Source organism: Vibrio sp. 1151_11, from assembly GCF_029478525.1.
Taxonomy (GTDB): domain Bacteria; phylum Pseudomonadota; class Gammaproteobacteria; order Enterobacterales; family Vibrionaceae; genus Vibrio; species Vibrio anguillarum.
The window spans coordinates 1-57,671 of record NZ_SHMN01000009.1; the positions used below are offsets into that span (position 1 = coordinate 1).

At 44.0% G+C, this 57,671-nt stretch carries 50 protein-coding genes (1 of these 50 running past the window's edge); 24 read left to right on the forward strand and 26 right to left on the reverse strand.

All coding sequences use genetic code 11. The features are described 5' to 3' along the window. Positions 1-161: 161 nt before the first annotated feature. The gene (locus tag EXZ60_RS08515) at positions 162-842 is read right to left on the reverse strand and encodes a DsbA family oxidoreductase (protein WP_013867994.1); all 681 of its coding nucleotides are present in this window, start codon (positions 840-842) and stop codon (positions 162-164) included. Positions 843-1,114: 272 nt separating this feature from the next. On the opposite strand from EXZ60_RS08515, the gene EXZ60_RS08520 reads away from it, so the two are divergent. Next, the gene (locus tag EXZ60_RS08520) at positions 1,115-2,476 is read left to right on the forward strand and encodes an alpha-amylase family protein (RefSeq protein WP_277435554.1); all 1,362 of its coding nucleotides are present in this window, start codon (positions 1,115-1,117) and stop codon (positions 2,474-2,476) included. Positions 2,477-2,562: 86 nt separating this feature from the next. Here the strand turns inward: EXZ60_RS08520 and EXZ60_RS08525 are convergent, their stop codons facing one another. Together EXZ60_RS08525 and EXZ60_RS08530 are read right to left on the reverse strand one after the other, a co-directional pair. After that, a complete protein-coding gene (locus EXZ60_RS08525) occupies positions 2,563-4,431 on the reverse strand; it encodes a methyl-accepting chemotaxis protein (protein WP_277435555.1) in 1,869 nt (622 codons plus the stop codon). A 97-nt stretch (positions 4,432-4,528) separates the two neighbouring features. Next, a complete protein-coding gene (locus EXZ60_RS08530; protein ID WP_017043337.1) occupies positions 4,529-5,137 on the reverse strand; it encodes a hypothetical protein in 609 nt (202 codons plus the stop codon). Between the two features lie 176 nt (positions 5,138-5,313). Between EXZ60_RS08530 and EXZ60_RS08535 the strand changes: the two genes are divergently transcribed. Beyond that, complete coding sequence (locus EXZ60_RS08535; RefSeq protein ID WP_026028217.1) at positions 5,314-6,420, forward strand: 1-acyl-sn-glycerol-3-phosphate acyltransferase; 1,107 nt, start codon at positions 5,314-5,316, stop codon at positions 6,418-6,420. Positions 6,421-6,474: 54 nt separating this feature from the next. Here the strand turns inward: EXZ60_RS08535 and EXZ60_RS08540 are convergent, their stop codons facing one another. After that, positions 6,475-7,101, reverse strand: coding sequence for a hypothetical protein (locus tag EXZ60_RS08540; protein ID WP_013867989.1), 627 nt, complete (start codon positions 7,099-7,101; stop codon positions 6,475-6,477). A gap of 121 nt (positions 7,102-7,222) precedes the next feature. Continuing rightward, positions 7,223-7,525 carry a YfcZ/YiiS family protein gene (locus tag EXZ60_RS08545; protein ID WP_010318562.1) on the reverse strand — a complete coding sequence of 101 codons (303 nt, stop codon included), beginning with the start codon at positions 7,523-7,525 and terminating at the stop codon, positions 7,223-7,225. Between the two features lie 510 nt (positions 7,526-8,035). On the opposite strand from EXZ60_RS08545, the gene EXZ60_RS08550 reads away from it, so the two are divergent. Then, positions 8,036-8,497 (forward strand): TetR/AcrR family transcriptional regulator, encoded by a 462-nt coding sequence (locus EXZ60_RS08550; protein WP_013867986.1) that lies wholly within the window; start codon positions 8,036-8,038, stop codon positions 8,495-8,497. 93 nt (positions 8,498-8,590) lie between these two features. Here the strand turns inward: EXZ60_RS08550 and nadE are convergent, their stop codons facing one another. Then, positions 8,591-9,421 carry an ammonia-dependent NAD(+) synthetase gene (gene nadE, locus EXZ60_RS08555; RefSeq protein ID WP_026029071.1) on the reverse strand — a complete coding sequence of 277 codons (831 nt, stop codon included), beginning with the start codon at positions 9,419-9,421 and terminating at the stop codon, positions 8,591-8,593. Between the two features lie 104 nt (positions 9,422-9,525). Here nadE and EXZ60_RS08560 point away from each other — a divergent pair, with 104 nt between their 5' ends. From EXZ60_RS08560 to EXZ60_RS08585, 6 genes are all read left to right on the forward strand, one after another. Further along, positions 9,526-10,038, forward strand: coding sequence for a nicotinate-nicotinamide nucleotide adenylyltransferase (locus EXZ60_RS08560; protein ID WP_164996821.1), 513 nt, complete (start codon positions 9,526-9,528; stop codon positions 10,036-10,038). A 40-nt stretch (positions 10,039-10,078) separates the two neighbouring features. Continuing rightward, positions 10,079-10,588, forward strand: coding sequence for a hypothetical protein (locus tag EXZ60_RS08565; protein ID WP_017046067.1), 510 nt, complete (start codon positions 10,079-10,081; stop codon positions 10,586-10,588). Between the two features lie 487 nt (positions 10,589-11,075). After that, positions 11,076-11,642, forward strand: a complete 567-nt coding sequence (ectA, locus tag EXZ60_RS08570) for a diaminobutyrate acetyltransferase (protein ID WP_017046068.1) — start codon at positions 11,076-11,078, stop codon at positions 11,640-11,642. 11 nt (positions 11,643-11,653) lie between these two features. Then, positions 11,654-12,919, forward strand: coding sequence for a diaminobutyrate--2-oxoglutarate transaminase (gene ectB / locus EXZ60_RS08575; protein WP_047689962.1), 1,266 nt, complete (start codon positions 11,654-11,656; stop codon positions 12,917-12,919). A 9-nt stretch (positions 12,920-12,928) separates the two neighbouring features. Beyond that, positions 12,929-13,315: an ectoine synthase gene (locus EXZ60_RS08580; protein WP_013867980.1), complete on the forward strand. Its 387-nt coding sequence runs from the start codon at positions 12,929-12,931 to the stop codon at positions 13,313-13,315. A 48-nt stretch (positions 13,316-13,363) separates the two neighbouring features. Further along, positions 13,364-14,779 carry an aspartate kinase gene (locus EXZ60_RS08585; protein ID WP_013867979.1) on the forward strand — a complete coding sequence of 472 codons (1,416 nt, stop codon included), beginning with the start codon at positions 13,364-13,366 and terminating at the stop codon, positions 14,777-14,779. Between the two features lie 133 nt (positions 14,780-14,912). Here the strand turns inward: EXZ60_RS08585 and EXZ60_RS08590 are convergent, their stop codons facing one another. The 6 genes from EXZ60_RS08590 to proV form a co-directional block, all read right to left on the reverse strand. After that, positions 14,913-16,259 carry a magnesium transporter gene (locus tag EXZ60_RS08590; RefSeq protein WP_017046070.1) on the reverse strand — a complete coding sequence of 449 codons (1,347 nt, stop codon included), beginning with the start codon at positions 16,257-16,259 and terminating at the stop codon, positions 14,913-14,915. Then, entirely contained in the window at positions 16,256-16,822 is a 567-nt protein-coding gene (locus EXZ60_RS08595) for a mechanosensitive ion channel domain-containing protein (protein ID WP_013867977.1), read from the reverse strand. The genes EXZ60_RS08590 and EXZ60_RS08595 overlap by 4 nt, the downstream gene beginning before the upstream one ends. Before the next feature lie 136 nt (positions 16,823-16,958). Further along, complete coding sequence (locus EXZ60_RS08600) at positions 16,959-17,489, reverse strand: MarR family winged helix-turn-helix transcriptional regulator (protein ID WP_017043348.1); 531 nt, start codon at positions 17,487-17,489, stop codon at positions 16,959-16,961. Positions 17,490-17,493: 4 nt separating this feature from the next. Further along, positions 17,494-18,501: a glycine betaine/L-proline ABC transporter substrate-binding protein ProX gene (gene proX, locus EXZ60_RS08605; protein WP_017043349.1), complete on the reverse strand. Its 1,008-nt coding sequence runs from the start codon at positions 18,499-18,501 to the stop codon at positions 17,494-17,496. After that, the gene (gene proW, locus EXZ60_RS08610; protein ID WP_277435556.1) at positions 18,498-19,604 is read right to left on the reverse strand and encodes a glycine betaine/L-proline ABC transporter permease ProW; all 1,107 of its coding nucleotides are present in this window, start codon (positions 19,602-19,604) and stop codon (positions 18,498-18,500) included. The genes proX and proW overlap by 4 nt, the downstream gene beginning before the upstream one ends. 2 nt (positions 19,605-19,606) lie before the next feature. Then, positions 19,607-20,794, reverse strand: a complete 1,188-nt coding sequence (proV, locus tag EXZ60_RS08615; protein WP_013867972.1) for a glycine betaine/L-proline ABC transporter ATP-binding protein ProV — start codon at positions 20,792-20,794, stop codon at positions 19,607-19,609. Between the two features lie 333 nt (positions 20,795-21,127). Between proV and EXZ60_RS08620 the strand changes: the two genes are divergently transcribed. From EXZ60_RS08620 to EXZ60_RS08645, 6 genes are all read left to right on the forward strand, one after another. Beyond that, a complete protein-coding gene (locus tag EXZ60_RS08620) occupies positions 21,128-21,958 on the forward strand; it encodes a hypothetical protein (RefSeq protein WP_277435598.1) in 831 nt (276 codons plus the stop codon). Positions 21,959-22,145: 187 nt separating this feature from the next. Next, positions 22,146-24,056, forward strand: coding sequence for an arginine decarboxylase (speA, locus tag EXZ60_RS08625; protein ID WP_026027469.1), 1,911 nt, complete (start codon positions 22,146-22,148; stop codon positions 24,054-24,056). Then, complete coding sequence (gene speB, locus EXZ60_RS08630) at positions 24,057-24,986, forward strand: agmatinase (protein ID WP_013867969.1); 930 nt, start codon at positions 24,057-24,059, stop codon at positions 24,984-24,986. 268 nt (positions 24,987-25,254) lie between these two features. Continuing rightward, a complete protein-coding gene (locus tag EXZ60_RS08635; protein ID WP_017043354.1) occupies positions 25,255-27,165 on the forward strand; it encodes a methyl-accepting chemotaxis protein in 1,911 nt (636 codons plus the stop codon). Between the two features lie 53 nt (positions 27,166-27,218). Further along, positions 27,219-28,901: a pyridoxal-dependent decarboxylase gene (locus tag EXZ60_RS08640; protein ID WP_277435557.1), complete on the forward strand. Its 1,683-nt coding sequence runs from the start codon at positions 27,219-27,221 to the stop codon at positions 28,899-28,901. A 158-nt stretch (positions 28,902-29,059) separates the two neighbouring features. After that, positions 29,060-29,779 carry a carbonic anhydrase gene (locus EXZ60_RS08645; RefSeq protein ID WP_277435558.1) on the forward strand — a complete coding sequence of 240 codons (720 nt, stop codon included), beginning with the start codon at positions 29,060-29,062 and terminating at the stop codon, positions 29,777-29,779. Between the two features lie 120 nt (positions 29,780-29,899). Here EXZ60_RS08645 and EXZ60_RS08650 read toward each other — a convergent pair whose 3' ends face one another. The 3 genes from EXZ60_RS08650 to EXZ60_RS08660 form a co-directional block, all read right to left on the reverse strand. Beyond that, on the reverse strand, positions 29,900-31,621 hold the full coding sequence (locus EXZ60_RS08650; RefSeq protein WP_277435559.1) for an EAL domain-containing protein: 1,722 nt from the start codon (positions 31,619-31,621) through the stop codon (positions 29,900-29,902). Between the two features lie 296 nt (positions 31,622-31,917). Continuing rightward, positions 31,918-33,222: an inosine/guanosine kinase gene (locus EXZ60_RS08655; RefSeq protein WP_013867964.1), complete on the reverse strand. Its 1,305-nt coding sequence runs from the start codon at positions 33,220-33,222 to the stop codon at positions 31,918-31,920. A 113-nt stretch (positions 33,223-33,335) separates the two neighbouring features. Continuing rightward, positions 33,336-33,812: a CreA family protein gene (locus tag EXZ60_RS08660; protein ID WP_141195664.1), complete on the reverse strand. Its 477-nt coding sequence runs from the start codon at positions 33,810-33,812 to the stop codon at positions 33,336-33,338. Between the two features lie 189 nt (positions 33,813-34,001). On the opposite strand from EXZ60_RS08660, the gene EXZ60_RS08665 reads away from it, so the two are divergent. The 3 genes from EXZ60_RS08665 (at position 34,002) to EXZ60_RS08675 (ending at position 37,205) form a co-directional block, all read left to right on the forward strand. Further along, complete coding sequence (locus EXZ60_RS08665; RefSeq protein WP_277435560.1) at positions 34,002-34,511, forward strand: hypothetical protein; 510 nt, start codon at positions 34,002-34,004, stop codon at positions 34,509-34,511. 70 nt (positions 34,512-34,581) lie between these two features. Beyond that, on the forward strand, positions 34,582-36,372 hold the full coding sequence (locus EXZ60_RS08670; RefSeq protein WP_277435561.1) for an HD domain-containing phosphohydrolase: 1,791 nt from the start codon (positions 34,582-34,584) through the stop codon (positions 36,370-36,372). Between the two features lie 140 nt (positions 36,373-36,512). Then, positions 36,513-37,205, forward strand: a complete 693-nt coding sequence (locus EXZ60_RS08675; protein WP_172859073.1) for an HAD family hydrolase — start codon at positions 36,513-36,515, stop codon at positions 37,203-37,205. On the opposite strand, the gene EXZ60_RS19205 is transcribed toward EXZ60_RS08675, so the two are convergent. Next, positions 37,162-37,374: a hypothetical protein gene (locus EXZ60_RS19205; RefSeq protein WP_010318303.1), complete on the reverse strand. Its 213-nt coding sequence runs from the start codon at positions 37,372-37,374 to the stop codon at positions 37,162-37,164. The two genes, EXZ60_RS08675 and EXZ60_RS19205, sit on opposite strands and share 44 nt — an antisense overlap. A 114-nt stretch (positions 37,375-37,488) precedes the next feature. Further along, entirely contained in the window at positions 37,489-38,157 is a 669-nt protein-coding gene (locus EXZ60_RS08680) for a DUF2238 domain-containing protein (RefSeq protein ID WP_194663697.1), read from the reverse strand. A 267-nt stretch (positions 38,158-38,424) separates the two neighbouring features. Here EXZ60_RS08680 and EXZ60_RS08685 point away from each other — a divergent pair, with 267 nt between their 5' ends. Then, on the forward strand, positions 38,425-39,087 hold the full coding sequence (locus tag EXZ60_RS08685; protein WP_017048307.1) for a DNA-J related domain-containing protein: 663 nt from the start codon (positions 38,425-38,427) through the stop codon (positions 39,085-39,087). A gap of 166 nt (positions 39,088-39,253) precedes the next feature. On the opposite strand, the gene EXZ60_RS08690 is transcribed toward EXZ60_RS08685, so the two are convergent. The 4 genes from EXZ60_RS08690 to tesA form a co-directional block, all read right to left on the reverse strand. Further along, on the reverse strand, positions 39,254-40,909 hold the full coding sequence (locus tag EXZ60_RS08690; RefSeq protein ID WP_129533009.1) for an ABC-ATPase domain-containing protein: 1,656 nt from the start codon (positions 40,907-40,909) through the stop codon (positions 39,254-39,256). A gap of 87 nt (positions 40,910-40,996) precedes the next feature. After that, complete coding sequence (locus EXZ60_RS08695; protein ID WP_277435562.1) at positions 40,997-42,907, reverse strand: EAL domain-containing protein; 1,911 nt, start codon at positions 42,905-42,907, stop codon at positions 40,997-40,999. Between the two features lie 200 nt (positions 42,908-43,107). Beyond that, positions 43,108-44,307, reverse strand: coding sequence for an enoyl-ACP reductase FabV (gene fabV, locus EXZ60_RS08700; protein WP_194567351.1), 1,200 nt, complete (start codon positions 44,305-44,307; stop codon positions 43,108-43,110). A gap of 81 nt (positions 44,308-44,388) precedes the next feature. Beyond that, a complete protein-coding gene (gene tesA / locus EXZ60_RS08705) occupies positions 44,389-44,991 on the reverse strand; it encodes a multifunctional acyl-CoA thioesterase I/protease I/lysophospholipase L1 (protein ID WP_064626273.1) in 603 nt (200 codons plus the stop codon). Here tesA and EXZ60_RS08710 point away from each other — a divergent pair. The 3 genes from EXZ60_RS08710 to EXZ60_RS08720 all read left to right on the forward strand — a co-directional run bounded on the left by EXZ60_RS08710 (position 44,990) and on the right by EXZ60_RS08720 (position 49,862). Further along, complete coding sequence (locus EXZ60_RS08710) at positions 44,990-45,664, forward strand: ABC transporter ATP-binding protein (protein WP_013867953.1); 675 nt, start codon at positions 44,990-44,992, stop codon at positions 45,662-45,664. The genes tesA and EXZ60_RS08710 overlap by 2 nt on opposite strands. Then, entirely contained in the window at positions 45,664-48,105 is a 2,442-nt protein-coding gene (locus EXZ60_RS08715) for an ABC transporter permease (RefSeq protein ID WP_094123363.1), read from the forward strand. Before EXZ60_RS08710 ends, EXZ60_RS08715 begins: the two co-directional genes overlap by 1 nt. Positions 48,106-48,413: 308 nt before the next feature. Then, positions 48,414-49,862 (forward strand): FAD-dependent oxidoreductase, encoded by a 1,449-nt coding sequence (locus tag EXZ60_RS08720; protein WP_277435563.1) that lies wholly within the window; start codon positions 48,414-48,416, stop codon positions 49,860-49,862. A gap of 44 nt (positions 49,863-49,906) precedes the next feature. Here EXZ60_RS08720 and EXZ60_RS08725 read toward each other — a convergent pair whose 3' ends face one another. Genes EXZ60_RS08725 through EXZ60_RS08735 form a run of 3 tightly spaced genes read right to left on the reverse strand, consistent with a single transcriptional unit; the run spans position 49,907 to position 52,349 of the window. After that, on the reverse strand, positions 49,907-50,836 hold the full coding sequence (locus EXZ60_RS08725; RefSeq protein WP_277435564.1) for a biotin-dependent carboxyltransferase family protein: 930 nt from the start codon (positions 50,834-50,836) through the stop codon (positions 49,907-49,909). Further along, positions 50,833-51,552 carry an allophanate hydrolase subunit 1 gene (locus EXZ60_RS08730; RefSeq protein ID WP_277435565.1) on the reverse strand — a complete coding sequence of 240 codons (720 nt, stop codon included), beginning with the start codon at positions 51,550-51,552 and terminating at the stop codon, positions 50,833-50,835. Before EXZ60_RS08730 ends, EXZ60_RS08725 begins: the two co-directional genes overlap by 4 nt. A gap of 53 nt (positions 51,553-51,605) precedes the next feature. Continuing rightward, positions 51,606-52,349: a 5-oxoprolinase subunit PxpA gene (locus EXZ60_RS08735; RefSeq protein WP_222715388.1), complete on the reverse strand. Its 744-nt coding sequence runs from the start codon at positions 52,347-52,349 to the stop codon at positions 51,606-51,608. 209 nt (positions 52,350-52,558) lie between these two features. Between EXZ60_RS08735 and galE the strand changes: the two genes are divergently transcribed. Then, the gene (gene galE, locus EXZ60_RS08740) at positions 52,559-53,575 is read left to right on the forward strand and encodes a UDP-glucose 4-epimerase GalE (protein WP_029189705.1); all 1,017 of its coding nucleotides are present in this window, start codon (positions 52,559-52,561) and stop codon (positions 53,573-53,575) included. Between the two features lie 95 nt (positions 53,576-53,670). Here galE and EXZ60_RS08745 read toward each other — a convergent pair whose 3' ends face one another. Together EXZ60_RS08745 and EXZ60_RS08750 are read right to left on the reverse strand one after the other, a co-directional pair. Then, the gene (locus tag EXZ60_RS08745; RefSeq protein ID WP_170907523.1) at positions 53,671-55,098 is read right to left on the reverse strand and encodes a methyl-accepting chemotaxis protein; all 1,428 of its coding nucleotides are present in this window, start codon (positions 55,096-55,098) and stop codon (positions 53,671-53,673) included. Positions 55,099-55,285: 187 nt separating this feature from the next. Further along, complete coding sequence (locus tag EXZ60_RS08750; protein ID WP_017047351.1) at positions 55,286-56,503, reverse strand: aromatic amino acid transport family protein; 1,218 nt, start codon at positions 56,501-56,503, stop codon at positions 55,286-55,288. Between the two features lie 616 nt (positions 56,504-57,119). Between EXZ60_RS08750 and EXZ60_RS08755 the strand changes: the two genes are divergently transcribed. Then, a protein-coding gene (locus EXZ60_RS08755) for a DEAD/DEAH box helicase (protein WP_081245245.1) crosses the window boundary here: on the forward strand, positions 57,120-57,671 show its 5' portion. 714 nt of this gene lie beyond the right edge of the window; the window shows 552 of its 1,266 coding nt (coding positions 1-552); its start codon is at positions 57,120-57,122; its stop codon lies off the right edge, out of view.

A 57,671-nucleotide genomic window follows, 5' to 3' on the forward strand; every position in this document is an offset into this window, starting at 1 on the left:
CACAACATGGCTGAAAGCTTAATACTTGAAGGGCGAAGGGAAAGAACATTCCCTAGAACAGTTAAGCCTAGACCACAACGGTATGCTAAGAACAAAAATGCCGTTCACTCTTAAGTGAACGGCATTAACACAGTAGTGGTGCCCTTTTTTATCAGAAAACGTTATTGAGTCATAGGAAGCTGTTGCGCGATATCTTCGAGTGCCTGTTGAAGGATCTCTGTCGTTTGCGCGCCTGAGATAAGATGGCGTTGCTCAATGATCAAGGCTGGCACAGCTTGAATTCCTGCCTCTAACCACTGTTGCTCTGTGACAGAAACGGTTTTCGCCCACGACTCATCAGTTAAAACTGCGCGGCAGATTTCTCTGTCTAAACCAAGGCTCTGTACTAGGTCGAGCAAGACATCATCGTCATCTAAGGCTTGCCCGAAAGTGAAATAAGCACGAAATAGTGCCATTTCCAGCTCTAATTGTTTTCCTTGGCTATTCGCCCACATTAATAATTGATGCGCTTTACGGGTATTATAAATACGCATGTCGTCACTGAAATTGAATTGAAAGCCGACTTCTTGCCCTAGGGCGCTGAGGGTTTGGCGTGCTTGTAAACTTGCTTCTATCGACGTGCCATATTTTTTGGCTAAATGTTGCTGTAGGTGTTCACCACCTATAGGCATAGCAGGGTTGAGTTCAAAAGGGTGCCAATGGATGTCTGCATCGATCGTATCGCTGAGAGCCAGCAGCGCTTGCTCTAACCGCTTATAGCCAATGATGCACCAAGGGCAGACAACATCTGACACGATATCAATGCGTAGTTTTTTCATTTTCTTCCCTACCGCGATTGGCAATTCACTGACCTTAATTATAGCGAGATTATCAGCATAAACTGTGACTTGTTGTGTAGCCCTTTGGAAAGCTAGGCGCTTTTTTATCGCTCTACGCCTTTTCTCTCATACAAACAATATTGCAATAAGGCTGATGGAATTGCTGAAACGCTCTCTATACTCTAAAAACGTTAAATGCAGAGAATTAAACTGCGCTTTGAGAAACAAGTGACGTATTGTGAGGTTTCGCCTCTTTCAACTTGTGAGTTAACCATGATGAACAGGGACATTGACGTATGACAAATGTTCAACCAACCGATGTGATTTTGCATGCTTTTGATTGGCCGTATCGTTTAGTCGCTGAGCGTGCAGAGCAAATTTTCCAACTGGGTTATAAAACGGTGTTGATTTCACCGCCGATGAAATCGTTCAAAATCGCTCAAGGTACAAAATGGTGGCAACGTTACCAACCGCAAGATTATCGCATCATTGATAATCAACTGGGCAATACCCATGATTTTAAACAAATGGTTGAAACCTTAACCGCATTAGGCTTGCGAATTTATGCCGATGTGGTGTTCAACCATATGGCCAACGAATCCAAATTGCGTTTGGATTTACAATACCCGAGCGCACAAGACTTAGCTTCCTACCAGAATAAAAGCGATGAGTACCAAGCGCTGCGCCTCTTTGGTGATCTGACCCAGCCACTCTTTGATAAAGATGACTTTGTGGAAGCGTTTGGCATAAAAGATTGGAAGGATCGTTGGCAAGTGCAAAATGGCCGCATTACTGGAGGGGCGCATGATCCGGGCCTACCCACGTTGCGTGATAATGAACATGTGGTTGTACAACAACAGGCTTATTTAAGGGCGTTGAAAGCGTTAGGAGTCAAAGGATTTCGAATTGATGCTGCTAAGCATATGTCTATTGAGCATTTGAAGAAAGTATGGGCCGATGACATTACGCAAGGCATGCATATTTTTGGCGAGATCATTACTGATGGCGGTGCAACCAAAGAAGAGTACCAACTTTTTCTCGAGCCTTATCTGCAAGAAACCAAGTTGGGTGCTTATGATTTCCCACTATTTCAAACGGTATACGATGCGTTACAAACAAAAGGTAGCCTGAAATGGCTGATTGACCCTTATTGTTTTGGTCAGGCGCTTTCCAACAACCGAGCGATTACGTTCACCATTACGCATGATATCCCCAACAACGCTGTGTTTGCCGACCTCGTCATGGATGAAGCCTTAGAAAATATCGCCTACAGCTACATTCTTGGTCGCGATGGGGGAGTGCCATTAATTTACACCGATTTAAACACCAGTGGCATTTTGAACCATGCTGGTCTTCCGCGCTGGCAAGAGGCATGGTGTTCGCCACAAATGGCGGCGTGTATTGCTTTTCATAATAAAATGCATGCGTTGCCAATGAAAACGCTAGAAGCGAGTGATGACTTGTTAGTGTTCAGCCGCGGTAAGGAAGGGATAGTGGTTTTGAACAAATCTCAACGCAGTCAGCGCGTTGAAATTGATTGGGCAAATCCAATGCTAGAATTGCTTACGAAGCAGCAGTATCAACCCAATAACCAAAAGATTGTCATGGATATCGCCGCTCGCTCTAGCGCCATGCTTTGTCGGCTATCAAATGTCTGATGGTGAATAAAACGGTGAGTCGTTAGAAAAGTAAAGGCGCGTAATCAGCGCCTTTACTGAGTCTACCCAGTTGCTGTGGTAGAGGATTAAACGATAAATTTATTCAATATAGCATCTTGCTCTCGGATATTTTCGGTTTGAGCTTGCATGGCGATATTGGCATTGTCAGCGGCATCTGCAACTTGAACGGAAAGATCTTTGATCTTAACCGTGTTGTTGTTGATCTCTTCTGCTACCAAGCTTTGTTCTTCGGCTGCCGAAGCTATTTGGATATTCATATCGCTAATTTGCTGAATAGCATCGCGGATTTTCAGCAGAGCATTATTCGCTTCTTCGGCACGATTGACCGCCTCAGCTGCCGTGGTTTTACTCTGATTCATCGCATTGGCAACAGAAGTAGCGCTCGACTGCAACTTCTCAATCATATTACGGATCTCTGTCGTGGATTGCTGTGTTCTTTGCGCCAGCGTACGCACTTCGTCTGCAACGACCGCAAAGCCTCGGCCTGACTCTCCAGCCCGAGCCGCCTCTATCGCTGCGTTTAGTGCCAGCAAGTTGGTTTGGTCAGCAATGTCGTTGATCACTTTCAAAATGGTTTCGATGTTTGCCGTTGCATTTTCTAGTGCACTTACCTCTGTTACTGCTTCATCAATACGCGTCGAAAGATTATCGATCGCTTGCGTGGTTTGGGTCACAACATTGGTACCAAATTCTGTCGCATCATCAGCATCTTTTGCCGCCGATGCCGCGCCTTGCGCGTTGTTGGCGACATCGCCAGAAGTGGTGGCCATCTCATGCATGGCCGTGGCTAATTGCTCAAGTTCATGCAGTTGATCACGCATCGCTTCGGCCGATTCTTGCAACCCCATCGAGGTCATTTCCGAACCGCGTAAAATTTCTGAACCGATGGCTTTAGACTGGGTAATTTGTTGTTGTAAGGCTTCAGTAAAGGTATTGAAACCGACCGCTAATACCGAGAATTCTTTATCCGTGTCGGTGGCTAAGCGTTGGGTTAAGTCACCACTACCAGAGGCAACGTTCTGTATTGCATCGTTGAGCGCACCCAGCGGCTTCATCAATAAGCGGATAAGCACAAGCAGTATCGCAATACTAAACACTAAAGCGATCAACGTATAGATGATCGAACTGTTGCGCAGTGTCGCTAAAGACGCATAGGCGATCTCTTCATCCAAAACGACACCGACGTACCAGTTCTCTCCGGGGACTTTTGAAAAATCGAGTGTGTAGTGTTTATTGTCGATCAGTACTTGTTTAGGCTCTTCGACGATAACGGCATTGCCTAAGTATTCTTTCATTGGCTTGCCGTTCATCTCTGCTCGGGGGTGGGCTATGGTTGTGCCGTCGGATGAAACAATAAATACATAGCCTGCATCAAATAATTTTACGGTGTTGACCAATTCTGCTAACCCAGCAAGGCTAACATCGTAGAAGATGGCGCCGATAAATTTGCCGTTATCTTTAACTGGGGTAGCAATAGACACCAATATTTCATTAGTGGCAGAGTCGGCGTAAGGTGCAGTAATAATCAGTTTGTCGGCATTTTTTGCATCAATATACCAAGGGCGAACTCGTGGATTCCATGATGCGCCTGGGTTCCAAGTAGGATCATTACTGATGTAAGAGCCATCACTCTCAAAACCGACCCCAGCCAGTAAAAAAGTTTGTTTGACAATCGGCCTTGTGATGACCTTAGACATACTTTCTCGGTTAATGTCGACTTCCAACATGCTGGTGGCATAAGCAGCAATGGCCTTGCGGCTATTGATCTCTGCACCAGCTGTATTGCTAACCCCATCCACTATTTCAGTTACACTCGCTTCAACTTGTGACTTCACTTCTTTTTGGACGGTGAAGTACTGTTGTATCGTCAGCAGAGTAACGGTGACCAACAGCAGCAAAGATGACGCCGCGACGATCTTATGGCTGAATTTCATGGCAATCCCTTCCATCAATAAATATTAATATTATTAGTAAATGTATAGTTAGGGATTAATCATTCAGCCAGTAAACAATCCATTTTTAAGCGAAAAATTACAAATTTCGCCCGAGAACTAAAAGCGCAAGTTGTTGGCACTCTTGTTCATTTCCTTGGAAAAGCTCATCGACGATTTGGTTCAGCTTGATGCCAGACAGTTTGCGCTTTTGTGCCTCACGAACACGTAGTGCTATTTGACATTCAATTGGTAGCTCACTTACTTGATGTGGTTGCCACGCTGATAGCTTTTCGCTGAAGTTGTTTAACGATAATTTGGGTTTAAAATGCGTGGCTTCACTTTTTAGTACATGAAGAAGGTGCGAATAGATTTCATCGTTAGGTTGACATTGACTCAGGTGATCACAAGCGGCTTGGCTCAGTTCAGATAAGGTGACGTAACCCGCTTGATGGGAAAAATCGGCGGTTAAACGTACTGAAAAATCGACACGCTGCCACTGCGTATTAGGAAAAATAGTCAGCGAGCATAAACAGTCAAAAGGGATCCAAAAACTCTGCTTTGCTTCAACTGAATATTCATGTTTGCCAAGTTTACACAGTACTAATCCGCTCATTACTCGAATCAAACTGTGTTTGATGACTTTCTTGCGAGGGGTGACAACTAAGTTAGCAGACAGTAAGGCTTCAAATTGAATCGCGTAGTTCATGGTACTTCTCACTGATTTTGGGGCGCTAAGAGTACCTTGTCTCACAGAAAATGCCAAATATGCGAACTAAAATCACCTTATTCTGGTCTGACCTTAGTGAATCTGTTACGACTGTAGCTGCGAGCTACGTCAACTATGCGTAGAATGAGCCAGCTTTTTATTTGATGTATGAATATATGACCACCACAACTGATCCTTATGTAGATATCCGTCCTTACAACGACGATGAGATTCCAGCGGCTATTGACCGTTTAATTAATGATGAAGAATTTATCTCAGCTATTTTGCAACATCGTTTTGACAAACGATCTGCTTGGCTAAAATCGATACTGAGCCCTTTTGTAAAAGCATACTTAAAGTTTAAATGGGCCAAACTCACGTCCGTGGAAGCAATCCAACTTGAAGTGAAGAAATACCTCACGAAAACACTAGAATCAACGACACAAGGTGTCACCTTCAGTGGTCTCGATAAATTGGATAAACAGACGGCTTATTTATTTATCTCGAACCACCGTGATATCGCGATGGACCCAGCATTGGTCAACTATGGTCTGTATATGTCTGGGCATAAAACTGTACGTATTGCGATTGGTGATAACTTATTGAAAAAGCCTTGTGCTACAGAGCTGATGCGTCTTAATAAGAGCTTTATTGTGAAACGCTCGGCTAAAGGCCCGCGCGAGATGATGAAAGCGCTCAGTACCTTATCTGCTTACATTAAACACTCACTTGAAACTGGAAATTCTATCTGGATAGCGCAAAAAGAGGGACGAGCAAAAGATGGTAACGATTTTACCGATCCGGCCATTTTGAAAATGTTCCATGTGGAAGGGCGCAAGCAGAAAATAGAGTTTGCTCAGTATATTCAATCGCTCAAAATTGTCCCGGTCGCGATTTCATATGAAAACGATCCGTGTGATATGGCCAAAGCGTGTGAGTTATATGAAAAAGCGACGCATGGGCGTTATGAAAAAGGGGAATTTGAAGATATTGAAAGCATTGTCCAAGGTATTGTCGGTGAGAAAGGCCGAGTGCATGTTGGCTTTGGTGAAGTGATTACTCAAGCATTTGAAACGCCAGAAGCATTGGCGCAAGAGATCGATCGCCAAATTCACGCAAACTACAAATTATTCCCGATCAATAAGTTAGCGGCTGGGATAGAAAGTAGTGATATCACGCCAGATATCCGCGCTCACTTAGAAAGCAAGCTGACTCAGATCCCTGAAGGGGCACAGCGCTATTTACTCGATAGCTACGCCAACCCAGTAAAGAATCAGCAATAATCATTAAACGATGAAGAGAGGGGCTCACGGCTTCTTCTCTTCTCTTTTTCTAGCCTATCTTGCGACCGCGCCGCCAAGGGTCAGTTTGCTTGGCCATTTACTGATGACATTACCTCCCAAATAAATATTACCATTTACGGTCATCGTGTCAGGAAATTCGGTGATTTTGGAACCGCCAATAAACAAACTCCCTTCCACGACTAAACCTTCGGGCAATTGGGTTAATGGCGTTCGAATTACGCTCAAATCCCCCTTGACTAAGAGATTCGCAGGCAGCGTTTCAAGCGGTGTATCCGTGAAATTCAGGTAACCACCGACCTTGATTCTCATTGGCCACGATTTGATTTTACTACCCAGTAAGTTCGCATAACCACGAATGGTGGTACCTTTTGGAATATTCTCTAGCAAGCTATTAGATGCTTCTAAACTACCCTGCACATTCAAGCCCTTAGGCAGGGATTTTATCGATGTCTTAGCAATATTTAGGTTGCCTTTGAGCGTGAGATTTTCGGGTAGTGTTGTGTAGGGTTTATTACGCAAATAGAGATTGCCATAATTATCAAGGTGGTTAAGGATTTGATATTGATCGAGCGGCTGTGACCATGCACAAGAGGCATAGAGAAGGTTGCATAATGTTAGTAAAAGCGAAAACTTATTCATAAAGCCTGCAGATGAAGACACGATACCTAGAGTATCGGCAGATTACGGTTAAGCTTCAATAATGCATTGCCTAGGATGAGAAAGCAAAGTGCTTGGGCGATAAAAAAGCGAGCCATGATTAGGCCCGCTAAGAGCAATTAGATTAACGAGCCAAAGAGCGCGACTTCAGTTCAAAAATAAGTTTTTCGGCACTGACTTCAAATTTGAAACGTGCATGCAATTCAGTAGAGTTATCATCTAACGGTGAAACTTCAAACTCAACATTATCTGAAACTTGTTTGGCAAGAGCGAGGTACTTCTCAAATTCAGCTTCTAGCTGAGCTTTGTTGGGAGCCATGACCATCACTTCGGCAACTTCATCACCTTCTTTGATAATAAAGCCAATTTCGCCAGCGCAGCCACATGCTTCGCAGACTTGGATATCAACGTCTTTTTCGATACTCATTGTGAATCCTCTTAGTAAATGTATGGACATTCTAACGGGCAAATCGTTTATCAGCCACAAAAAGCCAATCAGGTTTGGGGTAAATCGCGTCTTATTTTGGTTGTTCGAAAGTTTTTAGCCATCGTTATGAATTAATGAGTGTGATACTGTTCAAATAATCACTAGTTTTTGTGTCATAAATTTGTCAGAACAGTGTTCAGTTCGTTGCGAATTGTTGATGATTGTAAGATTATTCGGTTGAAACAATTATTAATATTATAAATTGCGCTTCATCCATTAGTGGTGATGACTAATAAACTGGAAATTTAAGTTTTATTAGTGATAGCTAAAGGAGTGACAGTAACAAGCCAGTAGATAACGCTTTTAACAAGATAATTCTGGTTTGAATTTACTGTTTTAAAGGATGGTTTTTTAGACAGAAAATGCCATACCACGAGGGGTGATTCGCGAAACGGCACTATCATCGCAATTGAGTTAGATGGATTAATAAAAAAGAGAAGAGTCTGGACCATGCCAAAGCGTAGTAAAGAAGATACTGAAATCACCATTCAGAGAATAATGGATGCTGTTGTCGATCAGCTATTGAGACTGGGTTACGACAAAATGTCGTATACCACGTTGAGTCAGCAAACAGGGGTTTCACGAACGGGGATTAGCCACCATTTTCCAAAGAAAACCGATTTTACGGCCGCTTTAGATGGGCGGATTTTTAAGCTGTTTGTTGAGCATTTAGATTTTGAAAATGACCTTTCAAGCTTTTCAAATAGCTGGATAAATGCGCTGGAAAATGCACAATTTTTGGCTATTTTGCGTTTATTATTTCATCATGTTGTGACGACTGAAAATGCGGATGAATTTGCAGCAAACGGTGTCGATCGGTTATACAAAACGGTGGCTGTACAGTTTGGCAAAGAGAGCGCAAGGGAGCTTGAGTGGCTGATTGGTAAATCACTGATTAAAATGAGTCAATAATTTGGCACTTTGTGCAAGCTTGTATTGTCGACTTTAACACTAAAGCCAACTGAGAAGTTGGCTTTAGTGCTTTTTGTAGAGAGATTGTGTCGATCAATCGTACAACGTTGGGATCGGTTGACGTTTATGCTGAGTTGCTGTGTAAATCGCGACAAGACGGTCAATCACGTGCTGTGAAACAGGCTTCCCTTCTAAAAAATCATCGATTTGGTCATAACTTAAGTTTAACGCATCTTCATCTGCTTTTTGTGGTGCGAGCTCTTCTAAATCCGCGGTGGGTGTTTTTTGAACCAATTGCTGTGGTGCGCCTAATTTAGCCGCTACCGCGCGCACTTGACGTTTACTCAAGCCAAAAAGTGGTGCTAAATCACACGCGCCATCACCAAATTTAGTATAAAAACCGGTGATGTTTTCTGCGGAATGATCCGTGCCGAGTACTAACGCACCAACAAAACCTGCAATTTCGTACTGCGCAACCATGCGAGCGCGCGCCTTTACATTTCCTTTCACGAAATCAATTTTGGCACTGTCAGTTGGAGTTAAGCTTGTGCCTTGTAGCGCATCAAGAGAGGCTGAGTGCAGGCCATCTACACCCGCTTTAATATTGACCGAAATTGAGTGTGTAGGTTGAATGAAGGAGAGAGCAAGCTGCGCTTCATCCTCATCTTTTTGTTCGCCATAGGGTAAACGAACGGCGATAAACTGATAGTCGTTAACGGCGTATTCTTGGTTGAGTTGTGTCACGGCGAGCTGGGCTAGACGGCCGCACGTTGTTGAGTCGACGCCACCACTGATGCCAAGCACTAAAGACTTACAACCAGATTCAACCAATTTGCGTTTAATAAACTCAACGCGCCGTTCAATTTCATAAACAGGGTCAATGGATGAGAGAACACGCATCTCATCACGGATCATTTGTTCCATTAGGGTTCCTTTTCCTGCAAGCAATATAAATCTTTGGTGTATCATACCGAAATCATCAGATTAGAAAACCGAGAAAATGGTTTTCAGACTTGAATAGGATTGCTATGACCAAAATTGCCGTCTTTGGGAGTGCTTTTAACCCTCCGAGCTTAGGACATAAAAGTGTGATTGAATCGCTAAGCCATTTCGATTTAATTCTGTTGGTACCGAGCATTTCACACGCTTGGGGTAAGCAGATGCTCAGTTATGAGATCCGTTGTGAACTTATTGATGCTTTTATTCGTGATTTGCAGTCAGATAAGATACACCGCTCAATAGTCGAAGAGGAACTGCAACAGCCCGGGCAGAGCGTCACAACTCACGCTGTTTTGTCATTACTGCAAAAACAATCACCTGATGCTGACATTACTTTTGTAATGGGCCCGGATAATCTGTTCAATTTTGCGAAATTCTATAAAGCTCAAGATATCTTGCAACGCTGGTCAGTCATGGCCTGTCCTGAAAAAGTCGCGATTCGTAGTACTGATATTCGTCAGCGGTTAGCTGAAAATTTAGATATTGCCGATTTAACGACTATCTCTGTTAGGAAAATCTTGCAGCAAAGAAAACTTTACTAGACAATCCACGCCCTTTTCGTGGTCGGAGCTGTTTGCATTCATGAAGTTAAATGTGGCTGTTTGTGCGTTAATCATGTTTTCGTCGCTGACGGAAGCTTGCGATCTCTATTCCGGTTCATTATTAACGCCAGAGTTAGAATTAACACTAGGTGCAGATAGTAGCCCAACAATGTTACCAGCATCGGGCGTCTGCTTTTCTATATTAGATAGTATGGGCTACGCATCGAAACAACTGCTGGCTTTAGGTTTATTTGAAGAATCTCCAGCCGACTCTTCTTACTGGGCCGATTGGTTTTTAAAAGCCGATTCGGATCCCCTGTTTACTCAGAAATTGGCCACAAGCTACATTGGCTTTGGAGTCTGGATACCCTCTGAATTGCTTGACGAGCAAAGTGATATGTCAACCGAAGAGTGGTTAATGAGTCACGGCTTACAGCTAAGTATCGGTTTTGGCGAGAAAAAAGCGGGTGAGCCGCGCATGCGTTTTGACTATCGTTGGCATGAAGATTTCGACAGTGTTGTCATGATGCAAATTGAAGTTCCCTTCTAACGTTTTCCCTCAGTAAACACACTCCCTCAGAAAACAAAAAAGCCAACCGCAATATTCGCGATTGGCCTATGTAAATTGTGAACAAAGAGTATTCACTAACAACGTCAGTTGGCTAGGTGACCCTCGGCTTAAGAAGGGTCGATATAGTTATTGCAGCATACGTGCCAAGTTTTATAGCGCTTAGTTGCTATTGTTTCCTTGTTTTTTCAAACTTCCCCAAGAAAATTTTTGCAGGCTGCAAATGCAAACTGCAAAAACGACTCAGATTGCTAATGCCGCTAGGTTCAATCACATTCACTCTGCTATCTCACTTTTATTTAATTACACATCTAACTAATTGGTGGTTTTTTGGTTAAATATTCAATCTTATTTATTTATTTTAAATCAGTGAGTTATATGTATTGTTGTTTTTTTGAATTTTTGGGTTGAATTTTTCATTTGTACTGTTAGTTTATATAGAGGTTTTTAATTAGAGCTCTAACTATTCATGTGGCAGACAATGATTACAGCAGCACCTTGGGTTGCATACCCGGAAATTATGCAAACAAAGACAGAACAATGGACGTTTCGTACCCCTAATCAAGCCGACGGGCAGCGTGTACATGATTTGATTGGGCTATGCCCTCCCTTAGATGAAAACTCCTCATACTGTAACTTCCTACAAGCGATTCACTTTCAAGAGACCTGCATCTTAGCGGAAAGAAATGGCGAAACCGTGGGGTTTATTTCGGCCTATTTAAAGCCTGACAATTCTGATGAATTGTTTATTTGGCAAGTGGCCGTGCATCCAAATGCTCGTGGGCTAGGGCTTGCCTCACATTTGTTACATGAATTGCTCGCTCGTGACGTTATGGCTGATGTTCGTGTATTGGAAACGACTATCACGAAAAACAATCAAGGTTCATGGAGCCTCTTTAAGAAGTTTGATCGAGCACATGGCGAGCAAGGAGAGGTATCGACCTTTCTCGATCAAACTCGTCACTTTGAAGGTGAACATGATACCGAGTATTTATACCGTATTCCGCTCAAACCTCGTTCTAACTTAACAGGATAACTATCATCGTTATGGACATTTTTAAAAAGAAAGAATCAAACGTGCAATCTTATGCCAATCACTTTCCCGTAGTTTTCTCTACGGCAAAAGGAAGCTGGCTATTTACCGATTCTGGTGATCGCTACTTAGATTTTTTGGCTGGAGCTGGTTCGTTAAATTATGGTCACAATAACGCCCTCTTTAAGCAGGCGCTATTGGAGTACATTGATAAAGACGGCATTACTCACGGCTTGGATATGCACTCCTCTGCCAAGGCTGAGTTCCTCGCGGTATTTGAAAGTCTCATTCTTGAACCAAGAAACCTCGACTACAAAGTGCAGTTTACTGGTCCAACTGGGACTAATGCTGTAGAGGCGGCAATGAAGCTGGCCAGAAAAGCTACGGGTAGAAGTAATATTGTGGCTTTCACTAACGGCTTTCATGGTTGCTCTTATGGCGCACTTGCCGCAACAGGAAATCAACATCATCGAGGCGGCGCTGGGCTTAGCTTAGGTGGCGTGACGCGGCTCCCTTATGATGGCTATGCCAATATTGATGGCCTGTCGCTATTTGAAAATATGCTGAATGACAACTCATCGGGTTTAGACAAACCGGCTGCGGTATTATTGGAGGTTGTCCAAGGCGAGGGCGGCTTGAATTGCGCGTCCAACGAGTGGCTGCAACGCTTAAGTCGTCTCTGTAAGAAAAACGATATTCTGCTTATCGTTGACGATATTCAAGCTGGTTGTGGACGTACGGGAACCTTTTTCAGTTTTGAGCCATCAGCAATAAAACCGGACATAGTGACGCTATCGAAATCGCTCAGTGGTTATGGGTTACCTATGGCGATTGTGCTGCTGAAACCTGAGTTAGATGTGTGGAAACCGGGAGAGCACAACGGAACCTTTCGCGGTAATAATCACGCCTTTGTAACCGCTACAAAAGCGCTGGAAACCTATTGGTCAAATGATGATTTTACCACTCATATCGCACATCGAGCCAAGCAAGTGACGCATGTCATTCAAACCACACTGCGTCGTTTCCCCACACTGTTTAACCGCCACAAAGGGCGTGGACTAATGCAAGGCATTGAATGCAGCAGTGGTGAGATCGCCCATAAAATTGCTCGTCGTTGTTTTCAACTAGGGATGGTGATTGAAACCGCAGGCCCAAATGACGAAGTAATTAAGTTTTTCTGCCCACTTACTATCACAGAAACCGAACTTGACCAAGGTTTAGATATTTTTGCACAAGCGGTAGAAGAGCTAGCCTCTCAGTTAATTAAAAAAGCATCTTAGGAATAAAAAATGATTGTTAGAACATTAGAAGAGTGTCGCCAAAGTGAGCGCCGGGTTGTTGCTCAAACTTGGGAAAGCGTTCGTATGCTGCTGAAAGATGACAATATGGGTTTTTCATTCCATGTTACGACCATTTTTAAAGGCGGCGAGACCCATATTCACTATCAAAACCATTTGGAATCCGTGTATTGCATGTCAGGTGAAGGGGAAATCGAAGTGATAGGAGGGGAAACTTACCCGATAAAGCCCGGCACTTTGTACATCCTTGATCAACATGACGAGCACTATTTAAGAGCTTATTCTGGTGCAGATATGGTTATGGCATGTGTTTTTAACCCGCCACTGACAGGAACTGAAACGCATGATGAAAAAGGTGTTTACCCAATCATTGAGTAATCACTCGCGACGATTCACTGCATTCAATTTAAAAGAAAAGGAGATCCCATGTCTTACACCGTAGAAAAAATCGGTGGAACATCAATGAGCGCTTTTGATGCTGTGCTCGACAATATTTTACTAAGGCCTCATCACCCTTATGATCGAGTGTTTGTGGTATCAGCGTATGCAACCATTACCGATGCTCTACTGGAATGCAAACGCACTGGCAAGCCCGGTATTTACCAGATGATCGCGAAACATGATACGCAATGGCAAGAAGCCATGTACCAACTTGAGCAACGTATGTTGCTGATTAATGAGCATTTGTTTGCCGATCCTATGAGTCGTATTCGCGCGGATAAATTTATTCGTTCGCGGATCTCAGAAGCAGTCAACTGCATTAATAATATTCTAGAAACGTGTCAATACGGGCAGTTTTCATTGCGTCAGTATTTGCCTCAGGTGCGAGAATTTTTATCTTCAATAGGCGAGGCTCATAGTGCCTATAACACCAGTTTGAAGCTAAAAACTCTTGGGATTAATGCATGCTTCATTGATCTCTCTGGGTGGAATAATGGCCAAGCAGGAAGCTTAGATGAGGTGATTTTGGCTGCCTTCGAAGACATTGATGTAGCAACGCAATTGCCAATCGTGACTGGCTACGCCTATTGTAATGAAGGATTAATGAAAACCTATGATCGTGGCTATAGTGAAATGACCTTTAGCCGCATTGCCGCATTAACCAACGCAACGCAAGCGATCATCCATAAAGAGTATCACTTAAGCTCCGCAGACCCGAGAATTGTAGGCGCGGATAAGGTTAGCCCGATGGGATTGACGAACTTTGACGTAGCAGACCAACTGGCTAATTTAGGTATGGAAGCGATTCACCCGAATGCGGCAGCTGGGCTGCGTCAGCAGGGGATTGAACTCAGAATCAAAAATACGTTCGAACCAGAGCATAAAGGCACTCTCATTTCCAATGTCCATAAGCCTCAGAACAATAAGGTAGAGATTATTGCGGGTAAGGACAAAGTGTTCGCCTTGCATATTTTTGACCAAAGTATGGTCGGGAAAATTGATAATGCCAGTTATGAATTGATGGAAGTGATCGCCGAAGCTAAGGTACATCTCGTTGGTAAAGAGATGAATGCAAACTCGATGACGTATTACCTCAGTGGCAGCAGCGATAACTTAAACCACGTGTTGTACAAAATAGAGAAGCGCTACCCGAATGCATCCGTATCAGGAAAAATGGTCGCCCTCATTTCCGCAATCGGTGCATCAATGAACACCAACAACGCATTAACGCAAGGCATGCAAGCATTAGTTAACGCAAAAATTAGCCCTATTGCCGCTCACTCGTCGATGCGTAATGTCAATGTACAATTCGTCGTAGAAGACAACGATTACAATCGCGCGATTTGTGTTTTACATGATGTGTTGATTGCGAAACCGCTATCTACCAAAAAAGCGGCTTAGCGGTTCAGATTGAAGCATCGTTCCCCGCAATCGCCCCCCAATCACATAGTCATCTATGTGATTGGGGATTTATTTTCTGAGCGGATATTTTTTAAGTGGTTTAGCTCGCTTAGGTTTCAAGCGGTTTGGAAAGCTACAACATCACTAAACTTGCTGTGCCCAAGAAGGCAAAGAAGCCGACAACATCCGTTACTGTGGTTAAGATGACAGAGCCCGCTAATGCTGGGTCAAGCTTAAACTTATCAAGCGTGATCGGGATGAGTACCCCAAACAGCGCGGCGGTAATGATATTTACAACAATGGCCAGTGAAATGGTGGCGCCAATCATCGCTGACTGGAACCAGAGCCCTGCCAAAGCACCAATGATCAACGCCCATAACAAACCGTTAATGGAACCAATACCAATTTCATTTTTGAGCAACGCAAAACGGTTACCCGGTGTAATTTGGTTCAATGCCATGGCACGTACCATCAAGGTTAAGGTTTGACTTCCCGCAATACCGCCCATCGAGGCAACAATTGGCATCAACACCGCTAACGCGACAACTTGCGAGATGACAGTTTCAAACATTCCTATAGTGACCGAAGCGAGGATGGCGGTCAGCAGGTTGATCCCGAGCCAAAGGCCTCGTTTTTTGGAACTTTTAATGATGGGTGCAAATAAGTCATCTCCTTCATCCATACCTGTACCTGCCATTAAGCGCGATTCGTAAATCTCTCGTTGTGTACTCAGGGCAAATTGCCAGTCAATTTCACCCACTAAGATTTCATGGTTATCAATGATGGCGACAGTCGGCAATTGGGAATGTTCTAACGCTTCTACTGCTTCAGAAAGTGACTGGTGAGCATTCAGCGTAAAGAGATCATCTTGCTTGATGTTTTTCAGTAAAGTTTTGCTTTCAGCAAGCAAAATTTCTGTATAACTCACGATACCTTGGAATTTTTTTGCTTTGTTGATCAAATAGATATGTTGTGGAGAGTCATAATGATATTTCTCCAATAGTATCTTGGCTTTGTCGACACTGATGCTGAAAGGCAAGGTATACACTTTACGGTTTGCCCAGTGGCCAACTTCAGTATCTTCATAGGCATTGGCTTGATCATACAATTCAAGCTCGTCGCGACTAATTAAGCGCAGCGCTTCACTGATGATTTCATCAGGCAGAGAATCGGCCCATTCGAGCAGAGATAAGTTATCGAGTTTGGCGAGAGTCAGTTTTAGTTCTATTTCTGACAGTGCGTTGATGATAGAAAAACGTACTTCAGCACGCATCTCTGTCAGTACATCAATGTGTAGCTCTAAGGGTAGGCTACGCCACAGACGTACCCGCTGCTCGACAGGAAAAGCTTCTAAGATGATTGCGATCGAGCTTTCATCAAGCCCACTTTCCACGTACTCGCCGAGTAAGTCGATTTGTTGCTGCTCATCGGCTTTTGAAATCGTTTCAATATGCAGTGAAAGGTCTTGATATTCGTTCAACGTTTTACTCCGATAGGAAGTTGTTTCTTCTCGATTTTTTTCACGGCTTTTTCTGGAGTTTTGTTTAATACAATTACAGGGCGAACAATAAAGAGGTTGTTTGGATAGAGCACTGTATTGCCATCAACATTCTCTAATACGACATTGAGTAGGTTCATGTCGACGATTTTACCTTCAACAAAATTTGCGCCATCCACCACTCGCACCCATAAACCGATGCGACAGTGGTTTTGTACAAATAAAACCAGAAATGAGGTGACGTTGCTCAGCAAAGACCAACCTGCAAACAAACCGACGCCAAGCAACGCAAAAAGTGATGAGCCAACAACCAATAACCCACGCAGTTCCACGCCCCACATCATTAGCAGAGTCAACACTAACACCAAGAAGAGTAAGGTCTTCACCAGCCAACGTGCTCGTTTAAGCCGATGAATATCGACTTTGCCTATGACCATATTCTCAAACCATCGCACGGTGTAGCTGGCTGTTTTAGGATAAATAAGCAACGCCATGATCGTGATGATCCATTGATAATTTTTTTGAAATAAGTCTAAGTATTCCATGACGAATCAGAAAAAGGAGATTTGGTTCAAAATAACCGAAATTCAGTCAATTACAACCTCTAATCTGGCTGAGGTTGATAATTGGAATTGGGTTGAGAAAAAAGTAACCAATTTGCTTTAGTCGGTCGAATAAAAACTAGAAAGGGTCATCGGGTTCTAGGCTAGACAATAGTGTCGATGCTTCTATTTCTGGTGTTTTCATCATCATCGATAACCGCTGTAAAGTAGAGAGAATGAGAGTTTGTTCCCATGCGTTTAACGCCTGAAATTGTTCAATAAAGCTATCTTTTAGCAGTGTGGGTGCTTTGAGTAATAATTCATCTCCCGTTGGGGTCAACAACGCATGAACTTTACGTTTATCTTGTTGATCTCGCTCTCGAATGATCAGTGCGCGCTTTTCTAAGCGATCCAAAATGCTGGTCGCTGTAGCTTGGCTCATATTAGTATGATCGGAGAGTTGCTTTATGGTCATATCGGCCGAGTTTTGGATCGCACGCATTAACAATAGTTGGGGGCTAGTGAGGCCAAAATCTTTGTTTATTTTTTTGGAATGGAGATCTGTCGCACGAATAATTTGGCGTATAGCGACCAGTACTTCTTCATGAATATCCAATACTTTCCTCCTTGAAAATAAGCAGAGCCACCCTTTTGATATGGGTGGCTCCATATTCTTACTTCGCTGCTTCTTTGGCGGTTTTTATCCACGAATCGAATTCAGATTGGTGAGCTTTTATCCAACCATTGGCATGAGCTTCAATATCTTTGGCAGAGTTTTTACCTTTACTCATGATCATGTTTTGCGCACTGATATCATTAATATTCAACTTCATGATTTCAAAAAGTTTTGCTGCGGCTGGGTTTTCTAGAGCGAATTTTTTATTGGCGACAATCAGCATACTGTTCATCTCAAAGCCGAAGTTCTTTCCATTGGGTAGGGTTGTATCGATATTTTTGCGCTCACCAGGTAGGGCAGAGAAAGGGACTTCAAGCCAAGTGACATCTTTACCAGGGACCAAAACCCCACTTACCCAATAAGGTGTCCAAGTGTAATAAAGGATAGGGTCGCCTTTTTTGTAGCGTGAAATCGTATCGGCAATGATAGCGGCATAGTTACCTTGGTTGTGAGTAACGGTCGGTCGTAAACCGTAGGCGGTTAAGTGCTCCTCAATCACCATCTCACAACCCCAGCCGGGTGTGCAGCCAGTTAAGTCTGCTTTACCATCGCCATTTGCATCAAACAGCTTGGCGATTTTAGGGTCTTTTAACTGAGCAATATTAGTAATACCGTACTTATCTGCCGTTTTTTTATCAATCAAGTAGCCTTGCGCTGCTCCTGATATATATTGACCTTTTCGATAGAACTTAGCGTCGCCGCCCGCCATCGAGTATTTGTCGGCGTGTAAAGGAAACCACCCAACGGCGAGATAGGTTGCATCGCCTTCGGCAATCGAAGTATAAGCCACGTTGTAGTCGACTTCTTTGGTCGGTTTGACATCGTACCCCAGCGCTTCCATCGCTTTGTTCACGATGAGAGTTTGAAATGTTTCTTCAGCCACTGTCGATTGTACGGGTTGTACACTAATACCTTTGCCAGGAAGTTTATCAGCCCAAGCGCTGATGGGTAATGCCGCCGATGCGATTAAACTGGTTGAGATTAACGTCTTCCATGCGTAATTCATTTCTGTTCTCCTAGATTGTTGGCACTCTGATGAGTCAGTTTTTGCTTCAGTAAATAAAAGGGTGAGATAGGGCCGGTTTGATACCAGCGTACTTTTTGATCGCGATTTTCTGTACCGATATGCTGAGTTAGGCGATCAAGTAAGATGGCGAGAATGACAATGCCAAGTCCCCCCACGGCAGCGAGTCCCATATCAAGTCGGCCAATACCACGCAAAACCATTTGCCCCAAGCCACCGACAGCAATCATGGAGGCAATTACAACCATCGACAGCGATAGCATCAGTGTTTGGTTGACACCAGCCATAATGGTCGGCATGGCTAGTGGTAACTGAATACGGTAGAGCATCTGTTTTGGGCTTGCGCCGAATGCATGGCCTGCTTCGATAAGCTCTTCGGGAACTTGTTGAATACCTAAGATGGTTAAACGAACAATCGGTGGCAGGGCGAAAATAATGGTTACCACCACGCCAGGTACGTTGCCAATTCCGAACAGCATCACGATCGGGACTAAATACACGAATGCGGGTGTGGTTTGCATCGCATCCAAAACGGGGCGGATGAATTTTGCAGCCGTTTGATTTCTGGCCAGCCAAATCCCAAGTGGCAAGCCAATCAATAGGCAAAAGAATACCGAGGTCATGACCAAGGCGAGGGTGACCATTGCTTGTGACCACGCTCCGATTAATCCAATCGTAATCAGCGAGGCTAATGAAGCGATACCCATTTTAGGTCCAGCAAGTTGCCATGTGATCAAAAATAAAATCAACAACATCACAGGCGCTGGCGTTGAAACTAACGTGGTTTCAAATGAACTTAAAATAAAATCAACAGGTACTCTGACAGCTTGAAATAATGGCCTACCGTGTTCCACTAACCAACCCAGCCCGGTTTCAACCCAGTGATCAAAGGGGATAATTGCATCTTGAAATGGGTGCAGCCAATCGAAAGGCGCGGGAGCGTCGGTTGCGCCATTTAACCAATCACTTGCTGTAGTTGGGGATGCAGTAGTCGCTGACCAAGGATCGTTGCTGACAGGCGTTTGCGCGGCAGACGCCCATGGGTCAAGCGCCTCTGTGGATTGAATGTTGGTTTCCGTTGTCATAATTATTCCCTATCCAAAGTCTGCAATAAGCGTGATTTGGTGATCACGCCGTAATAATTTCCCTGCTGATCGACAACAGGCACGGCATAGGGGACTTCAGCCACTTGGCTGATTAATTCACTAACAGACAGCTCCGGATCAACCGTCACAATGTCAGGCAGTAGTGCCGCGCTAAGCGATGTTTGTTGCTTGAGAGCTTGTTTCAGAGAGTCGAGCGACACAATGCCAGAGTATTTATTCGTACGGTCAACTACAATTCCGTAGTCTCGGTCATGATCCATCAGTAACTGCATTGCTGCAGCCGGGCCATCATTGTCGTGTTTTTTAAAAACGGCCGCGGGTTTTTTACGGGCAATGTCTTTAGCTGAAAAAACACTGGCAACATTAACGCCACGAAAGAATGAACTGACGTAATCGTTAGCAGGATGATGCAATATTTCATCGGGCGTGCCCGTTTGTACGACGATGCCATCTTGCATGATGGCGATACGGTCACCAATTCTCATTGCTTCATCAAGGTCATGAGAAATAAAAACGATGGTTCGCTTATCATCATTTTGCAGGCGGATTAGTTCATCTTGCATTTCGGTGCGGATTAACGGGTCGAGTGCGGAAAATGCTTCGTCCATTAACAAAATGTCAGGGTCGTTGGCGAGTGCACGGGCCAAACCAACGCGTTGTTTCATCCCACCCGATAACTCATCAGGGAATGACTCACAGTAGGCGTCTAAGCCAACCCGAGCGAGCGCTTCTTTTGCACTTTTATTACGTTCATGAGCCACCACTCCTGATAGTTCTAATCCAAAGGCAGCGTTTTCAAGAACGGTCATATGTGGCATGAGTGCGAAGTTCTGAAATACCATTGAGATATTTTTACGTCTCACATCGCGCAGCTCTTGCTCTGAAATATGAGCAATATCCTTACCCTTCAGTAAAACACTTCCTTGGGTTGGCTCAATCAGGCGGTTCAACAATCGAACTAAAGTGGACTTGCCCGAACCGGACAAACCCATAATGACAAAAATCTCCCCTTCATTGATTGAAAGAGACACATCCTTGACCCCAACAGTGAGCCCGGTTTGCTCGAAAATTTGGTCCTTATCCAACCCTTTTTCTAACAGCGGGAAAGCCTGTTGCGGAGTCTCTCCAAATACCTTGTAGAGGTTCTTAACTTCTAACACGGGTGACATGATTTACATCCTTTGTTCTTCATGGCTATTTAATGTTTAGCCGTAAATATGTATAGTACACTAAACATTAATTTGACGGTTTTCAAGTTTTAACCCAATTGCCATTAGCTATTTTGTCATTAACTTACTGATTTTTTATATCAAAAATAAATTTAAAAAAACAAAAAATAGTTTGAGTTAAAATGGTTGTATGTGGATGACAGGCCAGAGAAATTTGGGTCCATAGGTGTGCAGATTTGAAAATGGCGACGAATAAATCGACAACGTGTCTGATGAAAGAGGTAGAGAGTGAGAAAAATAAATGAGCAACCGATTGTGCTGCAATTATTGCAGATGTTCTTGTTCCTGATAGTGCTAACGTCTTTTCCAACGCTGGCACAGGAAGAGCCCTATTCTGAATCGCCAATACTGGATCGTCCTTTGGTTGAGCGCTACATATTGGATGAATTGAAAGCGTTAAGACAAGATCAACAAGATCTTGAACGGCGACTCACGATTCAAATTACCGACAGAGAACTGTCCGTTGCAGACAAGTCACTGAATTACTCGAATGTGACGGTGACCTATTTTTTCTATGTCATCGCTGGTGTTGCCTCATTAGTTGCATTAATTGGTTGGCAGTCACTTAAAGAAGTGAAGCACAACACGCGTGAGCTGGCCGATAAACGGCTAAATCAAATTGCGCAGGAATATGAGAAAAAATTCCTCGCCTTGGAGCGAGATCTTAAGCGCAAAACACGCATCATTACTGAAAACAACCGTGAAATTGAAATTATTAATGAAATCCATAACTTATGGTTGAGAGCGCAAAGTGTCCAAACACCAGAGCAGCGTATTGAAGTGTATGACGAAATTTTAAAAATCCGTCCCGGAGATTTGGAAGCGTTGACATACAAAGCAGATGCTGCGATGGAAATTCGGGAATACTACTGGGCACTGAGCCTATGTAATCGCGTGCTAGAGTTAGATGATGCTAATGCGCCAGCCTTGTACCAACGAGCATGTGCGTATGCGCGTATCGGAGCCGAAGAACAAGCGATTGAGGATTTACAAAGAGCCACGGAAATTAGCGCTTCATTGCGAGATTTAATTGCAGAAGAAGCTGATTTAGAAGGGCTACACGGCAATAAGAAGTTTGACGAGCTGATCAGTGGCAACGTTTGATTTTGTATTAAATTTCATCCACTTTTTATAGCTAACTGGTGATAATCAAACGTAATCTTAACGACAAATTATTATCATTAGACACACATACGCTTTTAACCGTTAATGCGCCTGACGTTACAGGCGTCAAGTCGTGATATCAGACTTTCTGATTCACTTTTTACTCTCTGTTTTTGTGAGATTAGATGTGGAACAACCATCCAAATTAGATCGCGTTCGCGCTGACTACAATGTTCATTATTGGAGCCAAGGCTTCTTCGGTATTGACAATCAAGGCGAAGTTTATGTTTCGCCGCGCCATGATAAGGCGCACCAAACCCCCTTGAGTTCGATCGTAAAGCAGCTTGAAGCGCGTGATTTAAATTTGCCTGTGCTTGTACGTTTTCCGCAGATCCTGCATCAACGCGTACATAACATCTGTGACGCCTTTAATCAGGCGATTGAAGAATACCAATATCCAAACAACTACCTGTTGGTCTACCCAATCAAAGTGAACCAACAAAAAGAAGTGGTGGATGAGATTTTAGCCAGCCAAGCGCAGCTAGAGACTAAACAGCTTGGATTGGAAGCGGGCAGTAAGCCAGAATTATTGGCGGTATTGGCTTTAGCCCAACAAGCAAGTTCAGTGATTGTATGTAACGGCTACAAAGACAGAGAGTACATTCGTCTGGCCCTGATTGGTGAAAAGCTTGGCCATAAAGTATTCATCGTTTTGGAAAAATTGTCTGAGCTGGATCTCGTGCTGAAAGAAGCGAAAAGCCTAGGCGTGAAACCACGTTTAGGGCTCCGTATTCGTTTAGCTTCTCAAGGCGCGGGGAAATGGCAGGCGAGTGGTGGTGAAAAATCGAAGTTTGGGCTCTCTGCATCTCAAGTGTTGACCGTTATCGAACGCCTTAAAAAAGAGCAGCAACTAGAAGCGTTGCAACTGGTGCATTTCCACTTAGGTTCGCAAATGGCGAATATTCGTGATGTGCGTAATGGCGTGAACGAAGCGGCGCGTTTTTACTGCGAGCTGCGTGATATTGGTGCGGAGATTGACTTCTTCGATGTGGGTGGGGGTTTAGCGGTGGACTACGACGGTACACGCAGTCAATCATCCAACTCGATGAACTATGGTTTAGCTGAATATGCACGCAATATCGTAAGCACGGTAAGCGATGTGTGCCAGTTATATAGTCAGCCAAGGCCAGTCATTATTTCTGAATCCGGCCGCTCGATTACCGCGCACCACGCCGTACTTATCACTAATGTTATTGGTACAGAAGCGTATTACCCAGAAGAGATTCCAGAAGTCGGTGAAGAAGCTCCGGTATTGCTACAAAACATGTGGCGTAACTGGCAAAGTTTAAGTGAAGGCTCTGATGCGCGTGCACTGATTGAAATTTACAACGATACGCAAAGCGATCTGTCGGAAGCGCACAACCAGTTTTCGACTGGCGTTATTAACCTTCAGCACCGTGCTTGGGCTGAACAGCTATCGCTGCGCATTTATCACGAACTGACACTGCAAATGAGTACCAAAAACCGCTTCCATCGTCCTATTTTGGATGAACTGAATGAGCGTTTGGCGGATAAGTTTTTTGTTAACTTTTCACTGTTTCAATCATTGCCAGATGCGTGGGGAATCGACCAAGTTTTCCCTGTGTTGCCATTGTCTGGCCTTGAAAAAGTGGAAGATCGCCGCGCCGTGATGCTGGATATCACCTGTGATTCTGATGGTGCAATCGAGCAGTACGTTGAGGGGCAAGGTATTGAAACGACGCTGCCAGTGCCAGCATGGAATGCCGATGAACCGTATTTGATGGGATTCTTCCTTGTAGGGGCCTATCAAGAGATCTTAGGCGATATGCATAACCTATTTGGCGACACACACAGCGTGGTGGTGAACATGGCAGAGAATGGCGAAACTGAAATCGTATCGATCAACGAAGGAGACACGGTTGAAGATATGATGCGCTATGTTCATATTGATGTGGATGCCATCCGTAAAAACTACCGCGAATTAGTTAGCCAGCGTGTGGCGGTTGAAGAACAAGAAAATGTATTGCAAGAGCTTGAGCAAGGCTTGAGCGGTTATACCTATCTAGAGGATTTCTAAATGAATGATTTGTTTACTAAAACTGATTATTCCCTGTATTCCAATGCGATGACGTTTGTACGTCGTCCTTATGTTAAAGACCCAGTAAGTGCAGATGCCGATGTCGTGGTACTGGGCGTACCTTTGGATATGGCTACATCAGGTCGCCCAGGGGCGAGAATGGGTCCAGATGCTATTCGTCGCGCTTCAGTGAACCTTGCATGGGAAGGTAAAAAGTTTCCTTGGAACTTTAACTTGTTCCAAGATACCAAAGTGATCGACGCGGGCGATTTGGTGTTTGATTGTGGTGACGCTGAAGATTTCACTTATCGCTTAGAAGCTGCGACTAGCGAAATTCTAAAAAGTGGCAAAACCATGCTTGCTTTAGGTGGTGACCACTTTATCACGCTGCCTATATTGCGCGCTTATGCCAAATATTATGGCGAAATGGCATTGATTCACTTTGATGCTCATACGGACACCTATGCCAATGGCAGCGCTTATGATCACGGCACTATGTTCTATCATGCGCCGAAGGAAGGGTTGATCTCAGCCAAGCACTCTGTACAAGTGGGTATTCGCACCGAATACAAACAGGAAGGCCACGGCTTTAATGTCATCAATGCGATGCAAGCGAATGATATGTCAGTGGAAGAGATCGTCGCTAATATTCGTCAAACTATTGGTGATAAACCCGTATACCTGACGTTTGATATTGACTGCTTAGATCCCGCTTTTGCTCCTGGAACGGGTACGCCAGTATGTGGTGGATTGAATTCCGATAAAGTGCTGAAAATCATTCGTGCATTGGCCGGTATTAATTTGGTGGGAATGGATGTTGTTGAAGTTTCTCCTCCGTACGATCAAAGTGAGCTAACGGCTTTGGCTGGTGCGACAATTGCTCTAGAGCTGCTTTACGTTTGGGCTTCTAAGCCAAACGTGGCGTCATAAAAATAAGTCAGCGCGCAGCATCACCACTGCGCGTTTTTCTTAACCATCATCTCAACGTATTTCCATTAAAAATCATCATCTTGTCTTTCAATGTAAAATTCACTTTGCGCACTCAATAATAAATATTAATGACATAACTTGCATAAGTGTTCGCCGTGTACCAATTTTATTAGGTTGGCTAGGTGTCTCATTGGTCTACCATTCATATTAATAATATGATCAAGTTTCACCTTAATCTTTCTAGCTGTTATACGGTGAGGGTGAATTTATGACTTTAGGTTTTAAAAGCAGAATATATGTGAGCGTAGCGCTGCTCGTTGCGATTTCTTTAATCGTTTTGGGTACCATCAACATGCTGTCGTTAAAAGAGAAGATGATTACCTCTTTAACCACAGAAACTCAAAACAAGCTCAACTATCACGTTTCTGAACTCGAATCTTGGGTGAAAACACGTTATCAAGCCGTAGTTAAAGGTTCACAACATTTCCGATCTGCTCTTTCTGATCAAGAGAATGTCAACTTAGTTCGATTGTTAGCTGAGAGTGCGCAAATTTCAAATGTCATTATGGCGTATGACGATGGCCGTGCCTATATGTCGTTTGACAAAGACAACGGAGTTGTTACAGGTCAACAAAATTTCACCAGTAGGGATTGGTATCAGCAAGCAAAAACCTCTCGAACTGCTCAGGTAACTGAAATTTATGAAGATAAAATCACCGGTAAGCAGGTTATTAGTGTAGTTATGCCTGTCTACCAACAAAGCCGTTTCATTGGTGTTTTGCTGGGAGATATCCAACTGGATGAGGTTATTGTCCAAGTCAGTAATATGCGCTTTGCCGGCGGTGCAGCGACACTAACCGACAAGCATGCTGTCTTTTTTGCTAGTGATGATCCTAGTGATATTGGACGAACGCCCTCGCAAGTCAGCCCTAATTTCCTCGAAATGGAGAAACTTTTTAGCCAGCAAGATGCTGGTCATTTGTCATTTCCTTATTTAGGCATTGAGTTTGATGGTTATTTCAAGCGCGTTAACCTAACCGATAATATGTACTGGACCATGATGGTGTTCGTCGACAAAGGTACGGCGTTAGCTAATGTGTATGAAGCGCAAAGTAGCGCTATTTACACTGGGGTGATTTTGCTCATTATCAGCGTCGCGGCAATCTTCGTCATTCTTAATTATATCTACAAGCCTTTGCTACGCCTGAAAAAAGCGGTACTTGATCTTTCGAAAGGCTCTGGTGATTTGACACGCCGCTTGGAGGTGAATGGTGATGATGACTTAGCGCAGATAAGCCAAGGCTTCAATTTATTCTCAGAAAATCTACAAAAAATGATGTTGCAAATATCTGATGCCAGTCAAAACATCTCCTCTAATATTGAGCAGTTAGGTCAAACGGCAAAGGAAAATGAGCGGATGCTGCTTTCGCACTCATCTGAAACAGAGCAAGTGGTGACGGCCATTACTGAAATGAGTGAAAGTGCACGTACTGTGGCAGAGAGCGTCACGCAATCGAATCACATTACTGACTCGGCGAGCAAAGAGGCCAAACAATCGATTATTATTGTGAATAATGCGGTTGAAACGGTCAGCTCATTGGTGAGTGATGTTGAACAGATGTCTGAGCGCATTGCCAATATGAACAAAGATGCGATCAAGATCAGCGAAGTATTGACCGTGATTGGCGCTATTTCAGAGCAAACGAACTTACTTGCGTTGAATGCAGCGATCGAAGCGGCGCGTGCGGGTGAGCAAGGTCGCGGTTTTGCGGTGGTTGCAGATGAAGTTCGTGCTCTAGCGGCAAGAACGCAAAACAGCACTACTGAAATATCAGATATGCTGGCCAAGTTACTTGAAGGGACGGATAGCGTTGTAGCCGCAATGGACAAAACTAAAAACCAATGTCAAACCACAGCAGATAAAACGTCCGAAGTTTCTGGCAGTTTAAACATCATGAGTACTTCCGTTTCCGAAATTGATGATTTGAGTACGCAGATCGCAGCTGCGACCGAACAGCAAAGTACAGTTGCAGAAGAGCTCAGTCGCAATATGCTAGCGATAAGAGACATCGTTGAATCATTGGTGGTGAGTGGCAGACAAACCGTTAGTGCTACAGAGTCACTCTCTTACTCAAACCATGAGCTTGACCGCTTGGTCTCCAACTTTAAATTAAAGTAATAAAACGCCGCTAACGCGGCGTTTTATTTGGGATTAAGCACGGAGAGAGCATCATGAAAACAGCGTACTATAGCGTGTGGCTAGATGAGCACGCCAATCAACTGAACCCTGCGTTTGAGCAAATTTTCCAGACAGTGAAAGCGCATTTTTTTGCTCGCGATCCCAATCGTTGGCCTTTGTATCGTATTCACGAGATCGCCCGTTGGCTTGAAGAGCGAAAAATTGATGCGCCAACCGTGGTAAATACTGCATTGCAGCAACAATTACGGCATTCAAGCACCATTCCTCGACACTCGAGCCACGCCATTCACCCTTTTAACGACTTAGCACTTTATGCCGCGAAACGTTCAAAAAACTGGGATGACCCTCGCTCAGTGGAAAATGTGATCTCGACACCTTGTGATCCGGCCATTCACGGTGCGCTACTTGCGACTATTGCCAACCCTAACTTGGTTTATAGCGAATATGCGGGAGATGCCATTGAACTGGAAAAATTAGTCGTGCGGCAAATCGCGCATTTAGCTGGTTATGATAGTGATCAAGCGACTGGAGTATTCACACAAGGAGGTACATTTTGTAATTTGTACGGCTATCTATTAGGTATTCGAAAAGCGTTGCCAAAGTCAGCTCTGAATGGTTTGGCGGGCGAAGATTACAGGATATTCAATTCAGAAGCAGGTCACTATTCAAACATGACAAATTTGTCGTTGTTGGGGGTTGATGTTCAAGGTAAAGCGATTCGGATCAAAGTTAAAGATAACAATGAAATGGATTTGGCTGAATTAGACCAACAATTGATTTTCTGTTTTAAAAGTGGCATTGCTGTTCCTAGCATAATGCTGACATTTGGCAGTACCGATACCTTCGCAACTGATGATATTGAACAGGTTTATGCGATAAGAGAAAGAAGATGCCAAGAATATGCGATTTCGATAAAACCACATATTCATGTTGATGCTGCTGTTGGGTGGAGTATGTTGTTTTTTCAAGAGTATGATTTTGAACGCAACCCTTTATCGCTTAATCGGGCAACACTGACGGGTATTGAATCCTTATTGCCGAGGATTAAAAGTTTACAATTAGCGGATTCATTTACGGTCGATTTTCAAAAATGGGGTTATGTCCCTTATACTTCCAGCTTGGTGATGCTCAAAAACAAACACGATCTCGCGGTATTAAAAACAGATCCCGGTTATTACTCCTACTTTGAACATGCTCAAAGAGAAGAGAGCCATTTGCAATCGACCATTGAATGTTCACGCAGTGCCGTGGGTGTTTTTTCTGCCTATTCAGCACTGCAACATTTAGGTATCGAAGGCTACCAAACCGTGATTGGTCATACATTGCAAAATGCTAATTATTTACGCTGCCAATTAGCCGCTCTACCACACTGCAAAGTGGCAGCAGTAGAAAACCAAGGGCCAAGTGTTACTTTTCGTCTCTATGACCCACAGAAAGTGACGTGTGCTGAATCGATGTTTGATCAAGAAATGAACGTCGCACGTCAGGGTTCTATGGTTGATTCGATAGTAGAGAATACGCTCTACCATCGTCATCAGTTCTTATCTCATAAAGGCCAGCATCTTAACACCAATTGGGTCGATTCGATTGCGCGCACTCATTATGATGACACTGGACATTGTTTACATATTCCGGGAGAAAAAGCGGTTTTAATGAACCCCAATACCACCCGAAAACATATCGAACAGTTTTGCCAAAACATTGTTCGGCGCTAGCCATGGAAAGGGTGAGCGCGAACTGAAATGAATGACTAGTCACGTCAATGTAATGTTATTTTTCACCACGGATGCGGTATGAAGAATGTATTACCATGTGCGCGTGATATTAACCTGAATGTTACATTTTAGATAACAAGCTGTCTCAAGGAACGATAATGAAAAAACAACTGTTGACCCTAGCAATTAGCGTTTGCTTTACCTATGTGGCGCAAGCAAATGAATGGGGATATGAAGGTGAACGTGGCCCTGAACATTGGGGACATGTTTCTAAAATTTGTGAAATGGGCAAAAATCAAAGCCCAATTGATATCAATGGCCTCGTTGAAGCTGATTTAAAATCTTTAGATATCCACTATTCAGGCGTTGTGGGTACATTGACCAACAATGGACACACGCTGCAAGCCTCAGTTTCAGGGAAAAATACACTGGTAGTGGATGGTACAGAATTTGAACTCAAACAATTTCACTTCCATACCCCTTCTGAAAACTTAATTAAAGGACATCAATATCCTTTAGAAGCGCATTTTGTGCATGCTGATGCGGCTGGCAATCTGGCAGTTTTGGCGATGATGTTTGAAACGGGCGCACAGAATGAGCCATTAGCCCAGCTTACTGCAGAGTTGCCTAAAGTTGGGACGAGTGTGCAGTTAGCAAAAGGGTTAGCAGTACAGTCACTGTTACCTAAGCTAGATGAGTATTACCGTTTTAATGGGTCACTCACAACGCCGCCTTGCAGTGAAGGCGTGAGATGGTTGGTGGTCAAGCAGCCGAAAAGTTTGTCACAGCAACAAAGTGCAGCACTACATAGTGTGATGGGAAATAACAATCGGCCCATACAAGCTCACAATGCTCGCTTAGTGCTAGAAAAAGAATAACAACGCTCTTTGAGCGATTTGAAGTCGCAGTCGGGCTCACAGGGTTTACTATTTCCTTTCCGCTCTGCTTCTTCAAATTTTAGGTGTAAGTGCTTAATTTAGCTAAGCTATTTTTTGTGCTTATTCATTAACAGCATTTAATGTATAGCGGCTTGCACTGGCTAAAGATAGTGGTTTTGAAAACCAATAGCCTTGTAAATAAGTTGCTCCCATCTCTTTAAATTTTTGGTACATGTCGCCATTTTCAACCCCCTCAATAACAATGTCGACGCCATTGGTGTGACAAAACTGGATGAGAAAGGCTAAATATTGTTCTGATGCTGGGTTAGTCAGTGTTTTCCATACAATGCTTTTGTCTATTTTAATTTGATTGAGGGGCAAATCAAAGAAGCTATTGAGTGAGCTAAAACCAGCGCCAAAATCATCCAGCGACAGTTGAAACCCCATTTCATTTAAGGAGTGAAGCTGGTTAATCGCATTTTTATCTCCATCGAGTATGACAGTTTCCGTCAGTTCTAACACAATAGAAGAGGGCAATACACCGGAAGCCTTAGCCATTGTTAATATCTGTTGTGGGAAGTCACTTTTCAGAAGTTGAAGGACTGAAACATTAATATTAACCCGAATATTAACCCCATTTTGTTTATTGTAACGGCCAATAAACTCACAGGCTTTTTTGAAGACAAAATAGCCTAAATCAACAATCAGCCCCTTTTTTTCTGCAACGGGAATAAATTCGTCCGGGAAAATCTCACCAAACTCTTTTGAGCGCCAGCGGACTAAGGCTTCAAAGCTGGATACCTGTCCTGATTGTGCATGAATAATGGGTTGGAATTTCACGGACAATGAACGTTGATCTAATGCTTCCTTTAAGCCTCTTTCGATGAAGAAATAACGATCAACGTTTTTTTGAATTCGGCCACTGTAAATTTCGATACGAGAATGATTTTTGGCACTAGCAAATTGGCAAGTTCGTGATGCAATATTTAACAACTCATCGGCAGATATAGCACGGTTTATCTCAGGATAGACACCAATGCTAATATCATTACCATAGAGGTAGAGGTGCCCATGCTCCGTGGCGGATTTCGAATAGTGCTTCATTATTTGAGAGCAGATATGCTTGAGCTCATCGTATGAGCGTTCTCCTCTAAGTAATATGGCAAAATCGTCAGAGCGAATACGGTAAAAATCAGCAAATTCATCGGGCAGTTCACGCAGTGCACTGACGACGTGATTCAGTAAATCTTTAACAATATCTGAGCCGTATTGATTGAGATAAGACTTAATATCTTCAAGTTGGATGTAGATAAGTGAATAAGGCTCTCCAATTTTGAGTGCTTTCTCATCAATATCGAGCAGTAATTTACTTCGATTATAGAGGCCTGATGAGCTGTCAAAAAATGCAGCTTGATGAATGTAATCTTCCATCAATTTTTGATCGGAGATATCTTTATGGCTACCCACCATAAAATGTTCACCGTTCACACTTTTTGTGACCGCATTCCCCTCTAACCAGATATATTGACCATTTGCTTTTTTGACTCGGTATTGAATCGATTCCCTTGATTCAGTGGTGCTGATATGCTTGTCGACGCGGCTGTTGAGCAGTGCACGATCCATAGGATGAACCAAACTCAGCCAATCAGCATAGGAAATAGTTTCGCTGTTTACACCAAATTGTACATAAAATGTTGGATTATAGAGCACCATGTTTCCATCGCTGCTCATATAAAACAGACCTTGACTAAAAAAATCGAGAATATGAACCAGACGCTGCTTTGCAACGGCACTGTCTAGGTCTGAAATTGAATACTCTTCCTGCGGAAATGACATGGTCATGTTAATCCTAATTCAAGCGAAAGCAGCAATGGATGATAATAGTGAGTCTTGATCCAAAACATTGCTTTATGACTCATCTTTAAAGAGTACTATAACGCTTGTACTAAGATGTCTCAATTATAAAACTATTGATTCATCAATTAGGCACAAGTTATCAGTTTATTTCACGGAAGTTGTTATTTCTGAAACGAAATGGTGAGACTTAAATAACGTAGGATCGCATCGTGCGGTTTATTCGTTGTGGAAAGAATAAAAGCGACAAATTGTCGCTTTTATTCATGTAGAAGTCATACGATTTAACGATCCCAATACGCTTCTTCTAGGCTATCTTCACGTTCTGGTAATGCTCGCGATAAACGAGGAGAGTGCTGTGTGAGCACTTCGTAGCTGACACGGTTTGCATATTTGCAGATCTGAGATAACGAAGAGTAAGTGAGATATGGCACATCATGTTTGGCAGAGTTTGGAACATTACGTTGATGATAACTATTCGCAGCCATATCGTGCAATAAAGCCGATAGCGCTCCGTCTCCCGCTCCGTTAGTGTTTTTGATTTCCAATGGGCCACCCAAGTAAGGGCCAATGTGTGAATACACTTTTATTGGGTTGAGACAGTCTTGTTTTCGCATCGCACGGCTAAATTCGTACTTGTTAAATTCAGCAATATTACCCGGTAGGAGAGGCAGTTCAGTTTCGCGCTTTGCACTTTCATCAGTGTAGCTAGCCATATAAAGACCCACGGGCCCCGCGGTGCAGAGGATTAAATCTACCCATTCGAGTGCTTTGTTAGCCGCAAGCAGTGGATCTTTCTCACCAGTTAACGCTTCACCTTCTTCTTCATTCATGGCGACGACTGTGATGTTTTCTTTGATGTAGTCTTGCCACCACTTCGCATTACCTTCAATTACATACTTAGTGCCTAGGGTTAACACCACTGGAATGTGCTTGGATTTAGCGATCTCAATAGCGCGTTTGACCGCAAGTGGCATTGGATCTTCGGGCTTTCCACGCATTAAGTAAGAAGAAACAACTAAAGCGGAAGCTTTTTCAAAAACCTCTTCAGGAACACTATCAGGGCGAAGTTTATTCATATGCCCTTCATTAATGGCGAAGGTGCGCTCTCCATCATCAGAAATTAGGGTGTAGCAACGCCCGATAGGACCATCGACAGTTTGAAGATGGTTTAGGTTCATGCGCGATGAGGTTCTACACAAATAACGATAGCTGTATGAGCCGACTTCAATATTTTTGGACATCACGCCGAGCAAAACGGATTTGCTATCGGCCAACACAGAGTAGTTGTGCAGTGTGTTGCCAATCGTATCTCCCGGGTATTGGTGAGTAATTAAACCTCGTTCGACTAGCTCTTCATAGAGCGCATCGGCTTTGCTCTCTTCGAGCACCAGTGAGTGACCTTTACTCAATTGATGTTTCTCTAAGAACTCATTGTCTACACGAGCTTCAATATCAACAATGGTTTGCCCAACACCGACCACTGTTGGGCGGTGGAGCATAGCCGTTTGTTGAATTTGATTGACAAGAGGGTCACGAGCATGAGTCGGAAAATAGTGCTTAGATTTACGCTGTCCAGGAAACTTCATGTTGAAAAATGAGAATTGAAAATTTCCCGTATCATATCACGGATATGACAGGTTCCTTTCATTTTTATTACATAAAAAAGTGAGCCAAACCCAGATCGCCGAGGCATTAGCGGCTATTGAGTGAGCGTTATGTCCGTACTATAAGCCTTGGTCCCCCAAAGCGGTACGGTCGATAGGCTGTGCTTGAAGCTACCATCTGTTTCTTTGGTAGTATAAGACAAGTAGATCAGGGTTTGATTTTCTGCATCGTAGATACGTCTGACTTTCATTGACTTGAAGAAAATGCTTTTTGACTTCTTAAACACGATTTCGCCTGATTTGCTCTTATCAATTTTTGCAATCATCTCTGGCGTAATGTCACCAGTCTGACGACACGAGATTGAGCTATCACTTGGATCAGAAAGACTTAAATTAGCCTCAATTGAAGCAATATGGCACGTAACACCAGTCACAATATCATCACTTAGATTTTCGATTTTTACGTCTTTAAGCGTGAAAAATCCGAGCGATACATCGCCAACTTCATTGCTATCGCAGCCAACTAAACCAAAGCTAAGTATGAATGCGGTGGTGATGAGTTTCTTGTTCATGTCTATAATCCATTTATCCATCTTTCTGCACATGATAGCAGCATCAAAGGAGAATGATATAAGGTTGTTATGTTGATGTTTTGGCCAGCATATCTGCAGTTTAGATGAGGATAATGTGAGTAATGGCTTGTCGCATATCGATCTGGTCAGTATCCTGCTTGCAACAATTAGAAGAAGAAGTAAATAACAATGATTAACCAACCTGACGTTGCCGCCATTAAAAACCAATGGCTATTTGACCAAGTGAATGTCGAATTTCCAACAGAGGAGAGCTTACAAGGTCGAGATCTCTACCAAAAAGCGGTTGTTCAACGCAGTTCTCGCCCTTTTATTGAGCTCACTGAGGAGCCTAACCTATCGTTGCTTGAAGAGGTTTATTTGGTTGATTTTCATCGGATGACAATATGGTTTGCCCTGTTGCAAGCAAGCTTATGGAGCGATAAAAACGATCAATCAAAAGTTATCGAATTCTTTACCCAAATCATTTATTCAGCACCTTGCGAGCTTTACTTAGGTTTTCAAAACGGGGAGCCTGTGGCTGCTGGTATCGTCACCTCCACTTCACATGAGATACTCATCTCTGACATCGTTACTCTGGAGAAAAATGCATTTGGAGGTGAAGATGTATTCACGCGGTTGTTGCTCGCAAAATGGCGTGCTAATCATGAGTGCAATGGTAATGTTTTTATAGAACAGTAGCTTGTCCTGATGGAATTGGTACTATAGCGCCTGGTTTGGTATTAATTTTAGCCTGCACGGAGAGCTATGTATGAATAAACAGCAAATAACATATTGGCTTAGTTGGACTGCTATGGTCTGTTATGCGCTGTTTTTGTCGTTTCCTGCTAAGTCAACTCGCTGGGAGCCTAAAAATATTCTTGTGCTGCATTCATACGAATCATCTTATCAATGGACATATGAATTTCAAAAGGGCATTGATGCTGTAGTTAAGAGCAGCAAAACACCGATTAAGCTCTCCATTGAATACCTTGATACAAAAAGAATTTATAGCCAAGAGTATCTTGAGGAGGCCAAAAAATACCTCCACGTTAAATATCGTGATTATCCATTCGATGCGGTTATTATTACCGATGACAATGCGTTAAAGTTCACTAAAGGGCTCTCAAGCCTATTTAAACCAGATACGCCTATGGTTGCGGTTGGCATCAACGACAAAAGTGCCACACTCGATGACATGACTAAGTACAATAAAATTATTTATGAATCTGAAGCTATTATAGAAAACTTCTATTTAATCAAATCATTACGTCCAAAACTCAAGAGAATCTATTATTTATCAGATCAAAGCCATACTTCGCAATTGATCCGAAAAAAAGTCGATGAAGTGCTGGCTACGGATCTTTTAAAAGGTATCGAGTTTATCGATATTAACTCCATCACTTTGGCTGAAGCAGAAAAGGTGCTATTCCAGATCTCCCCTGATGATGCGGTACTGCTATCGCACTTTAATACAGAGATAAATCAAGGTGTTTACCATACTTATCAAGAGATTTCCTACCGCCTAGCACAAGCTAGCGCTGCCCCCATTTTTGTACTGTGGGAGTTTTATATTCGTGATGGTATCGTTGGAGGGCATGTTAATCGTTCTGAGCAACTGGGAAAAGATATCTTGATGGCGTTAAACCAATTTGTATCATTAGATTTGGCCTCCGCAGTTGACATGCAAATCAGTAGTGCAAGAGCGGTTTTTGATTACCAAGCCATGCAGCGACATCAGATTGACATGAAAGCCTTGCCACAGGATGTGTTGGTTCTTAATCGTCCTCTCTCTTATTTTGAACAGCATTGGAAAGTGTTACTCGCGGCTAGCTTTATTATTCTCTGTTTGCTGGTTGTGATTGTTATGCAAGGGGTGACCCTCAGACAAAAAAGAGAGCTTGGCGTCAAAAACCGTAAAATAGTGGTATTGCAAGAGCGTACATTAGCCGTACAGCGGGAAATGATTCATTTACTCGGAGAAGCAATAGAAACGCGCTCTGGTGAAACGGGTAATCATGTTAAGCGGGTAGCAAGGCTCTCTGCGCTGCTGGCTCGTTTGTGCGGGTTAACGCAGCGCGAGGTAGAAATGATCGAGATCATCAGCCCGATGCACGATGTGGGAAAAATTGCGATTCCAGAGTCGATTTTGGATAAGCCTGGAAAATTAACACCAGATGAGTGGGAAATCATGCAGACTCACACTACCGCTGGTTATAACATCCTCAATACAAGCGAAGGTGATATAACTAAATTAGCTGCGATTGTCGCGCATGAACACCATGAGCGTTGGGATGGTAAAGGTTATCCTAATCAGAAAAAAGGCACAGACATTCATATATTTGCTCGCATTACTGCGATAGCGGATGTGTTTGATGCTTTGCTAAGTGAACGTTGTTATAAAGAAGCGTGGCCGCTTGAGAATGTAGTAAGTTTATTTGAACGTGAATGCGGTTTTCAGTTTGACCCTACTTTAGTCAATTTATTGCTTAATCATTTGGATGATTTTATCCAAATCCGTAATTTGTATCCCGATACGACAAACTATTACCGAGCCGGCTAAATACGCCCCATTGACTATCAAAGAGTGATGTGGCTATAAGTTATGCATATCAACTCTTATCTTCGTTTCATTCTGTTAACTCAATCATTTTATACATTCATCCAGCGGTTAAAATTAAGCATTGGATGAAGGAAGTGTTTATGACTGAGAAAAAAATAAAATGTATTATTTTCGACTGTGAAGGTACTTTAGTTGATAGTGAGCGTTTGTGCTGCGAAGCGCTAGTCAATGTATTGAACCAACTAGGAGCCCACCTTACTTTTGCACAAGTGAGTAACCATTTTGAAGGTGGGAAGATTGCGGACATACTGTTTCAGGCACTTGAACATACGAACATTAACGCCGATCTTGATCTTTTAGAGAACCTTTATCGGGATAAAGTTAATGAGCTCTTCGAGCAATATCTTTCACCCATGGATGGTGCGATAGAACTACTTGAGTATTTACGCCAGCAGGGTATTGAATACTGTGTTACCTCTAATGCACCTAAAGAAAAAATATCATCAATTTTACAACGGAGCGGTTTGCTTCCTTTGTTTGAAGGACGCATTTTTTCAGCCTTTGATGCGAATAGCTGGAAGCCTGAACCTGATTTGATTCGTTATTGTGCGATGAATATGGGATTTCTTTTGCAAGAATGTATTTATGTGGATGATTCAGCAAAAGGGGTTGAAGCGGGTATCAATGCAGAGGTACCAACCGTTCAGCTAGCACCTCTTAACCCACAGGGTTTTTCTCAAGCGCCTAATGTCGTTGTTATCGACACATTACTCGAGCTTAAGCCATGGCTCAATGCACATTGTTGGCCAAGCAATGAATGTGTTTATGACTGATTAGCGCTGTGTGTACACCAATCATTTGCTGGACGCTTTGTAAGTGGTCGGTTTTAAAACCACATTGTGCGCAGATAAACTTTTCATTGTTTGTGGAAATAAAGTATTCGTCATGTTGACAAAGTGGACAGCAGTCTATTTTTTCAAGTGTTTTATTTATATTTTTCATAATCAATTCTCAGCAGCAAAAAGGGAGAGTCATGTTCTCCGTACTCACAGAATAAACACTAATCAAAACTTGCTCTCGGTAATATTTACCTTAGTTCCAAAAATTAGAGGCATTTCATACTTCACTGTAAGGAATGTTTGATTTTGACCTAAACCATAATAGGCAAAGTGCCGTCATTGCCCCAAGGGTATCGCATAACATGTCTTTTTGTGCGTCCCAAATGTCGCCTTGTGAACCCAGAAAAGCGATTCCCTCATCACCTCCCGCGATTGAGGCATACCACCATTCAATAATTTCGTAACCTGCTGCGATACTCATGATAGAGAAAAGCCCGAACAATGAGGCAATTAGCGGTTTACAGTGCTGCTTTCTAATTAAATATTCAGCGATAGGGTAGGCATAAAGGCCAATTGAGAAATGAGCGACGCGATCAAAATTATTACGAGATGATCCGATCAGTTCGTTGAACCAAGCAAACGGAACATCTGCAAATGTATATTTAGCCCCAATGGTATGCAAACTAAGCCACACAAACATCAGAATATAAGCCGTTGAGCTAAAGCGTAGTTTTGTTGAAGCCCAATAGACGAGTGCTAAGATCCCTAGCGCAGGGATGATTTCTGCTAACCAGACAGCACGAGAAACTGGCGCGATCGCTGAAAATAGAAAGAGTACACCGTAGATCGCCGTCAAAAATAAAAGCGTGCGTGAGAAGTTGAGAGACATGTTTTTTCCTATCACCAAATACCGATGGATAGTGCCACTATTTTGCACGATGTTCAATTTTGTTGAATTCTGTATCTTATAGACGTAGAAATTTGTGTTTGAGATGTGTGTATCTAGCTTCGTTTTGTGATTGATTTTCGCATTGTCTTGGCAAAGAGATCCGTAAAGTGGAGAAGAGCATGCAACAACTCGATCTTTCTCTTTTTATCTATTGATAGATAGTGCGTGTGATAAACGGACTCTAGTTCAAAAAGCCAAGATAATATGCGGTAAGAAACTCGACAAAAAAGCGATATTGGATTTGAATGAAAAGAGAACCTTAATATGAACGTCGAGACTATGTCCCAAAGTAGGCCCGAAAGTATGTCTGAAAGCTTAGAACTTACCGCTCAGTTTCAATCTTACATGGAAAATCCGCTGCTTTGGCCAATGTTGGAGGTGTTGCGTAAACAGCCTTCCGGTTGGAAAGTCCATACGTTAGCGGCACATTTAAGTGAACAGGGATTCATGCCTGTACTTGATAGCGCACCTGAAAAAGACCTCTTTAAGCGTAATTTTTTGATCATGAACGCGCTCTATCAGCTTCAAGAGACGCTTTACCCTGAAAAGTGGTTACAAGTATCAGCAATGGACATTGTACTAATGCCTGCGCATCGTGCCGTTAGTTGCGAAATCGACCCAGATGATCCATTGCGTGATTATTACACTCAGTGGAAAAATTATGAGGCTGATGAAGGAGAAGTGCGCCGCTTGTTGAACGAATTCTGGACTCGTTACCGTAAAGCAATGGGTGGAACGAGTAACCTTAATATGAATCGTCTTCAAGCATTGAGGTTGTTTAAATTACCAGCGGAAGCGACGCAAATTGAAATCCGAAAAACATGGCGCAAGTTGGCACTAAAGTGGCATCCAGATAGAGACAATGGCAATGCTGAAACATTTAGAGTGTTGTGTGAAGCATGGAATATTTTGCGGCAAAATAGTTAAAGTCCAAACCTTAAACTCTAGACAAGATGTTCGCCGAATAAGGTCAACTGGCACTGTAAGGCATACCTAAGCTAACTACCTGTAATGTACTGAAGCAATAAGGTACTGAAGTAAAAAAGAAGCGATCTCTCGCTTCTTTTTGCTTTTGTTGTACGGGAGTTAATCTTTACTGGTGGTTTTTAAATTGCGACTTGCGCATACGGTTCAACGCCGCCATCACATCGATGACACGCGGTTTCGCCAAATCACCGTGGTTTGGCATATTTTGGTGCCATGTTCCTGCTAATAAAGCCATCATCTCTTTGCTTGGTTGCGCTGACCACCCCGGAGTCTGCGCAAACTGGAACCAAGCCCAGCCAATCGCATTGACTTCAGAAGGTGACTCCAATTGTTCTAACGCATTTAAATCCGTAAATTCTTTGCCAAAGCGAAGCGAATCAACGCCTTTGGCAGAGACTCGGAATTTACCATCAACCAGTAATTTTTGCAGCGCAGTGCGATTCACAGCGCGTTCTGGGAAAATAGCCAGTGGCGTTTCACATTCGTTGTGACGAGCAGTTGGGTGCTGTTTGATGACTTCTTTAGCTTTGTTAGTCACATCAACAGCGTGGTAGTCATGCATCTGGATGACAGTATCGGCGACATCTAAGTAATCACCGGATCCCCCCATGACGATCAGCGTTGAGATATCCAAATCATCGCGAAGTTGCCCAATACGATCAACCAATGGTGTAATGGGCTCATCACCTTTACTAACCAGCGCTTGCATACGCTCATCACGGATCATGAAGTTGGTGGCGGAAGTATCTTCATCAATTAGTAATGTACTAGCGCCAGATTCAATGGATTCTTGTAACCACGCTGCTTGCGATGTTGAACCGGACGCATCTTGAGTGCTGAAATCGGAGGTTTCTTTACCCATAGGTAGGTGATTGATGTAGTTGGACAAATTTAAATTATGTACGCAACGGCCATCTTCAGCGCGAATTTTCATGGCTTGATGATCCGTAACAATTCGCTCACGGCCATCACCGGGAATATGGTTGTAAATTGAACGCTCAATCGCCGTTAACAAAGTCGATTTACCGTGAAAACCACCGCCGACGATAAGGGTTATACCTTTGGGGATGCCGAGTCCTTTAATTTTGCCTTGGTTTGGTGTCTCAAGCTCGACTTCTAGCGATGTGGGGGCTTGGAAAGTAACGGCGTCTTTCATCGGCAGATCACAGTTACCTGCCAAGCGAGGTAATACGCTGCCATTGGCCACAAAAGCAACCAGATTGTGCTGTGCCAGTTGTGCACGCATTGCTTCTTGATCTTCGATCACAGCGCAATGCTCAAGTAGGGCATCTTTATCCAGTTCACGTTCAATGGTGGCCCTGCGAATGAATTTTGGCAGGTAGAAGGTGATGATGTTGAGCGCTTTCTTGGCCAGAATGTCACGACCTTCAGCGGGTAAATTGATGCGAAAACGAAGCTCAATACCATGCTCCGTAAAGAGAACAGCTGTACTATCAAGCACCGTTTGGCCCGTCAATGCGATGGCAATATGGTTCTCTTGCTTAGCAAACTCCGCAAAACTACGAGCGATAAAATCTCTTGCGGCCATTTGATAAGCGGGTGATTTCTCTTTTAACCATTCCAGACCGGTCAGAGACCATGCTCGAGTAGCGCGAAAGCGAGATGCAGAAGCGTAAGGGTCCGCTTGGATATGATCGATATGTAAGGTGAAATCACCAAATTCGTATTGACCTTTGATCTGCTGATAGGCGCGGTAGTTCTGTTTTTCTAGCTTTTTGAGAATTGATGTTAATAAATCCATCTCGATATCGCTCGTTTGGAAAGGAAAGGCGGCGATTATAGGAACCGCCACACTGAGAGTAAAGACATGATAAGGGATTCCTTTATCCTACAAAACCTTTGTCTCGATAGGGTGTGCATAATTTTGGTTCAGTAGCCCAGCCTCAAACTCGTCACAAGGCATCGGTTTACCATAGAAATAGCCTTGGCCAAACTCACACCCTTCACTGATGATAAAGTCTTCTTGGCTTTGATTTTCAATCCCTTCGAGGATCACTTTCAGCTTTAATTTTTTGGCAACGTGAATGATTGAGCGAACAATTTCTTTATCTTCCTCACTTTGATCCAATTGATGTACAAAGCTTTTATCTATTTTTATGCAATCGAAGGGAAATTTTTTCAAATAGCTGAAAGAGGCGTAGCCCGTGCCGAAATCGTCAAGTGACAACGTCACACCCAGTTGGTGTAGAATTCGCAGTGTGTTGCGAGCCATCACTTCATCCGCAATCAAACAGCTTTCTGTTACTTCCAACTCTAAGTACCGAGCTGGAAGTTGGTAGGTGTTCAGTAGCTCACGAACTTGGTCTGCGAATTGGGCATTTTTCAATTGGACGGCTGAAACGTTAATAGCCATTTTGAAATTATCGACCTGTTTTGCCCATTGGCTCGTTTTTTCAATGGCCGATCGCAGGACAAAGTTACCCACTTCAAAAATCAGTCCATTTTGTTCGGCCATGTGAATTAAGGTTTCATTGGATATATCGCCCAATACGGGATGCCGCCAACGTAGTAGCGCTTCTGCCCCCGTCCAGCGATGAGTGGTTGGAGAGACCTTAGGTTGAAAATAGAGCATGAGCTCATCGTTGCGCACTGCTCGTAATAAGTAGCTTTCTAATTGGTTGATTTGCCGGAGTGAGTCACTGAATACTTGCGAGTGATAGCAAAACTTATGACCGGAATCTTTGCAAGAGACCATGGCAGCAGAAGCTTGTTTGAGCAGTTCTATAGCATTGTCAGTGTCTAAACTCGTTGCAATACCAATATAGGAATGAAGATGAACATTATGGTCATCGAGCTTAAATTCAGAATGACCGATTTCGACCAATTTATGGCACAACTTTTCCAGGTGACGCGCTAATAGTTTTGTTTTGACGATCAAGACTAAATCTGTCGACGTGGGTCGAGCGGTCAATATTTCAATTTTATCGCAGCGGCCTAGTCGCTCACGATATCGAGCGATGACTTGATCCCATGCTCGGTAGCCAAAGTGAGATTGAATATGACGAGCATTAGTGAAACCAATATGAATGGCGGCAACTTCGGTGTGCTGCTTTGTTGCTTGTAAAAGGCTATTTTTGAGCTCCAGTTCAAGTGCGTTGCGATTTAAAAAACCTGTGCTGACGTCATGCCACTTTTGATATTGAATCTGTTGTTCTGCGGCGCGGCGTTTATCGATTTCTTGCGTGAGCGAGTAGTTGAGATCAGCAAGATCTTGTGTTCGGTTATCGACGCGAAGCTGAAGCTCATCATTGAGCTGCTGAAGTCTTACTTGTTGGTATAAGGTGGTGAGATGGGATTCAATGGTATCGCGAAAACTCTCCAGTAACTGCCGATAGGTGGGGCCAAAATGGTTCTCCTTGTTATCGAGTACGCAAATGGTGCCAAATATATCACCATTCGGCCACTTTAATGGGATGCCACAATAGGCAATCATGCCCAGTGGTGCATCTGGATTATGCATCCATTTTTTATCGGCTAAAGCATTCGGGACCAATAGTTCCTGCTGTGTTTGCATCACAGTTTCACAGTACAGACCTTGTCCTAAGGGTTCTTTATGTCCGGTTTGATAGGGGTTGTCGACGTTGGTATTTTTACAGAATATTTCGAGTTTTTGCTGGCTAGCACGCATGATCAATGCGCTCGGAACGTTTAAAATTTCAGCGAGTAAATTCACAATGCGCTGCCATCCATCCATCATTGAAGAGGGGATGAGCATCTCATGTGTCTTTATTTTCGACATATTATCAAATTCCTTTGGACGACAAAGCTTAAAAAAGCCGAGCATTCATTGCTCTAGACTGACGATGACAAGATCCGCTCCTATGACCATAGTATGGTATTAAGAATAAGAACGCGCCGCCAATGTAACAAAAAAAAGCCCCAATAAAATATTGGGGCATTGAGATAGTTAGCTGTGTCTCGTAAATGATACGGAAGGAGTTAATCGGCTTGCTTGATATAATGGTCGATATTAATTTCTTGAGCATAATCAACACAATCAAAGTCGAAGCCATTGAGCTGCATGAATTCTTGCTTAAAGCCCTTGTAGTCACCTAGTTGCTTAAAGTTGTGCTGATCCATTTTCTCCAGTAAATCGGCCACTTTTTGCTGAGTATCTGGGTTGAGCTCCCAATCATCCATACGGATCAGTCGTTCGCCATCAACGGGTACTTTGCCTTTGCTAGAGAGTTTTTCGCTAAACAGACGCTGCATCTGCTCGATACATCCTTCGTGCGTCTCTTTTTCTTTCATCACCTTATACAATGCGACAATGTAAGGGCTTAAATTGGGAATGAACACGCTCGCCTTCGTGACTAAAGCTTTACAAACAGTCGCATAAGCCCCGCCGCCATAGTTAGACAATTTTAGGTTGAGAGAGTGGCTGGTTTGGTGCAAATCAATTTTGGCGCGTCCCAGTGTACCGTCAAGATAAATGGGGTGAGTAATCTGAGGGCCGATGTATGAAAAAGCAATGGTTTTACACCCTTGTGCAATCGATTCAGCGTTGATCAGCGTATCTATCCAGTTTTCCCAATCCTCGCCACCCATCACTTTCAGTGTACTTTCGATCTCTTCGTCATTTGCAGGAGCAATGGTGGTTTCTACCCACGTATCGTTTTCTAGTAATATCGTCGCACCAGAAACGGCCTCACCAATCGGTTTGATGGCGGAGCGCCAATACTGATCTGAATTGGGTTTTGGTCTCATGCCGCTGGCGATACTGTAAATGACTAAATCGACTTCCCCTTCAAAATAGGTCTCTATCGCTTCAATCACTTGCTCGCGTACTGATGATGAAAAAACATCCCCATCGATATTGACGGCGACTCGACCCGCTTGCTCGGCCTGTTGTTTAAAAAAGAGATTGTTGTACCAACCAGCACTACCAACCCCTTTTTCTGATGGCGTTTTTTCAAAGGAAACGCCAATCGTATCGGCTTCTGAACCACCAAAGGTTAGGGCAATGCGGGCGGCGAGCCCAAAGCCTGACGATGCGCCTAAAATGAGAACTCGTTTTGGCCCGTGAGTGATCGGTCTGCAAGATTTTACGTAATTAATCTGTTGTAACACAGCTTGTTCGCATCCGAGTGGATGAGCAGAGCGAGCGACCACACCTTTGATCACAGGTTCAATGTGCATAGTTTGTACCTTTGCGGTTAGGGGAATGGTCTAAAAAATATCGTAAAACTAGGTAAAGTTCATTGAGCTGAGGCATTAAAATCAGAGATGCTCTGCTAAATGTTGCGCAACAAAATTGGCGATCCACGGCTGAGCGTCGACCGTCGGATGTAAGCCATCAGCCATCATCCACTCTGGTTTAATGATCACTTGCTCTAAGAAAAAGGGCAGTAACGGCACAGTGTGTTGGAGGCTAAGCTCAGAATAGAGGCTATAAAAGGCATCGCTGTAGCGTTTGCCATAGTTTGGTGGAATGCGAATCTGCATCAAAAGAGGGGTTGAGCCTGCTTTTTTTATTTGGCCAATGATGGCGGTTAAATTGCTGCTGATCAATTGAGATGGAAAGCCACGCAATCCGTCGTTCGCACCAAGCTCAATAAGCACCGCATCAGGGGTATGTAGGGTGAGTAGTGACGGTAAGCGGGCTAGGCCATTGCCCGTTGTATCGCCAGAAATACTGGCATTAATGACATCAATGTCTGATTTACCTTCAGCTTGCAACGCATTAGGTAGCAAGCTAGGCCAAGCGTTTTCAATCGGCATTTGGTAACCAGCGCTTAAACTATCACCCAATATCAAGAGTGTGGTACTACTAGCGCTAGCCGAGAATAATAAAATACAAATCAAGGAAAGAAGTCGAGTCATGCAAACATCCGTTATTAGAGCACATTCATTATCTAAAACAGTCTCTACCAATCAAGAGCATTTAACAATCCTAAAAGAGGTAAACCTAGAGATCAAAAGTGGTGAAAGCGTGGCGATAGTCGGAACGTCTGGTGCGGGGAAATCAACCCTGATGACGCTGTTGGCTGGGCTTGATACGCCGACACGCGGAGAGGTAGAGCTATTGGGCCAGCCATTATCTCAACTGGACGATGAAGGACGCGCGGCGATCCGCAGTCAATCGGTTGGCTTTGTGTTTCAAAGCTTTTTGCTGATCCCAAGCTTGTCTGCGTTAGAGAACGTGACGCTACCTTGTTTGTTAAAAGGTGAAAAAGAGGATGTAGATCGTGCTAAATCCTTGTTGACGGCCGTTGGTTTATCGCATCGAATGCATCACTCTCCTGCACAACTTTCAGGGGGCGAGCAGCAACGAGTCGCGCTAGCAAGAGCCTTTATGATCAATCCGAAAGTGCTGTTTGCCGATGAGCCTACTGGCAACCTTGATCAAGAAACCGCGGCAAAAGTGGTTTCATTATTGTTTGAATTAAATAAGCAGCACGGAACGACCTTAGTGCTGGTTACCCATGATCCCGCTCTTGCGGCTCAATGTGATCGTATTTTCCACATGCAAGCTGGTATGTTGGAGGAGCGGTAATGAGCGAGATGTCGAGCCGTTCACTCAATAAACGATTAATTCGCTGGAGCTTAGGTGAAATCCGCCACGGACAGTTGTGGCCTATTTCAGTGGCGCTAACCTTGATCATTGCTTGTATTTTTGCGCTGACTGCCTTAGCTGAGCGTATGGAGCAAGTGATTGTTAAACAAGGTAAAGACGCACTCACTGCCGATAGTGTGTTTGTTTCCGCAAACCCACCCCCAGCGTCATTGCTCGATCAGATCGAGCGCTTGCAACTGCCGTCTTCACAACTTACGCGTTACGCGACAATGGCATTCAGTGAGCGCGGTATGCAGTTAGTCACTGTCAAAGCAGTGGATAGTGCTTATCCGCTACGCGGTGAAATGCGTCTTTCTGATGATGTGACGACATTTCAGCACCTTGCGCCGAATCAACTGTGGTTAGATGAACGAGTGTTTGCGCAATTAGACGTTCAAATTGGTGATCAGGTCACACTGGGCGATGCTGACTTTACGGTCTCGGGACGCATCCTTGAGGAGCCGGGACTCAGCTTTAATCCGTTTCAACAGATGCCAGCGGTGTTGATCCACCAAGACGATGTGGCTCGTACTGGTGCACTTCAATTGGGAAGCCGGGTGCAATTTAGCGTGTTCATTAATGGTGATGATGGACAGATTGAAGCAGTAAAACAGCTCGTTACTTTAACGCCTAGCGATCGTTGGCGCGACCGAAATAGCGCCAGCCGAACGAATGAGGTTTTTGAACGCACAGAGCAATATTTGTCGTTAACCGTAGCGATTGTGATCATCATGGCGGCAACCACATTAGTCCTGACTTGTCAGCACTATGTTTCTACGCGGCAAAAAACCATCGCCATGTTAAAAAGCCTTGGAGCGAGCAAACGTTGGATCCGCCAATGGTTGATCGTACAAGTGGTGATTTTGTTTGTTTCTGCTGCGGTGCTTGGGGTATTGATCGGCATTGGCCTAGAGTCTTTATTACGCGTGCCGCTGGTGGATTTATTGCCTACGCCTTTACCGAGTTATGGCGCTAAACCCGCTTTTATTGCGCTGATGGCGAGTGTATTGATCGCTTTTCCTGCACTCGGCATTCCTTTACTGCATTTGCTAGATACCAGTGCGCTCAATGTCATGCAAACAGAGCGAGCGAAACCGAATCATCGCCGTAATGGGTTGCTCATCTTGATTCCGTTAGTGCCGATGCTGTGGGCTTATTGGAATAATCTCTTAGTGTGGATTGTGTTGGCTGGGATAGTGACGCTTTTTGCAGTGCTTGCTGTGGTCAGTGTTTTGGTTGCTCGTAGTTTAGGACGTCTTCCGCTCTCTACCGCGCTTAAATTAGCGCTCAGCCGAATCAATCGTTCGGCAATCACGACCGGAGTCCAGTTTGGTGCGTTAGGATTATCGTTAATGTTATTGGCGATCATCTGGTTGGTGCGTACCGATTTACTCTCTGATTGGCAGCGAACCTTACCCAGCGATTCTCATAACGCATTTGCACTCAACATTTCACCAAATGAAGTTAATGATTACCTTAACACGTTAGACAGCGCCAACATTGTGCGTTCGCAAGCCTATCCGATCATCCGAGGGCGTTTATCGACTATTAATGGCATAGAGGCCAAGCAACAAGCTCAAGGTGAAGAGGGGAGTGATGCGTTGAGGCGAGAGCTCAATTTCACTTGGGGAGAATCGCTACCCAGCAATAACCAACTGACGGCAGGAGTGTGGACAGAGCAGGGTGGCGTTTCGGTTGAATCGGACGTTGCTCGTGATTTGGGGCTGAAACTGGGTGATAGTTTGGGGTTTGTGATCAATAGCCAAACCGTGGAAGCGAAAGTAAATTCCATTCGCCAAGTCGAGTGGCGAGAAATGAAGCCTAACTTCTATTTCATTTTTACCCCAGACCTATTACAGGAGATCCCTGCCACGTGGCTGGTGAGTTTCAGAGCGCAAGATCAAGATAACGCTTTGCTTGCCACCCTTGCTCGCACTTACCCTACGGTCAGTTTGATGGATATCCGGGCAATGGGCGATAAAATTCAAACTTTGCTGACGCAAATTATCTGGTCAGTGACAGTACTGGCTGCAATGGGTGTGATGGCTGGTATTTTACTGATTTTTACCCTGTTGCGTTTAAGTTTAAGCCAGAGGCAACAAGAAATTCGCTTATACCGCACTTTAGGGGCCAGCAAGCGCCGCGTCGAGCAGACTATTTGGGCTGAATACGGTTTGATGGCGCTCATTGCCGGAGTTGTCGCAAGCCTTGGCTCTGACGCGGTGGTGGCCAGCGTCATGAAGTTCGGTTTTGAACTAGAACCTATGGCGCATTACAGCCTGTGGTTGGTGCTACCCTTGGCGACGTTTTGCACATTATCGCTGGTCGTGAGTAGTTTAATTAAGCGGCTGTTAACCCCTATAAATAAAGAGTTTAACTAGCGGTATCCATAATCCCAGACGGAGTTATCCACAAAAACAGTGGATAAAGTTTGGGATAACTCGACGGCTTGATAACGGCCTATTTGCGCTTAGCCCCGTAGTTACCTTGGGTTGCGCAGTTTTGTTATTCACAAGGTTGAAAAAACGTCGTTTTGGCTTTATTGAGTCAAGCAATTTTTTAAGTTATTTGTCGATTATGCGTATTGCTTGTTAGTCGTAAAACAGATAAGACCACGTGAAAAATGTGATTTTAATAACGCTTTACAAGCTTTAGAATGCATCCGGGTTTTCCAGAGTACTCGTATCTTATGTCATATAAAAAGTTCAATACAGATTCTCCATGTGTCGCAATTATTGGTGGGGGTGTGGCTGGTGCCACTGCCGCCGTTCATATGGGAGAACTGGGGCTCAATGTGCTGCTTTTGGAAAAAAGCGCTGGTCTCGTTAATGGGCCGCCGATTTGCCATCTGCACGCGGGCGGTAACCTCTATCGTGAAATTTCGCAGCAGCAGTGTCTTGAGTTACTTAAGCAGTCGATTGAAACCGTCAGGCTCTACCCCCACACGCTGAATAAGCGACCTACTGTGATTGCTGTTCCGCATAGTGATGGCGGTGAGCCGCAAGCCTTATTACCAAGGCTAGAGCTTATTCAGCGCAGCTATCAACAATTGGTTGATGAAGACCCACGTAATCAGCAGCTTGGTCAACCCCAAGAGTATTTCAAACTCTACAGCCGTGAAGCACTGCAGGTATTAGCAACTCAGCAACAGAGTGATCAACCGACATCATTCGATGATTGGGTGATCCCTTTTGCTCAACATGCAGATTTAAATCAGTTGAAGTACCCAGTCATTGCGGTGCAAGAATACGGTTGGAGTGTTTTTCGGCTGGCGGCCAGTGCTGAGCTTGCGTTAGCGGCGATGCCTCATTGCCAAGTTTTAACGCACGCTCAATTAATCAAATCTGATTTTATTGATGAGCAATGGCAGCTCGTTTATCTGGATGCTCAAAAGCATGAACACGTTATTCATGCCGATTATTTAGTCAATGCATGTGGTTATGAAACGGGAATAGTCGATGATTTGGCTAAGGCTCCGCGTCAACGCTTGGTGGAATTTAAAGCGGCTTACGTTACCCGTTGGGCAGAATGCGACCAGCAATGGCCAGAAGTGATTTTTCACGGGCCAAGAGGCACCCCACAAGGAATGGCTCAGCTAACACCGTATGCTGATGGTCTATTTCAGTTGCATGGTATGACCGAGGGAATCACGTTATTTAAAGATGGGTTAGTGGCCTCGCAAGCTGGATCATCACAGCCCGTATTGCCTGATTATCTCGAACGCAAAATTAAGAACGGTTGGCAACAGGACGCACTGCAAGAGCGCAGTGAACGAGCCATACACCACATGAGTCAGTTCATCCCACAGTATATTCAAGCACAAGTAGCTGGTAAGCCACTGTTTGGTGCGCAGCAAATTCCCGGCCAAGATGCCACATTACGAGCCGCTGATGTTACGTTTGAAGCTCATAATTATGCGCGAATCGAAGTGGTCAAAGGTTCATCCGCGTTGGAAGCGGCAACTAAAATTGTTCAGCATTGGCAGTTAATGAACGATGAAGACTTGCTACAATCGATAGAAGCTCGTCACCCAATCAGCATGAGTTTGGCTCTTGAGCTGGTGGAAGAGAAAGCCATCGCGTTAGCTAAGGCACGCGCTTATCCTGAAGCATTGGCAAAAATTGTCGGTATGGTTTGATTGGTGACACCTTGCGGTTTTCTAAAGGAGCAAGGTGATAGTTGTTAGTAGCCGAAATAACGCGCCCATTGGCACCAAACCTCTTGCAGGCCTTGTATATCACCTTTGACAAAACGTATTTTTTGCCCCGGTTTTGCTTGTGCCAAACGGGGCAGATCAATGCGAGCCACACACCCTAATTTAGGGTAACCGCCGATGGTTTGGCGATCGTTGAGTAAAATGATCGGTTGGCCATCTGGCGGGATTTGAATCGCCCCCAAAGCAATTCCTTCCGATAAAATAGGTGTCGCGGGTGGGGTAACCGTATCGCCATTAAGACGATAGCCCATGCGATCGGCATGCTGACTGACAGTGAAGCTGGTTTGATAAAAGCGATCGAGTTGCTGCGATGAAAATTGCAGGGCTTGGTAGCCTTCAATGATGCGTAATTTAAGTGGCAGATTATAATCAGGCTTATAACGAAAAGTGATGTGTACGGGTTTGTTATCGATAGCGTGTGGATTAAAGTGCAGTGAATCGCCCGCTTGCAGTGGTACGCCGTTTTGCGTTAACCCACCAAGCTGTTCTTTGGGTACGGTGGCAACACTACCTAAATGATGAGGCACAATGAACCCTCCGCGCACGGCCAAATAAGCTCTTAAGCCATTTTTGGCTAGGCTAAATTTCAGTGTTTGCCCGGCTTGCGCGCTAAAGCTTTGCCAATTACCAATCAGTTTTCCATCTAACGTGGCCGATAAATCACCACCTGCAATTGCCAGCATACATGGGTGTTCAACATGAAATTCCGCCTGACCAAGCGTGATTTCAAGCGTTGCTAAATTGACTCGGTTACCCAGTAAATGGTTGGCCCAACTGTAGGCGTAATCATCGACTGGTCCTGATTGAGTAACACCGATATGACTGAGACCAAAGCGGCCAAAATCTTGAATTAAGCTCAGTTGACCGGGTTTTATCACCTGTAGTAGGGGGCTCATGAATGGTGCTCCCACTGCGCGGCTAATTGAGGTATTTCACCTCCTAATGATAAAAATTCCTCGCGATTCATCGCTGTAAACTTCACTTTAGTTCCAATCGAAAAAGGCGTCATTGGTGTTTGATGAGGAGAAAAGAGCGCACGGGGGCAATTGGCGATGATATTCCATCCTCCGGGAGAGTTGTTCGGATAGACGGCCGTTTGCTGTTCTGCAATCGCGACGCTGCCTTTGGCCACACTAAGGCGTGGGGTGGCATGGCGCGGTAAGCGTAATTGTTCATCTACTTCAGCCATAAAGGCAAAGCCTGGTGCAAAACCGACGGCACAAACGGTGTAGACCGTTTGAGTGTGCAGCGCGATCACTTGTTGCGTGGATAAACCAAGCGCATGGTAGCGCTTCAAATCTGGGCCGACACTTTCATCGTAGTAAGCGCCAAGCTCAACCAAATTGTGGGTGGCTTCCACAGTTAAAGATAAGGCCGCGATCGCTGTGATCAATTGCTGCTCTAGCTCCCTTTGACTTATACGATAAGGAAGGTAATCGATCAAAATGGTAGTGTAAGAAGGGGTGACATTCATCAGGTAAGCAGAAAACTGCACCATGATCTGTTGCGCAATTTGTCCGATATCGAGTGAGAGATCGGCCGATGGCGAATGGTTAAAACGCAGTAAGAGACTGCATTCCGCAACGGGTTCAATGCTGTAGTTCAATGGCACTTAACACTCCTTGTGATGACGTTGTGGCTGCTAGGAGATACACGAGTAATGGTTCAACGCTCTCGTAGACAAATTCGGATTTTCTCTATCAATTCAATCGCCGCCGGGTTATCGCCATGCACGCAAATTGTATCGGCTTCGATAGGGATCACAAAGCCATCCGAACTGGTCACTTTTCCGTAATCAACCAGTTGTTTAATTTGATTGATGATCGCCTCTTCATTAGTCAGCACTGCATTGGCTTGGCTTCTTGGAGTGAGCATACCATTAGCGAGATAAGTCCGGTCGGCAAAGGCTTCAAACAGCAATGGCACGTCATAAATATCGGCGATATCAAGGTAATCTTGGTTATTGCCTGAAGCTAAGATCATCAAGGGCACATTGAAGCAAGAAACTGCATCGACCACTGCGCGAAAGACAGATTTGTCACGCATCATATCGTTATATAAAGCCCCATGAGGTTTAACGTAGCTTATCTCGGCATTTTTGCTCTCACATAATGCCTTGAGTGCGCCAATCTGGTAAATCAGTAACTCGCATATCTCTTCTTCGCTAAAACTCATTGAACGGCGACCAAAACCTTGCAAATCGGGGTAACCCGGGTGAGCGCCAATCATTACATCAAATTGAATCGCCAGCTCAATCGTTCGGCTCATCACGTGTGGGTCAGAGGCATGAAAGCCACACGCAATATTGGCCATGTCAATCCAAGGCATCACCAACTCATCAGCGCCCATTTGCCATGCACCGAAGCTCTCGCCCATGTCACAATTGAGAGTGATTGTTCTTTTTGTCACGGGTTGCATCATCCTTGAGTGTCCATGTTGAGTAACTTGCCGTAATCAAAGGCAATATACAGTGATCCGATTCATTGTTTGGCGATAAGTATGGGCCGAAAGAGAGCGAATTGGCCTGATAGACAAACATTAAAGCAAGATTGATTTATAAGTGAAGTTTAGGTTGAAAGTCGTTAAACTTGCACAACCAATGTCAGAAGGTAAAAACAATGAAAGTATTAGTGACAGGCGGGATGGGGTATATCGGCAGCCATACCTGCATTCAAATGATCCACGCCGGTATGACACCCGTAATTTTTGACAACTTATACAATAGTAAAGCATCGGTTTTAGAGCGCATCGAAAAAGTGTCCGGTGTGAAGCCGCTGTTCGTCCATGGTGATGTACGCAACCAAGCACAACTGGTTGAAGTGATGAAAGCGCAAAATATTCAAGCGGTGATCCATTTCGCAGGCTTAAAAGCAGTCGGTGAGTCAGTAGAAAAGCCATTGGAATATTACGATAACAATGTGAATGGCACATTGGTACTGGTGGCGGCCATGCGTGAAGCTGGCGTGAAGGCACTTGTTTTTAGTTCATCTGCAACCGTATACGGTGACCCAGCCTCAGTGCCTATTACCGAAGATTTCCCAACCAGCGCGACCAACCCTTATGGCCGTAGTAAGTTAATGGTTGAAGAGTGCTTGGCCGATTTCCATAAAGCCAACCCAGATTGGAGCATTACACTGCTGCGCTATTTTAACCCTGTAGGTTCACACCCATCAGGCGAGTTAGGTGAAGATCCACAAGGTATTCCGAACAACCTAATGCCTTTTGTCTCGCAAGTGGCCGTGGGTCGAAGAGCATTTCTCTCTGTTTTTGGCAGTGATTACCCCACTAAAGACGGCACAGGGGTTCGCGATTATATTCACGTAATGGACCTAGCCGATGGTCATATTGCTGCGCTGGAAAAAGTAGGCCAACAAGCAGGCTTGCACATTTATAACCTAGGCACAGGAAATGGCTACAGTGTACTAGAGATGGTGAAAGCGTTTGAACAAGCGTCAGGTAAAAGCGTGCCGTACCAATTGGTTGAACGCCGCGCTGGTGATATTGCGGAGTGTTGGGCAGACCCAAGCAAAGCGATGGCGGATCTAGGCTGGAAAGCGACTCGCAGCCTAGAAGCGATGACACAAGATACGTGGCGTTGGCAGTCAAATAATCCACAAGGTTATCCTGAGTCTTAAGCTCTTGCTTCAACTTCTCTGCGATGAATGAAATAAATAGCCAGTCAAATGACTGGCTATTTTGATCTGACTTGGTTACTCAAGCAATCCAATGATCAGTTGGTCCGATAACGGCTTAAAATTTCACCAAGGTTGCGCGAAGCGTTTGCAAGGCTAGCGACACCTTGCGATGAGGTTTGCGCAACACTGCGAATCGCATTGGATTGTGTACGAATATCGCTCAGCTCAGCAGCAATATCATTAGCAACGGCGCTTTGCTCTTCGGCTGAAGTTGAAATTTGAATACTCATGTCATTGATCATTTTTGCTGATTCAGCAATTTGATTGACGTTATTGCCGATGTTAGCGACTAAATCACTACTGGTTTGAGCTTGACTAACCGTTTGCTCAGTAATGCGTGCGATATCTTGACTTTCGGTTTGCAGCTTCTCAATCATGGATTGAATTTCAACAGTAGCCGCTTGCGTGCGGCTAGCTAAGGTGCGAACTTCATCGGCTACCACGGCAAAACCGCGCCCTTGTTCACCAGCACGTGCCGCTTCTATTGCAGCGTTCAGTGCCAATAAGTTCGTCTGTTGCGAAATGGCATTGATGGTGGTGATCACATCGTTAATCTGCGCCGTATTTTCATTCAATGTTGAAACCGAATGAGAGGCTTGTTCAATGAATTTTGACAACTGGGAAATTTCATTAATCGCTTGCTGAACTAGCTGTGAGCTCTCTTCCGCTTGTTTTGAATCTTGCTCGGCTTGCTGATTGGCTTGTTGGGAAATGGTCGACACTTCTTGCGCCGAGGCCGTCATCTCTTCCATGGCCGTGGCGACGGAATCCAAGGAAGCGTATTGGCTACTGATTTGTTGCTCGCTCTCTTTCATCTCATGGGCAAAAGAGCTGGATGTTTCACCGAGAGTGGTGGCGTTTTGTTTTACTGAAACTACCAGTTCGGTCAAGGTGTCCATGGCGTTATCGAGCGCGCAGCCAATGGTGCCAAACTCATCGCGACCGGGATGAAAACCTAATCGTGAAGTTAAATCACCCTTTGAAATTTTCAAGGTTGTTGTGTACAGCACCCACAATGCACCGCCAATAAAAGTAGCGACCCAATAGAGGAAAATAGCAAAAGGGATTGCCCACAAATAGCTCAACAGAAAAGTCGAGAGTGCCGATCGCCGAGCGTCTTTTTCAAGATAAGAGAGATTCTCTGTTAGCGCGTAAACTTTGCCATCGCTGTGTTTTACTGTGGCGGTAATCACCCCTTTTTGATAACTAGTTGCGGCTAAAGAATGGCGAGTTTCAACCGCTGAAAGGGTTTGTGGATCTGCGCCGCTGGCAAGCAGACCTTGCAGTTTGTACTCAACGGCCAACTTCGATTGCGCTTCTATCTGGGCCAGTGAATCAACATAGCGATTTCCTGCGACAAAGCTTAAAGCGGTGAGGAATAAAGCGAAGATCACCCACATCTTGTCATTAATTGACATTTTAATGAACACGCGGTCAATCGTCCTGAACTGAACTTCTTTCATTGCTGCTCCGATATGCAAAAAAGTAATAGTAAATTTTATAAATATACTAAGGCTAAATGTATGTGTTCGTGCAGAATTTTATGAAATGAATGTTGACTTAAATATCAAGATTGAGACTTTGATCTTATTTTAGGTTAAAAAAAGTGGGGAGAGTAATATTACTCTCCCCACAATTAACTTTAATTGATTAACCCAGAGCGGGTAGTACACCAAGGCTAATAAAGATTTGCGAAGTGACGATCATCAAACCAATGGTTGCTGTCATGGTCAGAGCCAGTTTGCCGCCTCTGACTTGATATTGTGTTCCACCCTGCGGTTGGAATACTTGGTTTGAACGCACTTTAATCACCATCACAATCGGTAAGAATATGGCCAAAATAGTCAACGCAATAGCCGCGTAACCGAGCGCCATAATAAAGCCTTGAGGGTAAAATAGCGCAAAGACTAATGGTGGCAGATAGGTGATGACGGAGGCAGCCATACGGTGCAATGGAATGTTCTTTTTCTTAATCGTATCGCCCATGAATTCAAACAAGCCCAAGCTTACGCCTAAAAATGACGTCAAAAGTGCAAGGTCGGCAAACACGCCAATAATGCTGCTTAAATTGGATTGATGAACGGTTTGCCCTAATGTCACAATTAGCGCACTCAGGCCGGAATTCTCAACCAGCTGAGGTTGGCTAACGACACCTAACGTGACGATCTGCCAAAAAATGTAAATAATCAACGGGATAGCAGAACCAATTAAGATGGCTTTGCGCAGCGAAGGGGTGTCGCCATCTAAGTAATTCACAATCGCCGGAATACTGCCATGGAAACCGAATGAGGTGAAAATGACGGGAATTGCAGCAACGATTAAGCCTTGCTCAAGTGGCATACTAAGCAAGTATGACTGAGAAACATTAGGTGCAAGAAATGAGAGCACTATAATCATCGCGACCATTTTACCGGCAAACAGCAGGCGGTTCACTTTATCAACCGTGCTGGTGCCGATCGTCACCACAAGTGCAACCAGTAAAGTAAAAAGCAAGGTGCCCAGCGGATTGCTGATCTCAATGCCAGCAAACTCTGTCAGGCGATGAGTGAATTGTGCGCCGCCACCGGCAATGTAAGCTGCACAAAGCGAATAGAACAAAAATAGCATAGCAAAGCTCGCTACCCATTTTCCTTTTTGCCCTAAGATCTGTTTAGCCAATGTATGTAAGGTGGCGTCTTTGTCTGCATATTGATGGATTTCAACCATTAACAATGCAGTGAAAGCCATTAATGCCCAGAGGGCGATCATAATCAGTAATGATGTGCCAAAGCCGATACCTGCAGAAGCGAGCGGTAGAGCTAGCATGCCTGCACCGATAGTGGTCCCTGCGATGATCAAAGTACTGCCGAAAATCTTTGATTGAGTCATGGTGTAAAGTTCTTTATACGTTATGTTGTGTTTCAGGGAGTGATATATATGAATACAACGGGGTGTTGACCATTAATCCACTTATTTTGGGCTATATTGTAGAACTTCGGATTCATTTTCAACAGCTTTGTAAAAATAAAAATCCATGAATGTATTTTTTTGTTTACATCTCAAGGTGGCGGCTAAATAAGAGTGGTCGAAATCGTTTCGCTGTGATAGATATTGTGCTGATGATTAATTTGACCATTCGCTTTCAAAAAACTGTCATATAAATCATTTAAAAAGGATCTTGCGACGTGATAATTCCGTCTCAGTAAATATCAAAGGAGGTCGATTAATGAGTGACCAATATAAAAACGATGAGTGTTTAGAGTGGCTCGACGCCATGGAGATCGGATTTGATTTATCCGATTATGACTCTGTATCTCATGAATGCTCTGAACAGAGCGCAGAATAGTACCAGCCAGCAGCCTATGCTGGCTATGCTGGCTATGCTCCTTACATTCCCCCCTCATGTATCAATTCCCTAACACTGTTGATTTCCGCTGATTTTGAATAGGCGATTACCTTGCGCTTTGTTACAATCCGCGCCCTGATTTCCAATAGGTAAGCTGCAATGTCTGATACTGTGCACCCATTCCAACGTTTAGGACTTTCAACCACATTAGTTAGCGCTCTGCAATCTTTAGGTTTTGAACAACCGACGGATGTTCAATCTCAAGCTATCCCGCATGTTTTGGCTGGTAAAGATGTCATGGCTGGGGCGCAAACGGGTACCGGCAAAACGGCAGCTTTCGGTTTACCTATTTTGCAACGTTTTCTTGATAACCAAGCCGAGCGAGAAACCAATAGTAAAGTTGTGCGCGCGCTTGTTTTGGTTCCGACTCGTGAGCTGGCTCAACAAGTTTTTGATAGCTTAAGTGCTTATGCACAAAGCACTACATTGAAGATCGTCACCGCGTACGGTGGAACCAGCATGCAAGTGCAAACACGTAATTTACGTGGCGGTGCGGATATTTTAATTGCGACGCCTGGGCGGTTAATTGACCATCTGTTTGTGCGCAACATTATCCTGACGCAAACCGAAGTGTTGGTGCTGGATGAAGCCGATCGCATGCTCGATATGGGTTTTTTGCCTGATATCCAACGTATTTTGAAACGCATGAAT

Excerpts from the sequence above, each read along its gene's own strand:
- EXZ60_RS08550 (WP_013867986.1), top strand. The coding sequence starts at position 8,036 with ATGCCAAAGCGTAGTAAAGAAGATACTGAAATCACCATTCAGAGAATA.
- ectA (WP_017046068.1), top strand. The coding sequence starts at position 11,076 with ATGTGGCAGACAATGATTACAGCAGCACCTTGGGTTGCATACCCGGAA.
- EXZ60_RS08650 (WP_277435559.1), bottom strand. The coding sequence starts at position 31,621 with ATGACCATGTCATTTCCGCAGGAAGAGTATTCAATTTCAGACCTAGAC.
- EXZ60_RS08530 (WP_017043337.1), bottom strand. The coding sequence starts at position 5,137 with ATGAACTACGCGATTCAATTTGAAGCCTTACTGTCTGCTAACTTAGTT.
- EXZ60_RS08525 (WP_277435555.1), bottom strand. The coding sequence starts at position 4,431 with ATGAAATTCAGCCATAAGATCGTCGCGGCGTCATCTTTGCTGCTGTTG.
- EXZ60_RS08585 (WP_013867979.1), top strand. The coding sequence starts at position 13,364 with ATGTCTTACACCGTAGAAAAAATCGGTGGAACATCAATGAGCGCTTTT.
- EXZ60_RS08520 (WP_277435554.1), top strand. The coding sequence starts at position 1,115 with ATGACAAATGTTCAACCAACCGATGTGATTTTGCATGCTTTTGATTGG.
- EXZ60_RS08695 (WP_277435562.1), bottom strand. The coding sequence starts at position 42,907 with ATGTCGAAAATAAAGACACATGAGATGCTCATCCCCTCTTCAATGATG.
- EXZ60_RS08635 (WP_017043354.1), top strand. The coding sequence starts at position 25,255 with ATGACTTTAGGTTTTAAAAGCAGAATATATGTGAGCGTAGCGCTGCTC.
- EXZ60_RS08545 (WP_010318562.1), bottom strand. The coding sequence starts at position 7,525 with ATGAGTATCGAAAAAGACGTTGATATCCAAGTCTGCGAAGCATGTGGC.
- nadE (WP_026029071.1), bottom strand. The coding sequence starts at position 9,421 with ATGGAACAAATGATCCGTGATGAGATGCGTGTTCTCTCATCCATTGAC.
- EXZ60_RS08665 (WP_277435560.1), top strand. The coding sequence starts at position 34,002 with ATGATTAACCAACCTGACGTTGCCGCCATTAAAAACCAATGGCTATTT.
- EXZ60_RS08620 (WP_277435598.1), top strand. The coding sequence starts at position 21,128 with ATGTTCTTGTTCCTGATAGTGCTAACGTCTTTTCCAACGCTGGCACAG.
- EXZ60_RS08750 (WP_017047351.1), bottom strand. The coding sequence starts at position 56,503 with ATGACTCAATCAAAGATTTTCGGCAGTACTTTGATCATCGCAGGGACC.
- EXZ60_RS08600 (WP_017043348.1), bottom strand. The coding sequence starts at position 17,489 with ATGGAGCCACCCATATCAAAAGGGTGGCTCTGCTTATTTTCAAGGAGG.
- proV (WP_013867972.1), bottom strand. The coding sequence starts at position 20,794 with ATGTCACCCGTGTTAGAAGTTAAGAACCTCTACAAGGTATTTGGAGAG.
- EXZ60_RS19205 (WP_010318303.1), bottom strand. The coding sequence starts at position 37,374 with ATGAAAAATATAAATAAAACACTTGAAAAAATAGACTGCTGTCCACTT.
- EXZ60_RS08670 (WP_277435561.1), top strand. The coding sequence starts at position 34,582 with ATGAATAAACAGCAAATAACATATTGGCTTAGTTGGACTGCTATGGTC.
- EXZ60_RS08725 (WP_277435564.1), bottom strand. The coding sequence starts at position 50,836 with ATGAGCCCCCTACTACAGGTGATAAAACCCGGTCAACTGAGCTTAATT.
- EXZ60_RS08535 (WP_026028217.1), top strand. The coding sequence starts at position 5,314 with ATGACCACCACAACTGATCCTTATGTAGATATCCGTCCTTACAACGAC.
- EXZ60_RS08685 (WP_017048307.1), top strand. The coding sequence starts at position 38,425 with ATGAACGTCGAGACTATGTCCCAAAGTAGGCCCGAAAGTATGTCTGAA.
- EXZ60_RS08720 (WP_277435563.1), top strand. The coding sequence starts at position 48,414 with ATGTCATATAAAAAGTTCAATACAGATTCTCCATGTGTCGCAATTATT.
- EXZ60_RS08715 (WP_094123363.1), top strand. The coding sequence starts at position 45,664 with ATGAGCGAGATGTCGAGCCGTTCACTCAATAAACGATTAATTCGCTGG.
- EXZ60_RS08640 (WP_277435557.1), top strand. The coding sequence starts at position 27,219 with ATGAAAACAGCGTACTATAGCGTGTGGCTAGATGAGCACGCCAATCAA.
- EXZ60_RS08675 (WP_172859073.1), top strand. The coding sequence starts at position 36,513 with ATGACTGAGAAAAAAATAAAATGTATTATTTTCGACTGTGAAGGTACT.
- EXZ60_RS08655 (WP_013867964.1), bottom strand. The coding sequence starts at position 33,222 with ATGAAGTTTCCTGGACAGCGTAAATCTAAGCACTATTTTCCGACTCAT.
- ectB (WP_047689962.1), top strand. The coding sequence starts at position 11,654 with ATGGACATTTTTAAAAAGAAAGAATCAAACGTGCAATCTTATGCCAAT.
- EXZ60_RS08690 (WP_129533009.1), bottom strand. The coding sequence starts at position 40,909 with ATGGATTTATTAACATCAATTCTCAAAAAGCTAGAAAAACAGAACTAC.
- proW (WP_277435556.1), bottom strand. The coding sequence starts at position 19,604 with ATGACAACGGAAACCAACATTCAATCCACAGAGGCGCTTGACCCATGG.
- EXZ60_RS08645 (WP_277435558.1), top strand. The coding sequence starts at position 29,060 with ATGAAAAAACAACTGTTGACCCTAGCAATTAGCGTTTGCTTTACCTAT.
- EXZ60_RS08580 (WP_013867980.1), top strand. The coding sequence starts at position 12,929 with ATGATTGTTAGAACATTAGAAGAGTGTCGCCAAAGTGAGCGCCGGGTT.
- EXZ60_RS08560 (WP_164996821.1), top strand. The coding sequence starts at position 9,526 with ATGACCAAAATTGCCGTCTTTGGGAGTGCTTTTAACCCTCCGAGCTTA.
- speB (WP_013867969.1), top strand. The coding sequence starts at position 24,057 with ATGAATGATTTGTTTACTAAAACTGATTATTCCCTGTATTCCAATGCG.
- EXZ60_RS08565 (WP_017046067.1), top strand. The coding sequence starts at position 10,079 with ATGAAGTTAAATGTGGCTGTTTGTGCGTTAATCATGTTTTCGTCGCTG.
- fabV (WP_194567351.1), bottom strand. The coding sequence starts at position 44,307 with ATGCACATTGAACCTGTGATCAAAGGTGTGGTCGCTCGCTCTGCTCAT.
- EXZ60_RS08595 (WP_013867977.1), bottom strand. The coding sequence starts at position 16,822 with ATGGAATACTTAGACTTATTTCAAAAAAATTATCAATGGATCATCACG.
- EXZ60_RS08710 (WP_013867953.1), top strand. The coding sequence starts at position 44,990 with ATGCAAACATCCGTTATTAGAGCACATTCATTATCTAAAACAGTCTCT.
- EXZ60_RS08660 (WP_141195664.1), bottom strand. The coding sequence starts at position 33,812 with ATGAACAAGAAACTCATCACCACCGCATTCATACTTAGCTTTGGTTTA.
- EXZ60_RS08745 (WP_170907523.1), bottom strand. The coding sequence starts at position 55,098 with ATGAAAGAAGTTCAGTTCAGGACGATTGACCGCGTGTTCATTAAAATG.
- tesA (WP_064626273.1), bottom strand. The coding sequence starts at position 44,991 with ATGACTCGACTTCTTTCCTTGATTTGTATTTTATTATTCTCGGCTAGC.
- proX (WP_017043349.1), bottom strand. The coding sequence starts at position 18,501 with ATGAATTACGCATGGAAGACGTTAATCTCAACCAGTTTAATCGCATCG.
- galE (WP_029189705.1), top strand. The coding sequence starts at position 52,559 with ATGAAAGTATTAGTGACAGGCGGGATGGGGTATATCGGCAGCCATACC.